Raw genomic sequence first — 55,163 nt, 5'->3', positions numbered from 1 at the left:
TGATGGGCGGGGTGATCGCCCTCCCAGATCAGGGCGGGCTTGTTGGCACGGGTCTCCAGATGCCGGTCAATGCAGTTCACCGAGACATTGAGGATGCCGTCTTCGAACCAGCGAATGCGGAAATCATCCTTGTTGAACGAGACATCGGAGATTTTTTCCGGCCGCCTGATCCAGTCGAGCCGGCCCAGCTCCTCACGCCAGAACGCATCGGGCTCTTCAATGGAGCGCGCATACCGGGCCTTGTAGCGTTCTGCGCTCATGTCCGAGCCTGAGAAGCTGGAGGCTACCGGGATGATCTCGTCTGTCATGGCTGTCGTGCTCCGCGCGTGGCTCTCATCTGACGGGCGAAGCTTGGCCGATAGGCCCCGGCCCCTGCAAGCGCGCGGACCATGTGTAGGCTTTTATGCGCCTCTCCCCTTGCAAGACGGTGCGTGATCGGCTGATCTCCCTCGCGAATATTGACCCCTCCAGGCGGGAGACATACCGGCATGCAGCTCAACCAGGCCAGCTGGCCCGAAGTAGAAGCCTATCTGAAGAAGTCCAAGGGCATCATCATCCCGATCGGCTCTGTCGAGCAGCATGGTCCTAATGGCCTGCTGGGTACGGACGCGATCTGTCCTGAAGTGATCGCAAAAGAAGCGGGCGACGAGGCGGGCTTTCTGGTCGGACCGACCTTCTCGGTGGGCTCCGCGCAGCATCATTTGGGCTTTACCGGCACGATCACGCTGCGCCCGACGACGATGATTGCCGCGCTCAATGACTGGATCGACAGCCTGCACCGGCATGGCTTCAAGCGCATCTTCTTCCTCAATGGCCATGGCGGGAATATCACCACCATCGATGCGGCGTTCGTGGAAAGCTATGCGGCCTGGTCGCTGGATGGCGAGGCGTGTCCCTACAAGCTCAAACAGACCTCGTGGTGGATGTTTGACGAGGTGGCGCAGGTCTGCAAGGAGCTGTTCCCGCAAGGCGACGGCAGCCATGCCACGGCTTCAGAAGTGGCCGTCACCTATTACGCCTACCCGGACGCGGTGAAAAAGGTGGAGATGAGCCCCAAGGTCGCGCCCGAGGGCTGGTTCACCGATGCGGCCGATTACCGCAAGAATTTCCCCGATGGCCGGATCGGCTCTGACCCTTCACAGGCCACGCCGGAAAAGGGCAAGCGCATCGTGGAAGTGGCCAAGAAAGCCCTGATCCGCGAGGTCGAGGCGTATTTCGCCAGCTGATCTGCGCCAGCGGGTGTTGGTGACAATGTAACGGTGTGCGCCTATATCGGCGCCATGACGTCACCTTCACCCGCGCCCGAAACGGATATCCAGCCTGCCAGCCTGGCAGGGCCGGGACGCATGGACCCTGCCAAGTCCCAGCGCATCAACACGATGGCGACGGCGCTTTCGGTCAGCGTGGCGCTGATACTGGTGGGCGCCAAGCTCGCGGGCTGGATAGCGTCCGGGTCGATCGCCCTGCTGGCGAGCTTTTTTGACTCGCTTCTGGACCTTGCCGCCTCTGTGACGGCCTTTCTGGCCGTGCGCTATGCGGCCCGTCCTGCCGACAATGAGCACCGTTTCGGCCATGGCAAGGCGGAAGCCTTTTCCAGCCTCCTGCAGGCAGTATTGGTAGCGGCCTCTGCCCTCTTCCTGTTTGTGGAAGGCACGCGCCGGCTGATTGATCCGCAGCCCGTGGCAGCCGGTGGCTGGGCGCTGGCGGTAATGGCGCTGTCGCTGGTCCTGACGCTTGGCCTTGTCCGCATGCAGACGCTGGTGATCCGGCGCACCGGTTCCATCGCGGTGACGGGCGACCGCGCGCACTATACCGCCGACATATTGTCCAATCTCGCCGTGATGGGCGGGATTGCGCTGGCGGTGTTTGCCGGTTTTGACTGGGCCGATCCGGTGCTGGCCCTGTTTGTCGGCTTCCTGCTGGCCAAATCGGCTTATGAGCTTGGCCGGGATTCGGTGAACCAGCTGCTCGACCGGGAGCTTCCCGACGAAACTCGCGCGCATATCGAGGCGCTCCTCACTGACGATCCGCGCGTGCTGGGCATTCACGAGCTGCGCACGCGCGCGGCGGGTCCGCTCATCCATATTCAGGTCCATATGGATCTTGACCCCTACCAGTCCCTGAAAGACGCCCACGATGTGGTGGTGGACGCGGAGAACCGGGTGCTCGCGCACTATCCGGCCGCCGATCTGCTGATCCATTCCGATCCCAAAGGGTATGGCGAGGCGCACGGGCGCGGCTTTTTCGATGCCGACCCTGAGCCCCACGATGGCGGCGCGCGCTGAATAGGCGCTTAAACCGCCGCGCGAAGCGCATTAGCGTTTTCCCGATGTTCATTCTGCACCACTGGCCCCTTGATCCCTGGTCTCGGCAGGCGCGTCTTGCGCTGGCCGAGAAGGCGTGCGCCGTGGAGCTGCGCTTCCAGCGTGTCTGGGAGCCGGAGGATACTTTCTTTGATCTCAACCCGGCGGGGCTGACGCCCGTTCTGGAGGACCGTAGTGGCGAGGCCCCGCTGGTCATCGTGCAGGCCGATGCGATCCTCGCCCATCTGGAAGAAACCCGGCCCGAACCGCCGCTTCTGCCATCAGACCCGGCAGGCCGGGCCGAGGTGCGCCGCCTCGTGACCTGGTTTGACCGCAAGTTCGATGCCGAGGTGAATGCCTATCTGCTGCATGAGAAGCTGGAAAAGCGCATGCAGAATCTGGGTTCTCCCGACGCTTCGGTCATCCGGGCGGGGCGCGATTTCCTGCGCGCCCATCTTGATTATATGAGCATGCTGCTGGAGCGCCGCGACGGGCTGGCGGGTCCGCGATACTCCATGGCCGATCTGGTGGCGGCGGCGCATCTCTCCTGTGTCGATTATCTCGGCGATGTACCCTGGGACAGCTTCCCGGCGGCCAAGGCCTGGTATGAGCGCATCAAGTGCCGTCCGGCTTTCCGCTCCCTGCTGGATGACCGCCTGCCCGGCCTGCCGCCCGCGCGCTGGTATGCCGATCTGGACTTCTGATACTCTCTGCCGGCGCTTGTTGCGTTTCTCCCCCCGTTTACGGGGGGAGTGGTCCGAAGGACCGAGGGGGGGGATAATTCAAAAAGCTCCCCCCTCCGTCTCACTGACGCTCGACACCTCCCCCGTAAACGGGGGAGGAAACAAGCAATTGCAGGCTGGACGCCTGTGCCTTCATCGCCACACCCGTTAACCACAATGCCACAGTTTTCCGTGTGTGCGCTTGGCCCGGCGGGCGGGCGGGTGTAACACGCTTCCCTCACCGGCGGCATCTGCCGTCCAAAGGAGGTCTCGTCTGACCCATGCGATCTGAAATCTGGAGCGCCCTCACGCGCACGCGGTAGCGCGGCACCTGGAGGGCACCGGGACGACCAGCCGAAAGGCTGCTGTCCTGCGTAACGCTTCCCCCTGCCGCACAGCCACGCTTCCATTTTCAGACCCCCTGGTCCGCGCCCGTCACCGGGCCCGTGCGGACCAAAGCATTCGAGACGATCATGACCGAACAATTTGACGACGACGCGCGTGCACCGCGCGTGCTTTCCAATTCTGCCGTTCTGGCCTTCCTGTGGCGCCAGTGGATGCGCCGCCCGTGGTTCTTTGCCGCGCTGGTGGGCTTCACGCTCATTGCCACGGTGATCGATGTGTTCATTCCCGTCGCCGCGGGAAGGCTTATCGACTCCATGACGGCAGAGGGCGATGGCGGTCACTGGGCGGCGTTCGCGCTGTTTCTGGGCCTCGCCATCGCCTTCAACGCCATGCGCCAGATCGCGGTGCGCTTCGAGATACGCTTTTCCAGCGCCAACATGGCCGACATGACAACAGAATCGTTTGCGCGCGTGCAGCGCTTCGCGCTCGACTGGCATGCCAGCACGTTTGCCGGCTCGGTCGTGCGCAAGATCACGCGCGGCATGTGGGCCTATGACACGATCACGGCGACGCTCTGGTTCGGACTGATCCCCTCTGTCCTCGTGATGGCGGGGCTGGGTGTCTACATGCTCTTCACCTGGCCGCTGGTCGGGCTTTATGCGCTCAGCGTTACGGCCATTTTCATCGTGGCCTCGGTGGCGATGTCGGCGCTTTATGTGCGCCCGCAGAATATCCGCTCCAACCGGATCGATTCCGAGCTGGGCGGGGCGGTGGCCGATGCGGTATCGGGCATCGCCACGGTGAAGAGCTTTGGCGCAGAAGCGCGCGAGGATCAGCGCTTTCACACGCTGGCCTGGCGCTGGCGGCGCGAGGTGAAGAAGACCTGGCTGCGCTTTGTGAACACCTGGCTGGTGCAGATCATTGCCGTGCTCGCCCTGCAGGCGGGCCTGACGGGTCTGCTTATCAATCTGTGGCAGCGCGGTGAGGCAAGCCCCGGCGCGGTGGTGTTTGCCATTACCGCTTTCATGCTGATGGCGGGCTATATGCGCCGCTTTGGCGAGGAGGTGCAGAACGTCCAGCGTGGCCTGGATGAGATCCAGGACATTGCCGCCTACGCCCTGCAGGAAACGCAGATCGCTGACGCGCCGGGTGCACCGGATTTCGTGCCGGGTCCGGGCGCTATCCGCTTTGACCAGGTGCGCTTCACCTATGCCGGGCAGAACCGGCCGCTCTACGAGAATTTCTCGCTGGAGGTCCCCGCTGGCGAGAAAGTGGCGCTGGTCGGTCCTACGGGTTCGGGCAAGTCGACCTTCGTGAAGCTGGTCCAGCGGCTCTATGACGTCGATGAGGGCGCAATTCTCATTGACGGACAGGATGTGCGCGCCGTTAAGCAGGCGAGCCTGCGCCGCTCAATAGCGCTCGTGCCGCAGGATCCGGCCCTGTTTCACCGCTCGATTGCGGAGAATATCGCCTATGCGCGCCCAGATGCCTCGATGGAGGATATTGTCAGGGCCGCGAAGCGCGCGCGTGCGCATGATTTCATCGCGCGCCTGCCCGCCGGCTATGACACGCTGGTGGGTGAGCGCGGGGTGAAGCTGTCGGGCGGGGAGCGTCAGCGTGTGGCGATTGCCCGCGCGGTGCTCGCCGATGCGCCGATCCTCATCTTCGATGAAGCCACGTCCAGCCTCGACAACGAGACCGAGCGCGAGGTGCAGGAGGCGATGGCCGATGTGATGGCGGGCCGCACCGCCATCGTCATCGCCCACCGGCTGTCGACCATAAGGGACGCAGACCGGATTCTGGTCTTCAATGAGGGCCGGATCGTCGAGCAGGGGACGCATGGCGAGCTGCGCGCACAAGGCGAGGGCGTGTATGCGCGTCTCGCGGCGCTGGCGGCAGCGGAATAGGGGCGGGTCATGCTGATCAGACCTGAGACAGAGCAGGACCAGACGGCTGTTCACCGGCTCACCCATGCCGCCTTCCAGCGCGATGACGAGGCAAGGCTGGTCGATCTTTTGCGCGACAAGCACGGCGATGAGGCGATCTCGCTGGTCGCCGAGATACCAGGCAACGGGCTTGCCGGGCATATCATGCTCTCGCCCGCGCCCATCGTGGACGAGGCGGGCGGCGTGGTGATCAATGGGCTGGCGCTGGCACCTGTCAGTGTTGACCCGGCCGGCCAGCGCAGCGGTGTCGGGTCAGCGCTCTGCCGCTCGGCCCTCTCGTGTGCGCAGGCGCGCGGAGCGCCTTATGTCGTGCTGATCGGCCACCCGGCCTATTATCCGCGCTTCGGTTTCGTACCGGCTGGCCCTCTCGGCATAAGATGCCCCTATGAGGGCGTTCCGGAAGAAGCCTTCATGATCGCACGGCTGGACCGGGCGGCGATGGAAGGGGTGTGCGGGCTGGTACGCTTCGATAGCGTTTTTGAGGGGTTGTAACGAGAATGACAGAGCGGCCTCGGCAGAAGTCAGACAGTAACCCCGCAGCGAAGTCATGGCGGCAGCAGAACAGGCGCGCAATTGCCGCCCACAACAGGCGGGTGCAGCAGCAAGGCGTGCTGCTCGTACCTGAGTGGGCCACCGAAATAGCGAAGCGGTAGGCCCTAAAAGCCAGATCATTTCCCTTATCACGGGGAAGCTGCTATAGCGCCGCGCTGAATTGGTGCCGGGCCTGCCCCGTGCGCCAGATGTTTTTACGGCGCGCTGGCGAAAAGCTTATCCGTGCGTGCCCGGCGAGGCCCTTACATGACGCTGCCTGACACTATCCACCCCGCGCTGCGCGCTGCGCTGGCGCGCAAGGGCTATGAGACGCTGACCGACGTTCAGGGCGCGGTGCTGGCCGAGGACGCTTTCGGACAGGATCTGCTGGTTTCCGCCCAGACCGGCTCTGGCAAGACGGTGGCCTTTGGTCTGGCGATGGCGCCTGATCTTCTGGGCGAGGATGAAAAGCTGGCCTTTTCGCAAAGCCCGCTGGCACTGGTAATCGCGCCGACACGCGAGCTGGCCCTGCAGGTCCAGCGCGAGCTTGGCTGGCTGTACGCCGATGCCGGTGCGCGCATCGCCTCTGCCGTTGGCGGCATGGACCCGCGCGCCGAACGCCGGGCCATGGAGCGCGGCGCGCATATCATTGTCGGCACGCCAGGCCGCCTGAAGGACCATATCGAGCGGGGCGCGCTGGATCTGTCTGCCATTCGCGCCATCGTGCTCGATGAAGCCGACGAAATGCTCGATTTCGGCTTCCGCGAAGACCTTGAATTCATTCTGGGGTCTGCCCCTGAAGAACGCCGCACGCTGCTGTTTTCGGCCACGGTGTCGAAAGAGATCGCGCGTATCGCCCAGACTTATCAGAGCGATGCAGTGCGTATCTCCACGATCAGCCATGGCAGCCAGCACGCCGATATCAGCTATGTCGTGCATGCCGTGCCGCCGCGCGACCGGGAAAACGCTGTCATCAACGTGCTGCGCTATCATGGTGCGCCGCGTTCCCTGGTGTTCTGCGGCACGCGTGAAGGCGTGAACCGCATGGCGGCGCGTCTTGCCAATCGCGGCTTTGCCTCTGTGGCCCTCTCTGGCGAGCTTAGCCAGGCAGAGCGCACCAAGGCGCTGCAATCGCTGCGCGATGGCCGGGCGGCGGTGTGTGTGGCGACCGATGTGGCCGCGCGCGGTATCGATTTGCCGGGCCTTGATCTGGTTATCCATGCCGATCTGCCCAACAATTCGGAGACCCTGTTGCACCGTTCAGGGCGTACGGGCCGCGCGGGCGCGAAGGGTATCAGTGTTCTCGTCACCGGGTTCAACCAGCGCGGCCGGGCAACGCGCTTGCTACGCGATGCGCGCCTTGATGCCGAGTGGTCCGATGCGCCTGACGCGGAGGCTGTCCGGGCGAAAGACCGCGAGCGCCTTGGCGAGCATCCTGCCTTTACCGGCGAGATCGATGAGGAGCGGCTGAGCGAAGCGCGCGAGATCATCGAGCGTTTCGGCGCAGAGCGCATTGCGCTGGGCTTTCTGGCCGAGCTGGAGCGCCGCCTGCCTGCACCGGAAGAGCTGGGCGTGGATACCGGCCCGGTCCGGCGCGAGGAGCGAGGCCCGCGCGACCGCAAGGAGCCGTTTGAACGGCGCGAGCGCCGCGAACGCACGCCGCGTCCGGGGTTTGAAGGCAGTGTCTGGTTCGAAGTGGATATGGGCCGTCGTCAACGCGCCGAACCGCGCTGGCTGGTGCCGATGATCTGCCGTCTGGGCGATGTCACGGGCCGCGATATCGGCGCGATTGATATTGGCGAGGTGGCCACCCGCTTTGAAATCACCGGCGCGCAGGTGGAGCATTTCGAGAAAGCGCTTCTGGAGCCGCGCGAGCGTGACCAGAACGTGGTGGTCCGGCGCGCGGGCGACACGCCCTTGCAGCCTGCCAACCCGGATGCGCCGCCCGCCCGCCAGCGCCCGCCCCGCGATGACCGTCCGGGCCGCCGGGAGCGCTTTGCCCGCAAGACAGAGCGCGAGGAAGATGCCCTCTATGAGGACAAACCGCCTGCGCCGAGTGTGAATATCAAGCCGCTGTCTGGCGGGAAGAAGCCGGATGGAGCGCACAAGGGGCCGCACAAAGGCGGCAAATCCTTCAAGGGCGACAAGCCTTATCGCAAGGACAAGGCGGCGGGCGGTGAGAAGCCGTTTCGTGCAGGCAAGCCCGGCAAGGATGGCAAACCGCAGGCCGGCAAAAAACCCTATAGGAGCGATGGCCCGTCCGGTGGTGATCAGACCCTGAAGCGTATCAAGCGCAAACCGCGCAAGGACAGCTAAAGCGCGCTGGCGATGGCGGCCTGAATTTTCAGCGCCTGCACGGTTTCGCGTACATCATGCACGCGGATCATCCCGGCTCCTGACCGGGCCGCGTGCAGCGCCGCCGCAATCGACCCGCCAAGGCGCTGGTCTGCAGGCGCATCGCCGTCCAGCGCAGCGATGAAGCGCTTGCGTGACGCGCCAAAGAGGAGCGGAAAGCCGTGGCCTGCAAGGCGTGGCACGGCCGCCATCAGCGCCAGATTGTGGCTGACAGTCTTGCCAAAGCCTATGCCGGGATCAAGCCAGATATTTTCACGTGGAAGGCCCGCCTTGATGGCCGTTTGCGCGCGCGCCAGCAGGAAAGCTTCCACCTCGGCGACCACATCGCCGTAAACGGGGCCGGCTTGCATGGTCTGCGGCGCGCCCTGCATGTGCATGAGGCAGATCTGGCAGCCCAGCTCTGCCGCCGTTTCCAGCGCGCCTGGCGCCTGCAGCGCGTTCACGTCATTCCAGAGGCTGGTGCCCGCCTGCACGGCGGCGCGCGCCACGCCCGGCTTCATCGTGTCGATGGAGAGGGGAATGCCAGTGTCCGCCAGCCCTTCGATGACCGGAATAACGCGTTCAAGTTCGTCCGCCTCGCTGACCGGCTGCGCGCCGGGCCGTGTGCTTTCCCCGCCAATATCGAGCCAGTCCGCGCCCGCCGCGATCAGGGCATGGCCATGGGCGATGGCGCGGGCGGCATCGGCGTGCTCACCGCCATCGGAGAAGCTGTCGGGCGTCACATTGACAATGCCCATGACGAGCGGGCGGGGGCGCTGTGTCATGGGGAGGGGTCAGTCCTCGTCGGGCAGAAGGCGGAAGCTATAGGGGTAGGGTGCATCAGGGAAGCGGTATGCAGGTTGGTGTTCCAGCGTATTGGCCCATTCGCGATAGGTGAAGAAGTGGTGATCGCCGCGCAGGCTGGCACCCATACGGACTTCCTCCCCGGATTCGGCAGTCACGATGCAATCATCGCTCTCTATTGTGAAGTAATAGCCCGCATGGGCTGGCGACTGGGTTGCCACCACACATGCCTCGGGGTAGCCGATCAGATCCTCTGCGGTAAGGGATGCAAATGCGCCTTCTTCATCCGCCCTGCCCGCAAAAGTTTCAGGGTCGCGAAACTCAAGAATGTCAAACCCTAGGGACCACCCTTCCTCGCCCTCGCGAAACACCCAGAGCCGCTGGCGGCTGACGGGGCCGTCAGCGGCGCCAGAGCGCCATTCCACATAGATCACGTGCTCGCCAAGTTCGGGAGCCTCCACGCGCGCATGCGTGGCGTAGTACAGGTCTAGCTCGTATGCGGGGGCATCCGGCTGCGCGTCGCGCTGCCACGCCTCGTATTGCTGCGTATTGGAAAAGCGTCCGGTGAGAAAGCTGGCCCGATAGGCGGCGCTGCCATAGATCGGCTCAGCCTGCGCTTCGGGCGCGGTTTCCGGCTCTGTAAAGGCAAGGGCGGCCAGCAACAGCGCGATCATGGCAGGTCTCCAGCTTGTCCGGGCCATTCCAGCCTGACACTACGCCCGTTGCAAGGACACTGCGCCTTATTTGTCCTGACAAAGGCTGACGAAATCGCGCCAGTCTATGGTATGAGCGGGCGGAAACGGAACGCCGTCAGGAGAGCCTGTTTGACCCAAACCGGACAGGACAGGGGCGAGGACAGCGCCGCACCGCGCTATGTGTGGCTTGCTGAAACGCTGAAAAAACGTATCGCGGCGGGTGATCCGCCGGTCGGCAAGCTGCTGCCGACCGAGCATGCGCTGTGCGAGAGCTACAAGGTCTCGCGCCATACCGCGCGTGAGGCGCTGCGCCTTCTGGCCGAGGCCGGGCTGATCGTACGCCGCCGCGGGGCGGGAACGCTGGTCATCGCCACCGAAAGCAAGGCTGCCTTTTCCCAGCGCCTCGGCAATGTGGACGATCTGATGCAGTATGCGCGCGATGCGCGCCTGACGCCTGATGCCACGGCGATGATCTCGCTGGAATCCCAGCTGGCGCGCACATTCGGTATCGCGCCGGGCGGGGAATATATGCGCGTTTCCGGCTTGCGCGCCGTGCCCGGCGAGCCGCCACTGGCACTGACCGATATCTATATCCGCGCCGATCTGGCCCCGCCGGTGGAAAAGCTGGTGGAGATGAACGGGCTTATCATTGAATGGATTGCCACTACGCGCGGCGTGGCGACCGCCCGGGTCGATCAGGCCATTCTGGCTGGCGTGACGACCGAAGCTGAAGCGGCAAGGCTTGATTGTGAGGCGGGTGCCGCAGCCCTGCGCACGCGGCGGCGCTATTATGACAAGAGCGGACGCGTGATCGCGTTCTCCGACACGGTCCATCCGGGCAATCGCTTTGTCTACGAGATGAGCCTGCTGCGGGAAACAGAGGGCTAGACCAGCCCTTCAATATCCAGCTCGCCTTCCATCTCCACCGGGCCGGACAGGTGCACATGGCCGTCTGCGTCCCAGCGCACGGGCAGCTCGCCGCCATCGGCGATAATCACCGCCTCGCGCTCTGTCAGGCCGCGCCGGTGGGCGGCTACCAGTGCGGCGCAGGCACCGGTACCGCAGGCAAGCGTCAGGCCCGCACCGCGCTCCCAGACCCTCAGCCGGATCGTCTGGCGGTCGATCACTTGCGCAAAGCCGGCATTCACCCGCTCGGGGAAAAGCGGGTCATGCTCGATGCGCGGCCCGATTTCGGCCAAAGGCAAGGCGGCCACGTCCTCGACGAAGAACACCGCATGGGGATTGCCCATGGACACTGCGCCCGGTCCTTCAAGGCGTCCACCGCCGGGAAGATCAATGCCGAAATCAAGCTTCATCGTGTCCATCTCGCGCGCCAGCGGAATATCGCGCCAGCCAAGGCCGGGCTGGCCGAGATCAACCTCCACCAAGCCAGTGTCCAGACGGCGCGCGCCAAGCGCGCCGCCCTGTGCCGCAAGCGTCCGGCGTGAGCGGTTATCATCCTGAAACATCAGCCAGGCGGCGGCGCGTGTGCCGTTCCCGCATGCGCCGACCTCGCCGCCATCGGCGTTCCAGACGCGCAAATGCGCATCGGCGACGCCATGGCTTTCCAGCCCCATGATCTGGTCGAACGGGTGGCGCTCATGCAGCGCCGCGACGCGTGCAGGCGACAGGGCCAGAGGCCCGCCGTGCTCGCGCGCGTCAATGACGATGAAGGCGTTTCCCGCCCCGTTCATGGCATAGGCTTTCATGGGTTTAGCCGATACGCCTCCTTGGGCTGCTCCGCAAGCGGGGCGGCAACAGGGATCAGAGATTTCAGGTTTGTAATGTAGCGGGCTTTGACGTGCCTGCGTGGTCAGCGTTCAATGCGCGCCAGTTTTTCCAAGGGGGATTTCATATCCATGACGATGCATAAAGCGGCCCTGATGGTTGCAGGCCCGGCGCTATTGCTGGCCGCCTGTGATCCTGCCGGAAACGGAGATGTCACTGTGAACGAAACGGCAGCCTCATCCCACAGCCAGAGCGAGGAGCGGGCGGGCGTGGACGCCGAAGCGCGCGCGCTGAACGCGGCCATCCAGTCCGGCTCGGAAGAATTGCTGTGGCTGGAAGAGGTGGAGGGCGAGGAAGCCCTTGCCTTTGCCCGGGCGCAGAACGAGCGCTCGCTGGGCCATCTGCAGGCCGATCCGCGCTATCAGCAGCACTATGACCGGGCGCTGGAAGTGCTCGAAAGCACAGACCGCATCCCGTTTGTGACGGTGCGCGGCGGCGAGCTGTGGAATTTCTGGCAGGACGCACAGAACACGCACGGTCTGTGGCGGCGCACCACGCTGGAAAGCTATGAGACGGCGAACCCTGAATGGGATGTCGTGCTCGATCTCGATGCGCTGGCCGACGAAGAAGGGCGCAACTGGGTGTGGCGTGGCTCGTCCTGCCTGGCACCGGATTATCGCCATTGCATGCTGACGCTTTCCGATGGCGGGTCGGATGCGGCCCATATCCGCGAATGGGATATGGAGAGCCGCAGCTTTGTCGAGGATGGCTTTGTTGTTCCGCCGACCAAGGGCACGACCGCCTGGATCGATGAAGACACGCTGCTGATCGCCACCGCGCTCGATCCGGCTGAAACCACGACCTCCGGCTATCCGTTCGTGGTCAAGCGCTGGACGCGGGGCACGCCGATAGAAGAGGCGCAAGTGGTCTTCACCGGTGCCGCCAGTGATGTCGGCGTGTGGCCGGCCCGCTTCCAGCAGGCCGACGGCACGTTCTATCTTCTGGCCACGCAGGCCGAGACCTTCTTTGAGAGCGTGTACTGGCTGCTGCCGGACAATGCGCAAGGCGAGCCGATCCGCCTCACCCTGCCGCGCCGGGTCAGCCCGCAAGCCCTGTTTGGCGACCAGCTGGTCTTCTCCATCGAGGAAGACTGGACGCCCGTGGAAGGCGGCGAAACCTACCCCCAGGGCGCGGTGCTTTCGCTCTCCATGTCGCAGCTGGCCGCAACCGGCGAACTGCCCGCCATCGAGACGGTGTTCGTACCCGGCGAGCGCCAGTCGGTCGGCGGGTTTGCCGCTACGGCGAACCATTTGCTGGCCGTGATCGACGAGAATGTCGTCGGGGGATTGTGGGTCTTTGCCCGTGATGAAAATGGCTGGCAGCGCCGCCAGGTGGAGACGCCGGAGAACACCTCGGTCTCCATCACCACGGCCGATGACCAGTCCGATCTCGCCTTCGTCTCGGCGCAGGGTTATCTGACGCCGAACACGCTCTACCGGGTCAGCGCGGATGCCACTTCGCTTTCGCCCGCCAAGTCCATGCCGGCCTGGTTTGATACCACCGGGCTGGAAGTGGAGCAGCGCGAAGCGGTGAGCCGCGACGGCACACGCATTCCCTATTTCATCATCCACAACCCTGAGCGCTCAGGCGCGCAGCCCGGGCCAACCCTGCTCTACGCCTATGGCGGCTTCCAGGTCAGCCTGAACCCGTCCTATTCGGGTACGATGGGCCGGCTCTGGCTGGAAAATGGCGGCACCTATGTGCTGGCCAATATCCGTGGCGGGGGCGAGTTCGGCCCGGCCTGGCACCAGGCGGGCCTGACCACCAATCGCCAGCGCATCTATGACGATCTGATTGCGGTCTCGGAGGCACTGATTGCCGACGGTATCACCACACCGGGCCAGCTGGGCGTGGTAGGCGGCTCCAATGGCGGGCTGCTGACGGGTGTCATGTACACCCAGCGTCCGGATCTCTTTGGCGCGGTCATCAGCCAGGTGCCGCTGCTGGACATGATGCGCTTCCACACCATGCTGGCGGGGGCCAGCTGGCAGGCCGAATACGGCTTCCCGGACGAAAACCCGGACGAGCGGGCCTTCCTGCGCTCCATCTCCCCGCTGCACAATGTGGACCCGGACCGGGAGTACCCGCCGCTCTTTCTTCTGACCTCGACCAAGGATGACCGGGTGCATCCCGCCCATGCGAGGAAGCTTGCCTATCTGACCGACGCGCTCGGCCTCGACATGCTCTATTACGAGAACATGGAGGGCGGCCACTCGGCGGCGGCAAACCTGCGCGAAACAGCCAACCGGCTGGCGCTGGAATACACTTTCCTGATGCAGAATCTGATGGATGGTGAGGAATAGGCGCTTTCAAGCCTGCGCCTGAAATTGAAAGCCCCGCCGGAGTGCTCCGGCGGGGTTTTTTGTGCGATTGTGGAGTAATCTACTGTCGGCAAGAGACATGAGCCGCAAGGAGAGGGATGTGTATGAGCGCGAAGGATAAAAAGCCGCCGGTCTTTGCGAGCGAAGCCGAAGAACGCGTCTGGTGGGAGGCAAACGACTCCGCTGACCATGTGGACTGGAGCAAGGCCGAACGCGTGCGTATGCCCGCGCTCAAGCCAAGCTCGGCCTCCATCTCCCTGCGCCTGCCGGTCGCGCTTCTTGAGCGTATCAAGATCGCCGCCAACAAGCGCGACATGCCCTACCAGTCCCTGATCAAGGCATGGCTCGCGGAAAAGGCCGATACTGCGCCGGAGAAAGCGGAGCAGGGTTAGCTGAGCGCCTTCTCCAGCTTCGCGATCAGGTCCGGAAACGCGTTTCTGGCGGCATCGATGAGGAAAGCGATATCGACCCTGTCATAGGCATTGGCGAGACGGGTGCGCAGCCCAATGGCCTTCTTCCACGGGATGTCCGGGTAGTCCACCACTATACCCGGCTCGCTTTCAATGGCTGCGCGAAGGGCTTCACCGACAATCTCACAGGCGCGTTCAAGTGCGCGGCGGGCGACAGGGTCATTCGCAATCACGTCAGCGTCCCGCTCAGCGACAAGCTCATGCGCAAAGCGCGCTTCGGTGAGCGCGTCTGACAGGCGTTTGCGTATCTGGGCCCTCACAACACGACCCTCACACCTGTCATCGCCACCTCTTGCTTGAGTTCCGGCGAGAGGGAGCGTATGTGGATCACGTCCACATCGCGCAGGAAGATGTCTTCCAGACGCTCGGCCACCGCAATGAGCGCGTCATAGCCAAAGCTCTCCTCCGCCGTCTCGATGACGACATCCACATCGCTGGCGGCGTGGGCCTTGCCGCTAGCTATCGAGCCGAAGAGGGTGATCGCGGTAACGCCAAGTGCACGCAAGCTGTCCCGCCCCGCCATCAGGCGGGCGCGGGCATCGTTCAGCGTGGGTATGGCGAGCACTGTGTCCATATGCGCAGTGATAGCACGGTTCTGACGCGGTCACCCTACCCCATGGTGGGGATGATGAAGGACTGGTCAGTAACCTCGCCGGTGGGCCAGCGCTGGGTGACGGTCTTGATCTTGGTGAAGAAGCGCACCCCTTCCATGCCGTGCTGGTTGGAATCGCCGAAGGCCGAGCGCTTCCAGCCCCCGAAGGTGTGGTAGGCAACCGGCACCGGGATCGGCACATTGATGCCGACCATGCCGACATTCACCTTGGCGGCAAACTCGCGCGCAGCCAGGCCATTACGGGTGAAGATGGCAACGCCATTACCGTACTGGTGTTCGCTGGGCAGGCGTGCGGCTTCTTCCAGGTCTTTTGCGCGCACGATCTGCAGGACCGGGCCGAAGATTTCCTCCTGATAGGAGCGCATGTCCGGGCGCACGCGGTCGAAGAGCGAGGGGCCGACAAAGAAGCCCTTCTCATGGCCCTGCAACTCGAAGCCGCGCCCATCGATCAGAAGCTCTGCGCCCTCTTTCACGCCCATCTCGATATAGCTTTCGATGCGAGCCTTGTGGGCGGCAGTCACGACCGGACCATAAATGGCGTCCGGGTCCAGCGAGTGGCCGGGGGTGAGTTTCTCGATTTCCGGGATCAGCGCCTCGATCAGCTTGTTGGCGGTGTCCTCGCCCACCGGAACAGCCACAGGCAGCGCCATGCAGCGCTCGCCAGCCGAGCCGAAGGCGGAGCCAACGAGGTCCTTGACGACCTGATCCATGTCCGCGTCGGGCATGACGATGCCATGGTTTTTCGCGCCGCCCATGGCCTGCACGCGCTTGCCGTTTTCCGCGCCCTTCACATAGACGTACTGGGCGATGTCGGACGAGCCGACGAAGCTGACGGCCTTGACGTCGGGGTGCTCCAGAAGCGCATCGACGACTTCCTTGTCGCCATGGACGACGTTCAGCACGCCATCGGGCAGACCGGCTTCTTGCATCAGCTCGGCAAGGCGCAGCGGCACGGACGGGTCGCGCTCGGAGGGTTTGAGGATGAAGGCATTGCCGCACGCGATGGCGACGCCAAACATCCACATCGGGATCATGGCCGGGAAGTTGAACGGGGTGATCCCTGCGACCACGCCCAGAGGCTGGCGCATGGAATAGACATCAATGCCGGGGCCGGCCCCTTCGGTGTACTCACCCTTGAGGAGGTGAGGCACGCCGCAGGCAAATTCGACCACTTCCAGCCCGCGCTGGATGTCGCCCTTGGCGTCAGCGACCACCTTACCGTGCTCGGACGCCAGCAGGCGAGCGAGATCGTCCATATTCTCTTCAACCAGAGCCTTGAAGCGGAACATGACGCGGGCGCGGCGCTGCGGATTGGTTGCCGCCCAGCCGATCTGCGCGTCCCGTGCGATCTCCACAGCGGCCGCCAGCTCGGCTTTCGTTGCCAGCGGCACGCGCGCCTGCACCTCGCCAGCGCTCGGATCGAACACATCGCCGAAGCGGTCAGAGGCGCCAGCTTCGTGCCGGCCTTTGATGAAATGCGGGATTTCGCGCGTCATGGAGGGTCTCCCAGGGATTCGAACGGAGTGCGCCGAGTGCTGACGCAGTTCCGGCCGAGGCATAACGCCGTCCCCAGGACATGTCGAGACAGGGCTGCTCTAGTGCTCTGCGGGCCTTGCCCTGACAAAGTCGATGCGCGTGCCAACAGCAAGACGGCCGGAAAGTTCATCCTCAGCCATCAGCCCCCCGCGCCAGACCGCTGCCCGCTGCTGGTCGAGGAGCTGGATCTGGTATGGCCTGTCCTCGTGAACTGCCCACAACACCGCTCCGCTCAGGGCGGCCGGGCAGTCATCCGCGACAGTCAGGCCGCCGCCGGAATGAAACTCGACGGAGCAGATATCGCTCCCCTGAAGCCGCCATCCACCGGCCAGGCGCTCCTGCGTCGGGCTCAGGGGCCGGCCGGTGAGTGTTGCCAGTTCTGCTCCGGCCCGGTTGTCCGGCGTGCGAATATCCTCTTCCAGCAGCCGGGACGGGCCAAAATCACGTCCATCGCCCTCATCTGAACGGCTCTCGCACGCAGCAAGTGCAATCAGAGCGAGTGCGGCAAATTTGTCGCATTTCTGCCAAAATGATCGCTTCGTTCGCATCACGGTCCTGCGATAATTGATTAACTTTTCGTTAGCAGTCTAAGCTTCGTCACCGAAAAATTGAAGTCTCGTGCGGACGGCAGATGAATTACCGTCCCGAAGATTATAACGGTTTGAAGGGGAAACATCATGCACCGGAAAATGAATCTGAAGGCATCACTCGGAACGGCGGCCTCCGCCCTCGTGCTCGCGGTGGCGATTGGCAGTACGGCCAACGCCCTGCCCATCCGCGATGATATCGGCGTCGATGGGGCGGTCGATACAGACAATGTGTGGGCCGGCGTCGGCATGATGTGGAACCGTACGCCGCTGGGCACTTTCGTGTGCACCGGTCAGCTCATCAACCCGCGGACGGTCGTCTGGGCTGCGCACTGCGTCGATGGATACAATGAGATGCTGTATGGCGGGGAGCAGGGCGGCATCCCCATCGGTTTCGGCTTTCAGGTTGATTCACTGCCCGGCTATTTTGACTGGACCGATCGCGGTCTGGCAACGGGCGACTGGTTGTCCAATCCAGATCTGGCCTTCTACAACGTGCTTCAGGTCCAGGCGCCCTTCGGCCTGGACGGCGAGTTCGATTTCCCGGGCGGGGACGTGGCGCTGGCCACGCTGGACACACCGGCGATCGGGTTGCCGACCTACGGCATGCTGTTCTCACCGATCACCGAGGACATGCCCGTCTCCATGGTCGGTTATGGCGGCACGGGTATAGGCTCGGGCGTCAATGTGGGTATTGACGGCAAGCGCCGCGCCGGCACGAACATGCTCAACGGCCTGTTCAGCCAGATGGACTTCATCGGCGCGTCATTGGCTGTACCGGGATTGGCGGGCTTTTTTGGCCCGTCCGGCGACCAGCTGCTCTACCATATCGATTTTGACAGGCCCGATCGTGATGCAAGTGATTGCTACCGTGCCGGTCCGTCAGGCAATCCGGGCATTTTCGGACCGGACGATCTTCTCTGCGATACGCCGCCCTGGTCGGACGGTCTGACCTGGGACTTCAATCAGCTGATCTCGGTGAATAATCAGATCGACTGGTTCCCGGGCGATGCGACCGAGCAGGAAGCCGGTACGCTGGGCGGGGATTCGGGAAGCGGGCTTTTCGTCGAAATGGACGGCCAGCAGCTTGTCACCAGCGTTCTGTCGGGCGGCTGGGTTGCGGGCCTGTTTTCGCCTGCCAACACCCTTTACGCCGACGTGTCTTACTACAATCCGCTCTTCCTCTATCAGAACTGGATTGCCGAGCAGAACCCGTATGTCTACGCGACCGCGGCAGCAGGAGACGGTGACTGGTCGGATGCCAGCCGCTGGACGCGGGCGATGGACCCGTCCTATTTCGTCGTCGATGCGCAAGGCAATCTCGTCAACGGCATGTGGGCTGATGCCCCGGAGACACCGGAAGACGGGCTGGCCCTGGAAGGCCCGCTATTCGGGACCATTTTCGACACCACGGCCGAGGGCTACCGCGATGGTGACCTGTTCGACAATTCGCCGGACTATGGCGCGTCAAGCGCGGCTGAAAGCGCCGCATCCAGTGCCGCGTCTTCGGGCAGCAGCACGCGCAGTGTAGACAGTGTCGTCGAACTCGGCGCTGGCGGGATGAGCTACGGTCCGGCGCAAATGACCGCCGGCGTGCAGGTCATTGATAGCAGCGCCCAGGAGCCGCGCGTGGGCGGCTTCCTCCCGGCCGACAATATTGGCCGGATTGACGATGAGGAGCTTCACGGCGGCCAGACGCCATCGACGGTGATCAGCGTTGCTGAATCAGACGGGCAGGCTCAGGCGGCGGAAACCGACCCGCCGGTCTCCGGCTTTGCCATTGGCAGCTCCGATTTCGTTCCGAACAATTCCTATGGTCTTTTCGGTACGTTTGCCGGGGCGATCACCGGTGATGTTGCACGCTTCTACGATGTGACGCTGAGCGCCAGCGGCACGACGACGGTCGATATGAATGTCGAGATCGACCGGCTTCGCCTCACCGGCGCCAATGCAGGCTTCGTTCTGCCCGAGGAGAATGTCTTCTCCACCCTCATCGCTTTCGACCAGAGCGCCGGGCAATCCCGGATTGATGGTCTTCTGCTTGCCCGTGAGGTCATGATGACCGGCGGCCTGATGCACGGTGATGGTATTATCAGCACGCTCACCTTCTGGAACGTGGCCGGTATGGTCAGCCCGGGCGCGCTGGGCGAGGTCGGCGAGCTTGTCATTCTGGGCGACTATGTGCAGACAGCCGCCGGTGCACTGATTTTCGACTGGTCGGCAGAGGGCAGCGATATGCTGCTGGTTGATGGCAGTGTCGCACTGGGCGGTGTTGCCGGCATCAATCCTGTTGGCGGCTACATTCCGACCCGCGGCGACCGGCGCACTGTGCTGGAATATTCGGGTGATCGCGCTGGTGAGTTCGACGGAATGATCGATCTGCCCGGCGTGCTGTTCCTTTCACCCGTCTATTCGGACGGCATGGTCGAGTTGCAGATTCTGGCTGAAGATTTCAGCGATTTCGCCAACTTCACCAATCCGTCACAGGCAACCCTCGGTGCGCGCTTCGACCAGCTGCGCGATAATCCCCAGGCTGGTCCGGTGGCATCCCTCTTCCAGGTGATGGACCTGTTGCCGAACGGGCCGCTGGAGGATGCGTTCGAGAATCTGGTGCCACATGAGGGCTTCCAGCTGCGCCGGACGCTGACAAGCCATGGCGATCTGCTGGCCGGTGCCCTGCGCGGCCGTATGCTTCAGGGCGCGGGAGCGGGCGGTGGCACGCCTGGCGGCAACCAGGCCATGTTCAGCCTGATGGGGTCTGAAACGGGCGCAGGCATGGGCGGCATGTCGCTGGCCGAGGCCGCCCGCGCTGCCGATGCAGGCGGCCAGCCGGATGTGCATGATCTTGGCAACGGGTTTGAGGTGTTCTTCACGGCGGGCCTTGTAGACGCCTCGGCTCCGACCACGGCCAGCTCGGCCAATGCCGATATCGAAGGCGGGTTCGCAATGGCCGGTATCGATTATGGCCGGAGCCATGGCTGGCGCTTCGGCGCGGCCATCGGTTTTGCCACGTCGGAAAGCGATCAGGCCCTGGCCGGCGGTGGTGCCGCCAATAGCCGGGTGGAGAGTGTCCAGCTCACCGGCTATGCCGCCTATCGGGGCGAGAGACTGCAAGGTCTGCTCGCAGCGAGCTATGGCGATCACAGCTCGCGTGCCCGGCGCGATGTGGCTATTGGCGGACTCGTTTTGCCGGTTACCGGCACTCTGAGCGCCAGCAGCTATGATCTGACGGGTCAGATTGGCTACACCGTGACCAATGGCGCTCTGCGTGCGACGCCGATGGCGAGCATTACCTGGCACCGTGTCGAGGTTGATTCGGGCAGCGTGACCGGTTCGCCTGCCGCTTTTGATCTGTCGAGCTATTCGGACAGCTTCACAACGGCTCGCGTAGGGCTGGATGCCGGGCTTATCGTGAACAATGCCCGTTTCACGCTCGAACCGCGTGCCTATATTGGCTACGCCAACCGGCTCAGCGATGAGAGCGAAACCATTGCGGGTGATTTTGCCGGAACGCCCGGCACGCAGGGCCTTATCCTGGGTACCGGTGTGGATGCCGAAAGCGACTGGTTTGAAATCTCGGTCGGCGCAATTGCGCGTCTGGACAACGGGATCGATCTGTCACTGGCCTATGAGACCCGTGCAGGTAGCAACCGGATCCGTGACGTGGACGCACTCATCTTTGGTCTGCGCACCCGGTTCTAGGGCAGAAACACCCGTGAACTGAAAAGGCCGCCTCGTTTAACGAGGCGGCCTTTTTCTTGCGGATGGGCGCAGATTCTAGCGGTTGCGCTCAAGGCGGATGCGCACGCCATCGCTCATGGCGCCCTGCCAGGAGCTGTTCGCGTTCGCCCGCTCGCCGGCGAAAAGCGTGTCGCCGGCGGCGTCCACAAAGATGAGATGTCCGCCCTCGTCCTCCTCGAACTGCCAGAACATGGTTTCGGCGATTTCCAGCTCGCACTCGGGCGAGACGGCAGCAAGGCCCGCCGCGCCCGCCATCAGGGCCATCGCGCCTTGCGGGCGGCGGGCAGGCGGCATCAGCACCAGTGCGCACTGCGTGCCATCCTCCGCCGTGGCTGTGTAGTTTCCGGCGATGGCCGCACCTTCAGGCGTTTGCGCGGCAAGCAGGAGGGCAATCAGCATACTCATTGCGGCCAGGTCCTTTGCTGGATCAGCGTAGGGTGCCAGCCTAGCGCGCCTTTGTGTTCACGTCGCCCCCCGGGCCGCACTACATGGAGCGCTGGCCGACGCGCTTTGACACTTCGGCGGCGCTCTCCTTGCGCTCGCTATAGCGGTCCACAAGATAATCGGCGCAGTCGCGGGTCAGCAGGGTGAATTTCACCAGCTCCTCCATCACATCGATGATGCGGTCATAGAGGGAGGAGGGCTTCATCCGGTCATGCTCGTCAAACTCCAGCCAGGCTTTGGGGACCGAGGACTGGTTGGGGATGGTGATGAGGCGCATCCAGCGCCCCAGCACGCGCAGCTGATTGACCGTGTTAAAGCTCTGCGAGCCGCCCGACACCTGCATCACGGCCAGCGTCTTGCCTTGTGTGGGCCGCACCCCGCCGAGCGATAGCGGTATCCAGTCAATCTGCGCCTTCATAATGCCCGTCATCGCGCCATGGCGTTCGGGCGAGCACCACACCATGCCCTCTGACCACATCACCAGATCGCGCAGTTCGGCGACCTTGGGATGGCTCACATCCGCATCGTCAGGGAGCGGCAGGCCGGACGGGTTGTAGATGCGCGTTTCCGCGCCGAGGCGTTCCAGAATGCGGGCCGCCTCCTGCGTTGCCATACGGCTGAAGGAGCGGTCGCGGACCGATCCGTAGAGCAGAAGGATGCGCGGCCTGTGGCTGACGCGGTTGGCCGGAAACAGCCGCTCCGGCTCCACATCGCGATAGCAGTCCTCGTCCAGATGGGGCGTGGAGAGATCAAGGCTCATCAGGGTTACTCCGTCGGGAATTTCGCGCGCGTGCGGTTGGCGAGCGCGACCAGCGAGAGCATGACCGGCACCTCCACCAGCACGCCCACAACGGTCGCCAGCGCTGCGCCGGAATTGAGGCCGAACAGCCCGATGGCGACGGCGACCGCCAGCTCGAAGAAATTGGACGTACCGATCAGGGCGCAGGGCGCGGCCACGTTATGGGGGACTTTCCACATCCAGGCTGCGCCATAGGCCAGCGCGAAAATGGCGTAGGACTGGATGATGATGGGCACCGCGATCATGGCTATCACCAGCGGTTGGGACAGGATCGTCCCGCCCTGAAAGCCGAAGAGCAGCACCACGGTGGCGATCAGCGCGCTTATCGAAACCGGCTTGATCCGGGCATTGAAGCCGTCCAGCCGCGCCATGCCGCCAGAGCGGATCAGCCAGCGGCGGACCGCTATGCCTGCGATGAGCGGGATCACCACGTAGAGCACGACGGAGAGGACAAGCGTCTCCCACGGCACGGAGATGGAGGTGACACCCAAGAGCAGCGCCACGATGGGTGCAAAGGCGACGACCATGATGGCGTCGTTCACCGACACCTGAACGAGGGTATAGGCCGGATCGCCTTTGGTGAGCTGCGACCAGACAAACACCATGGCGGTGCAGGGCGCGGCGCCCAGAATGATCAGGCCCGCAATATACTGCTCGGCGTTTTCCGGCTCGATGAAGCGGGCGAATACCCCTTCAAAGAACACGACCGCCAGCAGCGCCATGGTGAACGGCTTGATAAGCCAGTTTACCACCAGCGTGATGATGAGGCCCTTGGGCTTCTCGCCCACACGCATCAGCGCGCCAAAATCCACATTCACCATCATCGGGAAGACCATCGCCCAGATGAGGATGGCGACGGCCAGATTGACCGAGGCGTATTCCAGCCCGGCCAGAAAGCCGAAAACGCCCGGTACCAGTGTTCCGAGCGCGATACCGACGAGAATCGCCAGACCCACCCAGACCGAGAGCCATTTCTCAAACGGGCCGATCCCGGCAGGCGCAGCGTCTTTGGGTGCAGTCATGGCGGTGTCACTCAGGGTTGGAAATCAGGCAGGGACGCGCCTTCATGCGCGGCCTTCAGGGCGGCTTTGAGCGCGGCCGGGTCAGACAGATCACCGTCAAACGCCAGCACCGCTTCGACACGGGCTTTGAGCGCCTGATAGGTCTGCTCGAACGCTTCGCGGCAGGCGGCGTCCGGCGTCACATAGGCGGGGTCTGGCAAGCCCCAATGGACCTGTACCGGCGCGCCGGGCCAGATGGGGCAGGTCTCGCTGGCGGCAGAATCGCACACCGTGATAACGCCGTGGATTTCAGGCGCTTGGTTTCCGGCGAACACATCCCAGCTTTTCGAGCTCAATCCCTCAGTTGGGAGGCGGTGGCGGGCAAGCGTTTCGAGCGCCACCGGGTGTGGTTCGCCCTTGGGCTGCGACCCGGCAGAGACGGCGGTGATTTTCCCCTCACCCAGCGCGTTAAACAGGGCCTCACCCAGGATGGAGCGGGCGGAGTTTCCGGTACACAGGACAAGAATGCGGATCATGGCGCGCGCTCCGGTGGGGTTGTTGCGGCCTCTTTAGCCTTGACATTTCAATATTTCAAGAAGTATTGAAATGAAATGTCAGATCGTCCCGAACTTGCCGAAGCGCAAGCCTGCGCCCAGCTCTCCGCCCTCGCCCATGAGGGCAGGCTGCGCATATTCCGCGCCCTTGTCGCTGCAGGCCCCAAAGGGCTTGCCGCAGGCATACTGGCGGAGCAGGTGGCTATCAGCCCCAGCAATCTTTCCGCCCAGCTGGCGGTGCTGACCGGGGCGGGTCTCGCGCAGGTGGAGAAAGCTGGCCGTAAGCGCATTTATGCCGCCAATCTGGTAGCGACAGCAGAGCTCGTGAGCTTTCTTATCGCCGATTGCTGCGGCGGGGATCCAGCGCTGTGCCGGGATGTGACGGCCAAGCTGGCGGTATCCGCGCTGAGGGCTTGCAACTAGGGCGCACTCACGCGAACTCTAGTCGTAATGAGCCAGTACCCCGCCGACCTCTATCCCATTCCCCCCGCGCCGCCCCAGTCGGCTAAGGAATTAGTCGATCAGCTGATCGATGAGCGTGCGCCGCGTCTGAGAAAACATCCCTGGCTGTGGAATGTGGTCAGGCCCACGGCGGGCGCGCTGATGGGCTATCGCGATGCCATTGCGATGGTGGAAACGGTAAGGCCGATGCGGGCGCGTCAGGCGTTCGACTGGGCGGCAGACTATCTGGACCTGACGGTGAACACGCACGGGCTTGATGCCATTCCCGATACCGGCCCGGTGGTGATTATCGGCAATCATCCCGGCGGCATCGCGGACGGTATCGCGCTGTGGCAGGCGATCCGGGAGAAGCGCCCTGATCTTTGCTTTCTGGCCAACCGGGATGCGCTGCGCGTCTGTCCGGGCCTTGAAGACATGCTGATCCCGGTGGAATGGCGCAAGAATGCGCGCAGCCGGGCCAATGCCCGCGATACGCTGCGTGGCTCCATGGAGGCGCTCAATCATGGCCGCTGCCTCGCCATTTTTCCCTCCGGGCGCATGGCGCGCTGGCGCTGGAGACGCTGGGGGCTGGTGGAGGAGCCGTGGGCACCGACGGCGATCTCGCTGGCGCGGCGCTTCAATACGCCGGTGGTGACGCTGGGTGTGCGCCAGTCCATGCCTATCGCCTTCTATGCGCTCGATCAGATCCATGAGGAGCTGCGCGATATCACGCTCTTTCACGGGCTGATGCGCCAGCGCGGCAAGACCTATCGCATGCGCTTTTCAGACCCTGTTCCCGCCCGCGAGATACCAGGCAGTGAAGCTGAAGCCAGCGCCTCAATCCTCAAACTGGCCGAGGCACTGGCCTGGGGCCGGTAGAAAAAAGCCCCGGCGGATCGCTCTGCCGGGGCCATTCTCTTACGCAGAAGGCGGAACGCCTAGTAGCGGTAGTGCTCGGCCTTGAACGGGCCTTTCTGCTCCACGCCGATATAATCGGCCTGTTCGGTCGAAAGCGTGGTCAGTTTCGCGCCCAGCTTGTCCAGATGCAGCGCCGCCACCTTTTCATCGAGATGCTTGGGCAGGATGTAGACATCGTTCTTGTACTGATCGCCCCGGGTCCACAGCTCGATCTGGGCCAGCACCTGATTGGTGAAGCTGGCGCTCATTACGAAGCTCGGATGGCCGTTGGCATTGCCCAGATTCACCAGCCGTCCTTCGGACAGCAGGATGATCTTGTGGCCTTCGGGGAACTCGATCAGATCGACCTGCGGCTTCACATTGGTCCACTGGAAATTGCGCAGCGCCTCGACCTGAATCTCGTTATCGAAATGGCCGATATTGCAGACGATGGCCATGTTTTTCATGGCGCGCATATGATCGACGGTGATGACGTCCTTGTTGCCGGTGGCGGTGACGACGATGTCCACCTCGCCAATCACGTCCTCAAGGCGGACAACGCCATAGCCGTCCATCGCGGCCTGCAGGGCGCAGATCGGGTCGATCTCGGTCACGGAAACCCGGCAACCGGCCTGTGACAGGGATTCTGCCGAGCCCTTGCCGACATCGCCATAGCCGCACACAACGGCCGTCTTGCCGGCCATCATCACATCGGTGCCGCGCCGGATGGCGTCGACCAGGCTTTCACGGCAGCCATAACGGTTGTCGAATTTCGACTTGGTGACAGAGTCATTGACGTTGATGGCCGGGAAGGCCAGCTCGCCGCGCTTGGCCATCTGGTAGAGGCGCATCACGCCGGTGGTGGTCTCTTCGGACACGCCCTTGATGCTGGCTTTCGCCTTGGCAAACCAGCCGGGGCTCGCCTTGATGCGGCGGCGGATGGCGTCAAACAGCCAGCGCTCTTCTTCCGATTTCGGTTCGCCGAGGATGGAGGGGTCTTTTTCGGCTTTTTCGCCGAGCTGGAGATACATGGTGGCATCGCCGCCATCATCCAGGATCATGTTGGCCGTTTCGCCATCCGGCCAGTGGAAGATGGCGTCGGCATAATCCCAGTATTCCTGCAGCGTCTCGCCCTTGACGGCGAAGACCGGCACGCCGGTTTCGGCAATGGCGGCGGCGGCATGGTCCTGGGTGGAGAAGATATTGCACGAGGCCCAGCGCACTTCGGCGCCAAGGGCGGTCAGCGTCTCGATCAGCACGGCGGTCTGCACGGTCATGTGCAGCGAGCCGGCGATGCGGGCGCCTTTCAGGGGCTTGGACTTGCCGAACTCCTCGCGCAGCGCCATCAGGCCCGGCATTTCGATCTCGGCCATGTCCAGCTCGATCCGGCCCCAGCGGGCCAGCGAGAGGTCCTTGACGAGATAGTCTTTGCCGTCGGGCGTGTTGAACAGCAGGGTCATGGATGATCCTTCTTTTTGCGCAGGGTTCGAAAACTGGAGTGCTTGGTGTGCGCGCTGTATAAACCCCGCGCAGATACAGCGCAAACGGTGTGCTGAGCGCTGTCACGCCGTTGACACAGGGAATTTGCAAACAAGAGGTTAAACCGGCCCGTTTTTTGTATACACTCTCTTAACGAGGGGCGTCTGTGCCATTGGCTGACAGCCGTGACGAGCACGAATATGGCGCGTGATGAGGGGAATACCAGGCATGGCGATATTGCCGACAGCTCACGCTACCCAGCGCTTTGGCAGCCGGGCGATCGATTTCTACGTGGCACCGGGACAGGTGATTGGCTCCGATCCGCGCGCCCGCGCGGACGAGCGGCGTATCCAGGATCTTGATGGCGAGCGCCATCCTGTGCGGATCGGCAAGCGCGACTTTGCGCTTGATGCGGGCGATTACGCCGCCGTGATCCGCATGCAGCCCGGACCAAAACGCCGTTCGAGCCCGGTCGCGGTCGTCAATTACCGTACCAATAGCTGGACGCGCACCAGCCAGGACAATACCCGCGTATTGTCCCGCGCCGGGGTGTCGCGCAATGCCAACTGGATTCTCACCATGGCGGCGATGGCGGTTCTCGCCATGCTCATTGCCTGGCCGCAACTGCTTACCGTGCTGGGACTTTTCGCGCCGGGACTGGCTGCGGGCCTGCCCGTGTTTGATATCTTCGCCGCGCTGGTCAGCGTTCAGCCCGGGCTTGCCGATGCCCGCCTGACCGAGACGGTTCCGGCCGTATCGGAAAGCCTTGCCGCACTGGCACCGCAGCTCTCCGGCTATGAGGGGACTGCGATCTTTGCTGGTCTTGTGGCGGCAGGTGCTCTTCTGGCTTTTGCAGCGCGCTCCTGGCGGTTTGCCTGGGTGCCTGTCTTCCTGGTGCTAACGCTGGCGGCAGCGATTGCCATTAATGGTCCGGAAATGGCGGCCATTCCGGCCCTGCTGGCTCTGGCGGGCAGTGCGGCCCTGTTCATTGTCGCGGGCATGGTCAATCGCTGGCGGGATGCAGCGCGGCTTGAAGCGCGCATTGCCCGGCTGGCCGACCATGTGCTGCGTCATCCGCCGCAGGAAATGGTGACCCGGCGCGAGACACCCGCCGAACTTAGCGATGCTGCCGGGACGCAAGCCGAGGCTGAAACGGCCGGCGATGAAGAGGCGCAGGGCGTACCGGCTGCAGCGGTAGCGGCACCTGTTGCTGCTGTTGCGGCGGCGGCTATTTCGGCCCGTACGGCGGACGATCAGGTTGCGGACGGTCAGAGTGAAGAAGACGCCATCGTTGACGGTTCTGAAGAGGAAGCGGGCGAGCTGCCCGAAGCCGAGGCCGGCGCGCCGTCCGAAGGTGCGAGTGAGATGGCTGCACCCGAAACGGACGCAGCTGGCGACGATGCGGCGCATGACCCACGCGCTGAAGCGCGCTCCATGGATATCGCACCGCCGCCGCCCATGCCGTCAGAGGCCCTGTCGGGGGGTGCCTCGGCTGAGCGCGTCAACCGGGATGCCGAAGGCGTGGACGCTGGCTCTGACGCCAGCGTCGAAGCGGTTGCGGATTCCGGTGTGGAGGCCGAAGCAGGCCCGGTGGTCACCGAGACCGAAACCCTGCAACCCGAAGCGCCTGTCGAGGCGGCCGGGATTGTGCAGCCGGAAACGGATGGTGATGATGCCCGTCTGGCCTCCGAGGCGGAGGATGCGGCGATAACGGCGGATGATGCCTTTGTCAGCGAGGATGCGGGCGGCGAAACCGGCGAGCGTCCGCGCGAGGGCTAACTACTCGCCTTCGTCGAACCCGTTTTCGATGAGCGTGCGCAAGGCTTCGGTCAGCGCCTGAGCGTCGCTGCCTTCTGCGCTCAGCGTCAGCTGAGTGCCCGGCCCGGCACCCAGCATGAGCAGGTCCATGATGGAGCGGCCATCAGCCTGCTCGCCGTCGCGCTCCACGCTCAAAGCTGCGGTGTATTCGCGGGCTAGCCCCACAAACTTCGCGGCAGCGCGTGCGTGCAGGCCGCGCTTGTTCACGATGGTGACGTCCGCCGTGTATGCGCTCACGACAGCCCGTCAATCAGATGGGAGCCGACGGTGATATAGCGCCTGCCCGCGCTTGAGGCATTGGCGGCGAGGTCGGAGAGGTTCATGCGCCCGCGCGCCTCGGCCAGCGTTATCATCATGGGCAGGTTTGCGCCTGCGATCACCTCCACCTTGCATTTCTCAAGCAGGGACATGGAGAGGTTGGACGGTGTGCCGCCAAAAATATCGGTCACGATGATGACGCCATCGCCGCTATCGGCGGTCTCCACCGCTTCGCGGATATCGCTCCTGCGCTGCTCCATATCGTCATCGGCGCCTATGGAGACGGCCACACATGCCGCCAGACGGCCCACGACATGTTCGGTTGCTGCCACCAGTTCCTGGGCAAGCTGACCGTGGGTGACGATGACGAGGCCGATCATGGAAACTCGAAAAAAGGAGCAGGGGGCGAAACGGTACGTGACCGCTATGTAACCTTGCATTTCAGATATGTGAAAGGGGCCTCTTGTAACGCGGCCACAGGCGTGCCTTTCAGGACACGCTCGGCAGCCAGATCACCATGCGCGCGCCACTTGCCGGAGCGGTCCGGTTTTCGGCGTGGATCGTCCCACCATGGGCGGTAATGATCTGGCGGGCAATGGCAAGACCAAGCCCGGAATGGGTGCCAAAGGCTGTGCCAGCCGGGCGCTGCGTGTAGAAGCGGTTGAAGATGGTCTCCAGCGCTTCGGGCGGGATGCCCGGTCCCTCATCTTCCACCGTCACGATAAAGCGCTCGCGGGCCTGGCCCTGGCCACGGCGGATGGTGATGCTTACCGTGCCGCCGGGCGGCGAGAAAGTCAGCGCATTGTCGATCAGATTGGTGAAGACGCGTCCCAGCGCCTCCTCGCGCGCGCCGACAAAGGCTTCCGCAAGACTGGTCTCAACAACGAGCTGGGACGGTGAGGCACGCTCTCCATCCACGTAGACGCGCACGATATCGCGGATCAGGCGTACCAGATCCACCGGCCTTACCTGATCGCGCGCCAGCTCGGCATCGAGCCTTGAGGCATTGGAAATGTCGGTTATCAGCCGGTCGAGGCGCTGCACATCCTTCTGGATCACGCTGACCAGGCGCTCGCGGGCGCTGTCATCGCGCGCACGTACCAGCACCTCGGCGGCCGAGCGGATGGAGGTGAGCGGGTTCTTGATCTCGTGGGCGACGTCGGCAGCAAAGTTCTCAATCGCGTCCAGCCGGTCGTAGAGCGCGTCGGTCATCGCCCGGAATGCCTGCTCCAGATCGCCGATCTCGTCGCCCCGGCGCGAGAAATCCGGCAGGGGCACGCGCCTGCCGCCTGCCAGCTGCACGCTGCGCGCCGCGTCCGACAGACGCTTTACCGGGCCGGCGATGCGCAAGGCCAGCAAAGCCCCGAAGGCGACAATGATGAGCGCGGCAAAGCCCAGATAAGGCAGGATGGCCACCCGGTCAGCGGCGATCAGCGCGTCATAGTCATAAGACTCATAGGTCACCGAGCCGACAATGGTCTGGACCGGCGCTATGGCCAGCGTCACCGAGACGACGCGTTCGCCATAGCGGCCACGGCGTACGCCGGCCACCGCTTCGCCGGTTGTCTGGGCAAGGGCGATTTCCTCGCCCAGCGAGCGTTCGCGCGCTTCGCGCTCTTCTGCAGGCAGAAAGAAGCCGCCGACGAAGTCGCGCGCCATGCGCCAGAGACCGGTGAAAAACCCCTCCACATCGCGATGACCGGGCGGCGGCAAAAGCTCGACACTGACCCGCCCGGCGCTCAGATAGCTGTCGGCGGCGAGGCGTCCTTCGGGGCTGTGGATCATGGCGCGCGTACCTTCGGGCACGTAGAGCCGGGCCAGCACCTCGGCGGCAATGCGCGCATTGAGCACAGGCTCAGGCGAGCCTTCGACAGCCGTCTCGGTGATGACATTGCGGATGATGTCGGCCTGCTGGGTCAGCGAGTCGACCTTGGCGTCGATCAGCCCGGTGCGGTTCTCGATGAGTGCCAGAGTGCCGAGCGCCAGAAGGCCCAGCGCAAACAGATTGGCAACAAGAATGCTCGCTGCAAGGCGCGAAAACAGCGCCTGACGCAGCGTCGAGGGAAGCTGGGCCAGCCGGGCGCGCAGCCGCCCCGGCTCACGCCTCCTTGTAGCGGTATCCGACGCCATACAGGGTCTCGATCCCGTCAAAACTGTCGTCCACGACACGGAATTTCTTGCGGATGCGCTTTATGTGGCTGTCGATCGTGCGGTCATCGACATAGACCTGATCGTCATAGGCCGCGTCCATGAGATTATCGCGGCTCTTCACATAGCCCGGACGGTTGGCCAGCGCCTGCAGGATCAGGAATTCGGTGACGGTCAGGCGCACCGGCTTGCCGTTCCACAGACAGGCGTGACGGTTGGGATCAAGGGTCAGCGAGCCGCGCACCAGCGCCTTCTGGTCGGTCTCACCGGCCGGCAGATCGGCATCATCGGGCTGGGCGCGGCGCAGGACCGCCTTGATGCGCTTGGCCAGAAGCTGATGGGAGAAGGGTTTGGCGATATAGTCATCGGCGCCCAGATCCAGCCCCAGCGCCTCATCAAACTCGCCATCCTTGGAGGTCAGGAAGATGACCGGCAGGTTGGAGCTCTGGCGCACCCGGCGCAGCAGTTCCAGCCCGTCCATGCGCGGCATCTTGATGTCGAAAATGGCCAGATCGGGTGGGTTGTCAGCCAGCACGCTCAGGGCGTCCACGCCATCGGTATAGGTCTGCACCTGATAGCCTTCGCCCTCCAGAAAGAGAGAGACCGAAGTGAGAATGTTCTCGTCATCATCGACAAGGGCGATCTGGGCCATACGCGTTGCGATCCTTTGACCGGGGTAAGGTGCTTCAAACCTACAGCGCTGCCCGGCGGGAGCAAGAGGGTTGAAACCATGTTGATGGTTACGAGCGGTTAAGCATAACGCGCCAGTGTGGCAAGCTGCGGGGAAATAATCAGGGGCAGGCTGGTTCCATGGCCTCCGGAAAAGTCCATTTCGAGGTTTTCTTCAAGAAGCATCCCAAGGCTGAATGGGTGCTGGCGGAAGCCTTGAACGAGCGCACCGACGCGATTGCGCTGGCCGACAGGCTGGTCGCCAAGTCGCCGCGTGGCTCGTCGCGGGTGGCCCGTGAAACCTGGAGCGAGGAAAACGGCACATTCACTTCGGTGACGATTCACGAAGTGGGCGCGGAACGCTTCAGCGTCCCCAATGCCAAGACCGGCGAAGCGACCTTGCCGTGCGTGACGCCGGACGACCTGGCAGGCCCTGCCGCACGCGACACCATGCGCCGCGCTCTTGCCCAATGGCTGGAGCGCCAGGAAATCTGCCCGCTGGAACTGCTCTACCGGCCTGACATGGCCGAGGCGCTCGATGCGTGTGAAAGCGATCTGCAGCATGCCATCCAGAAGGTGGCGATCGCGCGCTCGCAAAACTCCGACGCGTCGGTCCACGCCTATGTCCGCCTGCTGACCGAGTTGGTGGAAAAGGCCATCGAAAAGGCGCGCAAGGACGCCAAGCGCAAGGCGCAGGACCCCAAGACGGCCAGTTTTAGGGAGCTGACCGAGAAAATCCACGCCGAAGGCAGCGCGGAAACGCGGCTGCGCCGGGCCATTGCCGAACGTCTTGCCAGTGCGTCCGGCATGGCGCGCAAGGCCGAGATGCTGCTCGATTTCCATGATGATCTGCCTGAGGACCCTGACGCGCGCGCCTTCGCGGCCAAAGAGGCGGATGCCTTTCTGGCCGAGATGCTGTCCTTTGACCGGGCGCTGAACCAGATTCTCGGCCAGAGCCGGGATCTGGGCGCACATGTCGAGCGCCTGACCAGCGTGTTTGCCGGCACCCAGACCCATCCCAGCATGACCGGCGCGCCCGATAATGCACGCCGGCTGGCGTCAAAATTCGAGGCAAGGCAATTGCCCGGCAGCAAGGGCGAGATTGCTCGGCGCGTGCTTGATGCCTTGCGTCAGCCGAGGCGCTTCAAGCCTGATAATGTTCTTGAGGAGATCGCGCTGGCGCGGTCTCTGGCCCAGCGCCTGATCGCGGCATCGGGCGAACATCTCAATCCCGAGGCGCTGGTGGAGGCGTTCACGGTGCGCTCGGCGCGCCTGCTCTCGCCGGAATCCATTGAAGAGGCCCTGAAAGAGGCTGTCACCCCGGCCGAGGAGATCACCCGGCTCTTGTCGATGGAAGACAATCTGGTGGGTGAGCAGAACAAGGTGAAGCTTGCTGCTTACGTGCGCGCCAAGCTGTCATCACAAAAATCGGTAAGCTGGTTTACCAAGGGGCCCGGCCAGCCGTTTGAACGCCTGGCAACGCTCTCATCGCTGCAAAAGCGGGCCTTGAAAGGCACGTTTCCCGAAGAGGCGAAGCTGGAAATGAGCGATGTGTTCGACCAGCTGGGCATTGCCATCATTCACGACAACCAGCTTTTTGAGCGCATCACCGCGTCAAACCTGCCAGCCCTTGACCGGGCCGCCGGCCTGCTGCGTCTGGCGGCGCAGGACATTCTGCCCCTGGGGCGCTGCCAGCAGGACGCGCAGGCGCGCGCCATGCGCCTTTTGTCGTCAGAGATGGGACGCGCCGAAGCGCGTGCCGAGAACGGTCCGGCCAAGCTGCAGGAACTGCAAAGCCTGCTGGCGCGCATCCAGCCTGCACCCCGGCCTGCTCCGGCACCTGAACCTGTTGATGATGAAGAGGAAATGGCCGCCATGGCCGACGCCCCGTCCTGACGGGATGCCTGCTATTCGTTAGAGGTCTGAACGATGCTGGCGGCGATATCCAGCAAGGTATCGACCGAGCTGGACAGCGCGCCGAGCGTCGTTCCCCCGTTCAGCACGTCATAACGGGAAAACACGACGGTATCGCCATCTACAACGACCAGCTTGATGGCGGCATAGGTCTGATTGACCTGATTGGCGATCTCGGCAGTGGCCGGGGTGTTGGTAAAGACAAGCTCGGTAAGAAGCCCCTGACACTGCCCGTTCTCGCAGGCCGTGCCGGTTACCATGTAGTTCATATTCCCGCTTGTGGCGGTCAGGATTGGCTGACCCCCCTCGGTAACCGTCTCGTTGGTGACCTCGTGGCCAAGCCCTGTGACCAGCGCGTGCATACCTTGCGCGTCAATACGCTCGATGACCGGATGGGTGTTTTGTGCGAGGGCCGGTGCGGCACACGCAGCGACAAGCGTTGCGGCCAGAAGGGTGCGGGTAATCAGGGTCATGGACATGTCCTACAATAAAGCTGCGTAAGGAGTGTGTCGGCTCTGGCCCTTCCTGGCAAATCAGGATTGCGGGGCGCTTTGCGCCGTTTCGCCCAGCGTGCGCAGCAGGGACCATGAATAGATCCCGCTATCATGGCCATCATCGAAGACCAGCCGCACCGCATAGCGCCCGACCGGCTCTGCGGCGGTGATTGTCACGCGATCAGCATGAGGGACGGCGCGCTTCTGGCCGGGACCATGGCCCTGCACCTCGGCAGAGGGGCTTTCGCGGCGCAGGAGCGCATAAGGGATGTCAAACACCGCGCCATCATCAAAGCTCGCGCGCAGGCGCTTTTGCGAAGCCTGGAAGGCAAGACGCACCGGCCAGGGCGCGGGCCCACGCTCAGCCATCCAGCTGGCGCGCTTCTTCGGGTAGCATGACCGGCACGCCCTCGCGTACCGGATAGGCAAGCCCTGCTGCGCGGGAAATCAGCTCGCCCGCCTCGCGGTCATATTCCAGCGTCTGGCGCGTGACCGGGCAGACAAGGATTTCCAGCAGCTTCGGGTCCACATGGGCGGACCGGCGCGGATTGGGTGTGTCGGTGGTTTTCTCAGTGCTCATGGGGGGCGTGTTTAAGGCAAAGCCGGTGTGTCCGGCAAGTCTAGTGAAGCCGGTCTGACGGGCCATAGGGCGGAGCCAGCCCGGCCTGCTCAAGCACGTGCTCCATCAGCGTGGCCAGAAGCTCGCGGCGTACGCCAGGGCTGGAAGCCTGCAGGAGGGCCTGCTTGGCCGGTGCGTCAAAGGGGGCGGCCATGGCCACCTTGCCGGTAATGGCCGAGAGGGGAGCACCCTCCATCGAGGCCCAGTCAGCTTCAATCCCGGCATGGTGAAAGAAGCGCTGCAGAAGGGCGAGGAAACCCGCCCGGTCCACGCCCGCCTCGTCGGCCTGCGGCCCGTCAATATCGTGCTCAAATCCTGCATAGTCCGCCCGCCCGACCCGGTAGGGCGTCTTCATTTGCGGCTGGGCGGTGAGGGTGAAGCGCGATACGCCCACCAGCACGATGAGATAGCGGCCATCTTCGGTTTCGGAGTGTTTGGCGATGCGCCCGGCCGTGCCGACGCGTTCCAGATCAGGCAGGTCACGCGGGCCGGTTTCGCGCGGCTGGATCATGCCGATAAATCCGTTCCCGCTCATCGCATCATCGACCATGTTGAGATAGCGCGGCTCGAACACGTTCAGGGGCAGAGCCTCACCGGGCAGGAGTATGCAGCCGCGGATGGGAAAGAGCGGCAGCGTGTCCGGCAGGGCGGGATGTACGGGCATGTGTTTTCGAGGGCCTCCTGATCTGTCTGTCGTGCCCTCTTGGGAACATAGACCGATGCGCGCCGTCAGCCAGACCCTAGCTGAACAGGATGGAGGACAGGCGCTTGCGCCCGGCCTTTGTCAGCTCGGATGTCTGCCCGGCCGCATCAAAGACGCGCAGCAATAACTGGCGGGCAGCGCCTTCATTCCACTCGCGGTCCTCGCCAATACTGTCGAGAAGCTGGGTGGCTGCGCCATCAAGATCACCGGCGCCGATCAGGGCGCGGGCAAGGTCATAGCGCAGGGCGGCGCCCTTTCCGCCGGCCTTTTCAAGGGCGGCGCGCGCATCGGCCGGATCGCCTGCATCCTCGCCTTCGCTGGCCAGCTCCATGGCGGCGCGTACGCCAGCGATGGCCGGGTCGCCTGCCTTGGCTGGCGGCACCTGTGCCAGAACGCCTTCAGCGCCCTCACGGTCGCCTTGAGAGAGGAATACCCGCGCCATGCCCGCCAGTGCGCGGGTGTTTTCAGGGTCAGCCTGCAGCACGGCGGCAAAGTCCTGCGCTGCGCCGCCTGCATCCCCTTGTGCAAGCGCCTCTTCAGCGCGCGCCAGCACGTCATCAAGCGCGGCCTCGTCGATCTCGCCGCTAATGCGCTTGATGAAGTCGGTGACCTGGCTTTCGGGCAGCGCGCCCATGAAACCGTCTACGGGCTGGCCGTTCACAAAGGCCAGCACGGCGGGGATGGACTGGATGCGCAATTGTCCAGCCACTTGCGGGTTCTCGTCGATATTGATCTTGACCAGCTTCACCTTGCCGCCCGCAGCATTGACGGCCTTTTCGATGACGGGGCCGAGCTGGCGGCACGGACCGCACCAGGGTGCCCAGAAATCGACCAGGACAGGCACTTGCTTGGAGACCTCCACCACATCGGCCATGAAGCTCTGGTCGGTGGAGTCCTTCACATGGCTGGTGGCGGCGGGTTCTGCTGGGCCGGTAGCAGGCTGATTGCCGAAAATCTGCATGACGTCTGATCCCTGGAGTTCCTGTCCGGGGCGCAAAAGGGGCATCCCGGAGTGTCGGTGTGTCGCGCCTTAGGTGGACCGACAGAGGCAAGACTGCAAGTGGGCCGTCAGGCCCCGGCCGTGAAATCCATGATTTCCGGTTCCCGGCCCAGCGCAGCCAGAAAGGCCAGCAGTCCGGCGCGCGATATGGCTGTGGTGGCGTCATTTTTCATCGGATGAAAATTCAGCGTCTCGTGCATCATCAGCGCGGCATCGAGAATGAAGCGCACGCGGCGGTCGGGATCGTTGACGAGGGCGAAGGCTGTTACCGAGCCGGGGGTTACGCCCAGCGCGTCTTCCAGCCGCTCTGCCGACCCGAAGGAGAGCCGCCCGCAGCCCAGCCGCTCATGCAGGCGTTTAAGCTCGATCCGGGTGGAATGCTCTGCCGAGATGAGGACGAGATTGCCCTTTTTATCTTTGAGAAACAGGTTCTTGGTGTGCCCGCCGGGCATGTGCGCCTTGATCTGCTCGCTCTCGGCCACGGTAAAGACAGGCGCATGATCGTGCGTGGTGTGGGCGATACCCAGCGCATCGAGAAACGTCAGCAGGCCCTTGCGGGTTACGGGCGGGGCGGGCAGCGGCAGGGGCGGAAGTGAAGCAGTCATGGCCTACTTCCTGCCCCGTCCGGCGGCGCGAATGCAAGAGATGAAATGAACGCGGCAGTGAAGGCTTGCCAAACCGCCAGCGATGCGCGATATACCGCGCCCTCTGGTCCTAGTGGCCAGCCCCGGTAACGCATATGAGCGGGCGTAGCTCAGGGGTAGAGCATCACCTTGCCAAGGTGAGGGTCGTGAGTTCGAATCTCATCGCCCGCTCCATTTGCCGGACCTGATCCCGAAATTTTGTGAATTCCGTCTGCCGGCGTGAGGCAGAGCTTTCGTGCAAGCCATTATACCTGCTTTATGCAAACCAGGTATAAGCGCGAGCGGTGGCCTGGTCTTTCGTGCGCATTTCCCCGCTGTCCTTACGTGCCTAGTGGCTTTCGCGCGGCGCGGCCGGAGAGGGCGGATCAGAGGCCGGGAAGCTTTCCTCCAGCGCCTCGTCGAGCGCCTTTTCACGGGCGGACTTGCGGGGGTGCCGTTTTGATGGTGAAACGGGTTTGGGCGGAACCGGGTGTTTGCGGGCCATTCTAGCCTCCCTTGCTGTTGTGCAAGAGCTAACCCGTCGGTCCGCCAGTCTGTTCCCTTTCCCGCCGGGCATACGTCGCCAGCCAGACCTTGCAACTCAGCAGAGAGTGAGCCGCGCTCTGGCCTCTGGCAGGCGGCCCAGCGAGGCGTCCATGGCTGAGCGCCATTTGGCACCGCGCGCGCAGGCGTCTTCATAGGCAAGCTTCAACTCCTCGGGCCGGTCCTCGTCCAGTATGCGTATAAGCAGATCTGCCTGAGCAAGGTCCTTTCTTGCCTTGGCTGCGCTTTCTTTCCGGCGCTGGCTGGCAACGATGAGCTTGTGGATGGCGTAGCGCTCCACACGCGGCACCTGAATGAGGACCCCGCTGCGATACAGGCCGACGGCCTGAACCGGTTCAGCGATCAGATAGTTCAGATATGACAGCGCCCGTGCATCAACGCCCAGCGGTGCGAGAGACACGATGTCCTGGTGTGACTGCATCCTTGGAACAAGAAACTCTACCATCAACCCGTCACCGGGCATCTTCCAGCGTGTGTGCTGGCGGCTATCACCTGCTTCGGAGACCGGATGCAGGCCCAGATCGGCGAAGGTTCTTGCCAGAGAAGGGTCGGGCTTGTCGTCGATGGCGAGTTTGAGGTTCTCGAACGCCGCAACATCAACATCTGCGGTAAGTCCCAGTTCGGGCGGGAAACGCACCCCCAGCTCCGCGCTGTAGAGCCGGAAGGCGTGGGTGCCGATTAATGTGCCGCCAAGCCGGAATGCTCCGGCCACGGCCATTGCCCGCAGCACCTTGCCCGTTTGCCGGTCGAGGGCTGGCAGTCCGGCGGCGCGCAACTGCGCCACCATGGACGCGCACCGCTTCTCAAAAGCGGCATGATCCGTGGCTGCATCACGGCCCGCTTCAATCCTTTGGTCCAGCTCGGCGCTTTGCGGGCCGAGATAGCGCTCCACAATCCGGTTGCCGAGGCGTTGGCGGACATACCAGTATTTGCGTCCGCCTTTCTCCTTCAGGACCGGTGTTCCACCCAGATTGCTGACGGCCTGCTGCCGGTGTGCCTCCAGGAGGTCCTGATAGGTTGTCTGAACGGAAAGGGGAAAGGTGTCCATATTGCCCAACAAAAAATTGTTTCGTTGGGTAATAGCAGTTTACCCCACGAAAGTAAATATTGTGGGGTAATTATCCGCCCATTCCGCCACTGATCCGCCTTCGTGCGGCCGGCGTATAGACAGGCGGGTCTCCGTTTGTGCGTCCCCAGCCTGCCATCGTGAGACCCGAAAGGGCGCTGCCGGACTGTCCTGTCCCCGTCTGGCAGCGCCCGCTTTTCCTTTTACCAATCGAGATCTTCGCCGCTGACATGGAAGAAGCGGCCATTCATGGCCGGATTGGCACGTGCAATGAGATCAAGCTGGCCTTCCACGCATTCATTGACGGTCAGCGTGCCGCCAGCACCGCCCATATCGGTCTTCACCCAGCCGGGATGGAAGATGAGGGTGATGATGCCCTTGGGTTTGAGATCAACGCTCAGCGACCTGCCGATGGCGTTAAGCGCTGCCTTGGATGCCCGGTAGGCGTAGTAGCCGCCGCTGGTATTGTCCGCGATGGAGCCCATGCGGCTTGATTGCAGGGCAATCACTTTGAGCTGGGACTTGGCCACCTGGTCTGCGAACGCCTCGGCGAGTTTCAGCGGGGCGATGGCATTGACCTGCAGGGTCCGGGTGATGGCGTCAAAATCGCTATTGCCAAAGCTCTGCTCATCGGGGCCGAACACGCCGGCATTGGCAAAGAGAATGTCGATCGGGCCGTTCACTTCGGCTTTCAGCGCGCCGGCCGCAGCGGCCTTGCCGGCATCATAGGCAAGGATTTTCAGGCGCCCGTCGCCTGGATCAAGCGCCTTGAGATCGCTGGCCTTGTCCGGGTTGCGGCAGGCCGCGCTGACATGCCAGCCGCGCGAGAGCAGGACGCGTGTGTGTTCCAGGCCAATGCCACGATTGGCGCCGGTGATGAGCATGTGGGGCATGTTTCGACAGTCTCCGCAGAAAAAGGACTTGTTTTCAGGTTCGCAACGAACCACACCGCGCGCCAATTGGTCCAGCCTTGGTGTTCATCATGCGGCAGTGGCGTTCATCGCTTGAATGGTGCAACGGTGCAGCTAGGCTGGCAGCATAATTTGCGGCGCGCCGCTCTGGTGCGCGCCTGACAGTTTGAAACGGAGCGCCCCCGAGCATGACCGCCGTCGTCAGTTCCGCCCATGCCTTTGATCGTGATGAGTTCCTCAAAGCCGCCCGCAAGCAGTGGAAGGCGCGCTTTGGCGCGCTGGATGACGCGGCAGAGAGCTTTGCCGGGCAGGTCTGGGAAGACTCTCTCTCTGACGATCTGCAGGGCATTGCGCTTGATGATGCGCTGACCGTATTCGGGGATTTCTGGGAATTTGCCGCGACGCGCACCAGCGACAAGATCAAGGTGCGGGTTCGCGAGGGTACAGGCAAGGACGGCAAGCCCTTAGGACGCGATATTGTCGAGGTTATCGGGCGGGACCGGCCGTTCCTGGTTGATTCGGTGATGGGCGAGATCGCCTCACAGGGCCTTGATGTGCTCGCCATGGTTCACCCGATCGTGCAGGTGCGCCGCGATGATGACGGCGAACGCTCTGACGGGTCCGGGCGCGTTGTGGCCGAATCCATGATCCAGGTGCATGTCGATGTGCTCGACAAGGCGGCCCGCGAGGCGCTGGAAGCCGAAGTGAGCGCCACTTTGAGCGATGTGCGCGAGGCGGTCGAGGATTGGCGTGACATGCGCGCGCGCATGGATGAATGCCTTGAGCATCTCAAAGCGGCCAATACGCTCGCGCCGCGCGAGGAGGTGGAGGAATCGCTCGCCTTCCTGAGCTGGCTGCGGGATGACCATTTCGCCTTCATCGGCTGCCGCGCCTACGGGTTTGATGTCGATGAGGCGGGCAATCTGCGTTCGCGTGAGCCGGAAATCCTCAAAGACAGCGGCAAGGGCATATTGCGCGATCCTGACCGCACGGTGCTGCGCCGTACCTCCGAGCCGCTGGTCATCGTGCCTGCGATCGAGGCTTTCCTGCGCGCGCCCAGCCCCGTGATCGTGGCCAAGGCCAATATGAAAAGCCGCGTCCACCGGCGCGTCTACATGGATTATATCGGGGTCAAGCGCTACCGCGACGATGGCGCGGTGGTTGGCGAGACGCGCTTTGTCGGCCTGTTCACGGCTGAAGCCTATGACCAGATGGCGCGCGACGTCCCGCTGATCCGGCGAAAAGTCCGCCGTGTGCTGGACAAGGCGGGCAAGGCACCGGGTTCGCACTCGGCGAAGAAGCTCCAGCACATTGTGGAGAATTATCCGCGCGACGAGCTGTTCCAGACCTCTGAAGAGGATTTGCTGAAAATCAGCCAGGGCATTTTGCACCTGTTTGACCGCCCGCGTACCCGGCTCTTCCTGCGCCGTGACCAGTTTGACCGCTTCGTGTCGGTCCTGCTCTACGTGCCACGTGACCGCTATAACACGCGGGTGCGGGTGGAGGCGGGCGAGCTGATCCGCAAAGCCTTCAATGGCCGCCTGTCGGCCTTCTATCCGATGTTTGGTGACGGGGCGCTGGCGCGCGTCCATTTCATCATCGGGCTTGATCCGTTCAACCATCCAGAGCCCGATCCGGCCGAGCTGGAGCGTGAAATCGCGCTGCTGGCGCGCACCTGGGAAGACGAGCTGGAAGCCGAGGCGCGCCGCGATGGCGACGCTGACTCCTTACGCGCGGTACGCACCTATCTGGAGGGTTATACGGCTGGCTATCGCGAGCGTTACGAGCCTGCTGCGGCGCTGGCCGATATTGCGCGGCTTGAGCGGCTGTCGGCTGACAAGCCGCGCGAGGCGCGTGTCTATCGCGACGCCGATGATGACGATGCGCATCTGCGCGTGAAGCTCTATAGCCGCAGCCAGATGCTGGCCCTGTCTCGGGTGCTGCCGGTGCTGGAAAATCTCGGCCTGCATGTGGAGGCGGAGGCGGGCTATCCCGTTCACCGCCAGCGCGAGGGCGAGGAACGCGAAACACTGTGGATACACGAGTTCGAGGTGGGTGCGCGTTCGGGTGCGTTTGCAGAGCTGGAAACGCTGGCTCCGCTGTTTGAAGATGCGGTTCTGGCGGTGCTGGACGGGCGTACCGAGGATGACGGGTTCAACACGCTGGTGCCGGCCATCGGTGTGAGCTGGCGCGAGGCGGCTTTCCTGCGCACCTGTGCACGCTACCGCCAGCAATCGGGCATGGACCCGTCGCAATCCATCCAGGAAGAGGCGCTTGCCGGGCATCCTGAAATCGCGCGCTGCCTGCTGGAATTTGCCCGCCTGCGCTTTGACCCCTCGCTTGATCTTGACCACAAGGCGCGTGAGGAAAAATCGGCAGCGCTGGAAAAGGAATTGCGCGCCAAGCTGGACGCGGTTTCCAGCCTCGACCACGACAAGGCGCTGCGCCGGCTGGTCAAGCTCATCAAGTACACGCTGCGCACCAATTTCTACCAGACGGGCAAGGACGGCCAGCCCAAGCCCTGGATTTCGCTGAAAATCGCGAGCCGCAAGCTGCGTGACCTGCCCGCGCCCAAGCCCTATCGCGAGATTTTCGTGTGGAGCCCGCGCGCGGAGGGCGTACATCTGCGCTTTGGCCCTGTGGCGCGCGGCGGGCTTCGCTGGTCGGACCGGCGCGAGGATTTCCGCACCGAGGTTCTGGGTCTGGTGAAGGCCCAGCAGGTGAAGAACGCGGTCATTGTGCCGGTCGGCTCCAAGGGCGGCTTCTATCCCAAACAATTGCCCAAACCGTCGGACCGGGACGCCTTCATGGAAGAAGGGCGCGAAAGCTATCGCACCTTCCTGCGCGGGCTTCTCGACATCACCGACAATCTTGATGCGGACGGCAATGTGGTGCCGCCGCAGGACGTCGTGCGCTGGGACGGGGAAGACCCGTATCTGGTGGTGGCTGCCGACAAGGGTACGGCCAGCTTCTCCGATATCGCCAACGCGGTGGCCACGGACGAATATGATTTCTGGCTGGGCGATGCCTTCGCGTCGGGCGGCTCTGCCGGCTATGACCACAAGAAAATGGCGATCACTGCGCGCGGCGGCTGGGAATCGGTCAAGCGCCATTTCCGCGAGCGCGGCAAGGATATCCAGAACGAGCCCTTCACCGTTATCGGCGTCGGTGACATGTCCGGCGATGTGTTCGGCAATGGCATGCTGCTGTCAAAGCAGATCCGCCTGCTGGCCGCGTTCGACCATCGCGACATCTTCATCGATCCTGATCCGCAGGACGTTGAAGCGAGCTGGAAGGAGCGCAAGCGCCTGTTCGATATGGAGCGCTCCAGCTGGCAGGATTATGACACCAAGCTGATCTCCAAGGGCGGGGGCGTGTTCTCGCGCTCGTCAAAATCCATCCCGCTCAATGACGAGATCCGCTGTCTGACCGGGCTTGAAGGCAAGAGTGCGACGCCAAACGAGCTGTTGCATGCGCTTTTGAAGGCGGAGGTGGAGCTGCTCTGGTTTGGCGGGATCGGCACCTATGTGAAGGCCGCTTCGGAACAGAACTATCAGGTCGGCGACAAGAATAACGACGCGATCCGGGTTGATGCCGAAGAGATGAAGGCCTGCGTGGTTGGCGAAGGGGCAAACCTTGCCATGACGCAAGCCTCCCGCATTGCCTTTGCCCGCAAGGGCGGCCGCGTGAATGGCGACTTCATTGACAACTCGGCTGGTGTGGACAGCTCCGACCATGAGGTGAATATCAAGATCCTGCTCAACCCGATGATGCGTTCGGGTGATATGAGCCGGGAGGAGCGCAACAAGCTGCTGGAATCCATGACGGACGATGTGGCCGAGCATGTGCTGCGCCATAATTACGACCAGACACTCACCCTGACGCTGGCCCGTGACCGGGCGGCGGACGATCTTGATGTGCATGAGCGCGTCATGGAGAGCCTGGAAGCTGAAGGGCGTCTGGACCGCGCTGTCGAGGGGCTGCCCGGCAGCGAGACCATCAGGGGCCTCAAGGAGCAGAATGACGGGCTTTCGCGGCCGGAAATCGCCATCATCACGAGCTATGTGAAGATCGCCCTGTTCGACAAGATCGTGGCCTGTGACGTGCCGGATGATCCGCATTTCACCGACACGCTTGTCACCTATTTCCCGAAAGCCCTGCACAAATATGCCGACGCCATGGACGGGCACCGGCTGAAGCGGGAGATAATTGCAACGCGCATCGCCAATGATCTGGTGAATATGGGCGGACCGGACTTCCTGCAGCGGGCGCTGGAGCTGAGCGGGGCTGATGCCCCGGCCATTGCAAAAGCGTTTGCCGCGGCGCGGGAGATTTTCCGCATTGATGATCTGACCGCGAAGATCAATGCGCTCGACAACAAAGTGTCTGCCAGCGCCCAGACCAGCCTGCACCAGGAGGTGCGCCGCCTGCTCTTCAAGCAGACGGTCTGGCTCGCCCGGCGCGCCCGCTCCGAGGAGGCGGGCAAGGCCGCGACCGTCGGCGACATGATCGCGCGCTACCAGGAAGGCGCTGACCAGCTGCGCGAATGGGGTGAGAGCATCCTCTCGAGCCATGAGCGGGCCGGGGTTGCCGGACGCCGGTCGCGTCTGACCGAGGAGGGCGCACCGGCAAAGCTGGCGGACGAGACGGCGCTGCTGCAGCCACTCGTCCCGGCCACGGATATTATCGATCTGGCCGCGAGTGCGGGCTGGCCGCTGGCGGCGGCTGCGCGCGCCTATCATGCCATCGGGGAGCGTTTCGGGTTCGATCCCTTGCGTTCTGCCGCCGGCTATCTGACCTCCGACCAGCACTGGGACAGGCTGGCCACGCGCCGCCTGGTGGAGGATCTGTTCGCCAGCCAGCTGGCCATCTCTACTGCCATTGCCCGCTATGCGGATGCGGCGGGCGGCAAGCTGAAAGCGGGGGTGGAGGAGCCGTCAGAGGAATGGGCCGACGAGCTGGTCTCCTCCTGGCAGGTGACGCACGCCCATGAGGTTGACCGCACCGATCATCTGATCGAGCAATTGTCAGCCTCAGGCGGGTGGACGCTCTCCAAGATCGCGATTGCCTCGACCGAGCTGCGCGAGCTGGCGCAGAACGCATCGGCGGAATAGGGGGAAGCCCTCGTCCTTCGAGACGCCACTTCGTGGCTCCTCAGGATGAGGGCTTTTGTTGCGCTTTTCCCTCATCCCTCGGCCACGTGGTGCTCGAAGCACGAGGGAAAAGCTAAGCGGCGATGATCTCGCCGTCTCTCACTTCCACCGGCACAGGCTTGAGACCTGCCTTTCCGGCGGGCCCGCCCGTGCACGCTCCGCTCTCGATGGCAAAGCTTGCCCCGTGAAACGGGCAGACGATGAACTGGCCTTCGCTGACCAGTGTGCGTCCCGAAGGCAGGCAGAGCGGGCGGCCCTGATGCGGGCACACATTCACATAGGCAAAGGCTTCATCGCCCTTGCGCACCAGCAGGATCGGCAGGGCTTCATAGTCTGACGGGAAGGCACCCGGATTGCCAAGCGCATCGAGGCGGCCCAGCACTGTGCCGGAGGGCGGCATATCGCTCATGCTCATGCGCCCTCGCTGGTAAAGGGACGTGAGAGCAGGGCGTTGATGGCGTCATCGACGCTGGCCCTGCCGCCGACAATCGCCGCCACGGCCTCACAGATCGGCATGTCCACGCCGTGGCGCGCAGCCAGCTCCATCACGGCGGGGGCCGTCGCGACGCCTTCGGTCACCGAATTGCGCGCCGCCATGATGTCTGCCAGCGCCTCGCCCCGGCCCAGCGCCAGCCCGCACGACATGTTGCGCGATTGCGGCGAGGAGCAGGTGAGCACCAGATCGCCCAGCCCGCACAGGCCCGTCAGCGTTTCACGCTGCGCGCCCAGCGCCACGGCGAGGCGCGTCATTTCGGCATATCCGCGTGCGATGAGGGCCGCATGGGCTGATTTGCCAAGCCCGCGCCCCTCTACGATCCCGGCAGCGATGGCGAGCACATTCTTCACCGAGCCGCCAATCTCCGCGCCGATCAGATCATCGGCCAGATAGGGGCGGAAGTTGGCTGAACCGATCATCTTGATGAGCTTTTCGCCCGCGTCCGCATCGGTGCAGGCCAGCGTCACAGCCGTTGGCAGGCCGCGCGCCACGTCAGCGGCAAAGGACGGGCCGGAGAGGACAGCAGGAATGGCCTCTGGCAAGGTTTCGGCCAGCACATCGCTCATTAGTTTCAATGTGCCGCGCTCAATGCCCTTGGAGCACAGCGCGACCGGCGTGCCGGGTTTCAGATGTACGCCGAAGGCTTCAAGGCTGGCGCGCATATGCTGGGCCGGGGTGACGACCAGCCAGGCATCGCAGGCCGAGAGGTCTGCGGCGTTATTGGTGGCGTGGATGGACGCGTCGAGCGTCACGCCTTTGAGGAAGACCGGGTTCTCGCGGGTTTCGTTGATGGCTTTTGCCACTTCCCGCTCGAACGCCCACAGGATGGACGGTGTTCCGGCGCGTGCGGCCGCCTGCGCCAGCGCCGTACCCCATGCGCCTGCCCCGATAATACCCAGTCTTGCGCTCATGCCTTTGGTCCCTTCTTGCCAGACCCTAGCAGCGGATCATCGCTGGCTGCACCGGAATCCAGCGGCCAGCGCGCGCGCGCCGGTACGGTAAGATCATCAGTGATACCGAGGCGCAAACGCTCTGCGCCCGCCAGCGCGATCATCGCGGCATTATCGGTGCAGTATTTCAGAGGCGGGAAGAGCGTGCGGAAGCCGCGTTTCTCCGCTTCATTCACCAGCGCCTCGCGCACCGCCCGGTTGGCGGCTACACCGCCCGCCGCGACCAATACCCGGCCTTCAGGATTTTGCTCTGCATACAGATCGAGCGCCCGGCCTGTGCGTTCGGCCAGATGCGCCGCGATGGCGGCCTGAGCGCTGGCGGCGAGATCAGCCCTGTCCGCGTCGTCAGGGCTTTCCAGCGCGTCAAAGCTGCGCTTCACGGCTGTTTTCAGGCCCGCGAACGAGAAATTGCAGGACTTGTCGTGCGCCAGCATGCGCGGGAGGGGGAAGCGTGACGGATTGGTTGCTTTCGACGCGAGCTTTTCCAGCGCAGGCCCGCCAGGAAAGCCAAGGCCCAGCACCTTGGCCGATTTGTCGAAGGCTTCGCCCGCCGCGTCATCGATGGTGGAGCCGAGCCGGGTCATCTCACCCACCCCATCCACGCTCAAAAGCTGGGTATGCCCGCCGGATACCAGCAGGAGCAGCCAGGGAAAGGGGAGGGGTTCAACAAGGCGTGGCGAAAGCGCATGGCCTTCAAGATGATTGACCGCGATGAGTGGTTTACCTGAACCGAGCGCCAGCCCTTTCGCGGTCATCAGCGCGGCCATCACCCCACCAATAAGGCCGGGACCGGCGGTGGCCGCGATGGCGTCCAGCGCGTCAAAGCCCAGCCCTGCCTCCTCCATCACCTCGCGGGCGAGATGGTCCATGCGCTCGGCATGGCTGCGCGCGGCAATCTCCGGCACCACACCGCCAAAGGGGGCATGATCGCTATTCTGGTTGATGACGCGCTCGGCCAGAACTTGCGTGCTTCCATCAGCGTTCAAGCGCACAATCGCCGCCGCGCTGTCATCACAGCTCGATTCAAGGCCCAGCACGGTAACGGGCTGGCCTTCTTGCGCGCCGGGGTGGGTATGGGATAACGCCATACCCATCCGTTAGCGCCGCTCCGGCAGGCTGACAACTCACGGAGATCATCTTGACCCGCTCCCTGCCCGTCATGGCGCTCGCCACCCGCACCTCTCCGCTGGCCATGGCGCAGGCGCTGATGGTGCAGGCACAGCTGGCGGCTGCGCACGGTGTGGAGGACATCGAAGCAGGCTTTCCGATCCTCGGCCTTGTCACCACGGGCGACCAGATCACCGACCGGGCGCTGCTGGATGCTGGCGGCAAGGGGCTCTTCACCCGCGAGCTGGACCGCGCGCAGCTGGACGGCGAGGCGGCGTTTGCGGTCCACTCGATGAAGGATGTGCCCACCCATCTGCCGGACGGGCTGGAGCTGGCTTGCGTGCTCGAACGCGAAGACCCGTCAGACATATTGCTGACTGCCACTGGCCCCGGCACGCTGGAAAACCTGCCTGAGGGAGCATTGATAGGCACGGCCTCGTTGCGCCGTCAGGCACAGGCGCTCCATGCCCGCCCGGACCTTCAGATCACGCTTTTACGCGGCAATGTCGGCACGCGCCTGCAAAAGCTGAAAGATGGCCCGATTGCCGCGACATTTCTCGCCAAGGCGGGCCTGAAACGGCTGGGACGCCCGGAAGGGGACTGGCCGGGCGTCAGCTTTGAGCACTGCCTGCCCGCCCCGGCGCAAGGGGCTATCGGCATCACGATCCGCAGCGATGATGAGGTGGCCCGCGCGGCGCTCGCCCCGCTCAATCATGCGCCCACCGCCCTTGCCATCGCCGCCGAGCGCGGCGTTCTCGAAGCGCTGGACGGGTCCTGCCGCACGCCTTTGGCTGCCTATGGAGCTTTCAGTGATGGCAGTCTGCACCTCACCGCCGAAGTGCTGAAACCTGACGGATCGCAGCGCTGGCGCATGAATGATACGCGAACAGGGATCGACACAGTGGAAGCGGCGCGAGCCTTTGGCCTGTCTCTGGGAGAGGCCCTGCGCAAGGATGGAGGGGCGGCGGTGGAGGCCATCCTCACCGGCACGGGATCATGAAGCCCGGCCTGCCGGTCATCATCACGCGCACCCAGCCGGGCAATGCCCGCACCGTCCGGGCCGTCCGGGCTTTGGGCTATAAGGCGATTGCCTGCCCGGTTTCGCAAGTGGTGCGCTCGCGTGCGGTGATTGACGCTGATGGCGCGGATGCGCTGGCCCTGACCAGTGCCAATGCGCTGCAGGCTGTCCGGGATACCGGACCGCTGCTTCACCTGCCGGTGTTCGCCGTTGGTGAGGGTACGGCGCAGGCTGCGCGTGATGCCGGCTTTGCGTCCGTCACCAGCGCTGACGGGGATGCCGAAGCGCTGGCGCGGATAATCGCGCGAGACCTGCCCGCAGGCCGTCATATCCTGCATGTAAGCGGTGAAGACCGGGCAGGGGATCTCGCCGGCATGCTGGAGGTTCTCGGCCTTCGCGCCACGACCCGCACCGTTTACCGCACACGGCTGGCGCGCGGGCTGACCGCACGTGCCAGAGCTGCGCTTGCAGACGGGCCAGCCATCGTGCTCATCCACTCGGCGCGCGGTGCACAGCGCTTTCTGGCGCTTGTGGATGCGGCGGAACTCACTGCCGCCCTCGCGCGTCTGGAGTTCATCGCCATATCGGAGCGCGCCGCTGTTCCGTTGCACACGCGCGGTCTGAAAGTGCATGTCGCAGCACAACCTGCCGAAGACAGTCTTCTGGCCGCGCTTGATGAACTGGCGAAGCGGCGCGGCGCACCCTAGGCTGTATCGACATTCAGTTTTGGAGCGTGATATGGGTGAAAATCGTTCAATATCAGGAGCAGGCCCGATGGAAGGGCCGTCCCCTTTCGAGGGACTGCGACGCAAGAGTGAACGATTTTCGCCATACCTCTTCGAGGCGCGGCGGATTTAGTCCCTGACGGCGTCGAGCCGCCCTTGTGGAGGGATGCTCCACGGCAGCCGTCTCTCCTTGTCAGAAACCAAATCCGCTACGCGTCACGCCCGAAACCTGAATGTCGATACAGCCTAGAGTGAGCAAAGACGCAGAACCAAAGGCGCGAAGACCCGATCATGCACGCGGACTCCCCTGAAAACACCCCTCCGCCCGGCGAGGCAGAGCCGATTGATGCCGAATTTGAACCGGCAAAGCCTGAAAAGCGCTCCGGCGGCGGCAAGGCGGCGATGCGCCTTGCAGGCTTTGTACTGGCGCTGGTGCTGGCAGGCGGTGCTGGCGGGGTAGCGGGCTGGTTTGCTGCCGGTTTGAACGCCACCGATGACGCAGGCGCTAGCGCCGAGATCGCCCGGCTGGAGAGCCAGCTGGCGGGGCTGGACGCGCGCCTGAACGCGGCGGAAGACCGGCCTCTGACCGAAATGGTCCCCACCGAAGCCTTGCGCACATTCGATAGCGAGATACGCGCTCTGGAAGAACGTGTGGAGGCGGTGGAGGCACGCCCTGCGGGTGAGGCGGGCGCGAGCCTTGATGAGGCCGCGCTGGAAGCGCTGCTGGATGAGCGCGAAGGGGGGCTGCGCGCCGAGATCGATGTTCTGCGCAGTGCCATTGAAAACCGGCCTGTGGCTGGCGGCGGAGCGGCTGATCTTGGCCCGCTTGAAGAAGCGCTGAGGACGCTGGAAGCCCGGCTGTCCGCTCAGGATGGCCGCATGGATACAGAGCTTGCGGCGGTTGAAGACCGGCAGAGCGAAGCCTATCGCCAGCTGTCGCGCGCCACATCCGAAGCGATAGACGCGGCAGAATCGAGGCTTTCGGCCCGGCTTGATGCCCTTGAAGTCCGCCTGAGCGAGGCCGAAGCCAGTGCTGGCGGCGAGGCCGAGGCTGTCGAGCGCTCAGCCGCGCGCATTCTGGCTTTCACGGCCTTGCGCGAAGCGGCGCAGAGTTCGGAGAGTTTTGAAGCGGAACGCGCCAACATGGCCCGGCTCTGGCCAAACGCGCCGGGCCTTGCCGCCCTGCAGCCTCATGCCCGCCGGGGCGTGCCATCGTCTGATGAGCTGGCAGAGAGCTTCCCCGCAGCGGCGATCCGCTCTGCCTCTGGCGAGACGCGGCGCTTTCTGGGCCTGTTTGAAATCCGCCCTGCCGATACCAGCCCCGATAGCGCGCTGGCTCTGGTCGGGCAGGCTGAAAACCGCCTTGCGCGCGGCGATCTGTCCGGCGCGGTGGAGGCGGCAGGGCGGCTGGAAGGCCCGGCAGCTGAAGCGGCGTCTGACTGGCTGGTCCGCGCGCGCGCGCGCCTTGAAATCGAGGCCGCCCTCATCACACTGCGCAATGCGCTTAGCAGCGCGTCCGCGCCGGGCAGGAGCACGCCATGATCCGCCTTATCCTCACCGTTGCCTTGTGCGTCATCACGGCGATTCTGGCCGTCTGGCTGACCCTAAATCCCGGCACGGCCAGCTTTGAATTTCTTGGCTGGCAGGCCGAGACCAGCTTTGCGCTCTTCATGGGCGTGCTGATCGTCGCGGCCTTCCTGCTGACGGTGTTGTGGTGGCTGATCGCCAAGATGTGGGGCGCGCCCGATGCCTGGCGCAAGCTGCGCCAGCGCCGCCGCCGCGAGCAGGGCGTTGATGCGCTCGAACGCGCCCTGATCGCCGCGGCTGCAGGCGAAGGTGAGCTCGCCGTGCGTCAGGCGGCGCGCGCCGATGCCCTGCTGGAGCGGCCCGCCCTGTCGCGCCTGCTGGCGGCAAGAGCCGCAGAGGCCGCTGGCAATCTCTTGGCCGCGCGCGGGCATTACGAGGCCCTGCTGGAAGACCCGAAAACGCGTCTTGTCGCGCATCGCGGCCTGTCTGTACTCGCTGAAACACAAGGCGAGACCGGTAATGTCATCACCCATGCGGGTAAGGCATTTGCCGAAGCGCGCACGGCCCGCTGGGCGTTTGACAGCCTGTTTAACGCGCAAGTGGCCGCCGCGCGCTGGGACGAGGCGCTGGAGACCCTCTCCGAGGGCGAAAAACGCCGCCATATCGCGCCGGACAGCGCTGCGCGCCGCCGGGCGGTGATCCTCACCGTGAAGGCGCGCCAGACCCGCCAGAGCGACGCAGAAAAGGCCGCAGAGCTGGCCGAGAAGGCGGCGCTCGCTTCGCCCGGCTTTGCGCCCGCCGCCGTGCTGGCAGGCGATCTCCTGCCCGCGCGCCGCCGCCACCGCAAGGCGGCTGACATCCTTGAAACCGCCTGGCGGCTGCGCCCCCACCCGGCGATTGCGCGCGCCTATGGCGAGCTTCGCAAGTCCGACACGGCAACGAAGAAGGCGGCGCGTCTGCGTACGCTCGCCGAGTTCAATCCCGATAACCGGGAATCGCGCCTTCTGCTCACCGGTATCGCCCTGCAGCAGCGCAATGTGGAGGCCGCGCGCAGCGCCATCACGCCCCTGCTGGCCGAGACGCCCCTGTCTGCGCGCGTGTGTACGCTGGCCGCCCGCCTGACGCGCCTGGAAGGCGATGAGGACGCCGCGCAGCGCTATCTTGCCCGCGCCGCCCATGCGCCGGGCGAGCCGGACTGGTCCGACATTGATGGCGACGGCGAAGCCTTCAACTTTGCCGAGAGCGACTGGCAGCGCCTTGTCTATGCCTGGGGCGATGAGGAGCGGCTGATCCATCCGCGCCATGAGCGCTTCGAGATGATCGCCGAGGCCATCCCGGATCGCGTGCTGCTTGAAGCGCCAAAACCGGCTGCAAAAGGACCGCCCGCCACTGATACAGCTCCTGTCATCATCGCGCCTGCGCCGTTACCAGACCGGGAAACAAGACAGCGCGAGGAAACCCCGGCTGCGGGTCCGCGCTTTGCGCCCGATGATCCGGGCGTCGATGAAGACGATAAGGGCTAAGGATTAGCGAATGGCACGGCTGATCGTGGGGGTAAGCGGGGGATCAGCCTCCGGCAAGACGGAGATTGCGCGCGCCGCCGCCCGCGCCATTGCGCCCCTGAGCGCGCTCGTCATGGCGGAAGATGATTATTACGGCGATCACGGTGCCTCGCCCGATTTTGATGCGGCCCGATTCAATTTCGATCATCCTGCTTCTCGCGATCATGCGCTTCTGGCCGATCATCTGGACGCGCTCAGGCGCGGTGAGAGCGTGGATGCGCCAATCTATGATTTCACCATCCACCGCCGGCGCGCCGATACGCGCCGCATCGCGCCGTGTGACATCATCTTCGTGGAGGGCATTCACCTCTTCTGCGATGCGCGGCTCAAAGAGCTGTTTGATATCCGCGTCTATGTCGATGCGCCCGACGATATCCGCCTCGCCCGGCGCCTGCTGCGCGATGTGAACGAGCGCGGGCGCACGGCGCAATCGGTGGTCGGCCAGTATCTTGGCACCGTGCGGCCCATGCACCATGAATGGACGCACCCCAATGCCGATTGCGCCCATATAGTGATCCGCAATGACGCGGCCGCCGCGCGGCCGGCTGATCATCTCGAAGCCTTTTTCGATGCGCTGGCAAAGCCCGTCGTGGAGGCGATACGGGCGAAGGCGGGGTAGTGGACCCCACAGCTACACTACCCCTCGTCATTCCGGGGGAGCGCAGCGACACCCGGAACCCGGATTTCGTTTCACCGGCGCACGCCGGTGCCCAGCATTTCTGGCCCCCGACTTTCGTCGGGGAAACGCGTAGTTCCACTAGCGTCTATTGTTGTCATGGCCCGGCTTGCTTCTCCCCCTCGTCGTTCCCGTGCAGGCGGGAACCCAGAGCCGCTTGGCACAAACATAGCTCTACGATCTCTGGATCCCCGTCTGCGCGGGGATGACGAGGTTGGGGTGTTGGTATCTGGTATTGCAGGGGGTGCTCTGGCCTTTCCGCCGGGGTCCCCGCCCCCGAGCGGGGACCCAGAATCCAGGAGCGCCGCACTTTGCCAGTTGAGGCGGGAGAAAGACTGGATCCCGGGTTCCCCGTTTTCACGGGGACAGGCAAGCCCGGGAACCCGGTTGATGGGTAGACGCATGTCAGGCTGTGGTTTCGCGCCCCGAAATCGCGCCATCCAGACCACACACACAAGCGCGCTTGCGAAGACACGCGTTCGCGGATAGTTTGCGCGCCGCCGGGAAGGGGCCGTCCGCCTCGCCCCCGCACCCGCCCGTTATCCGACGTGGCAAAGCCGCTTTAGCTCAGCTGGTAGAGCAACGCATTCGTAATGCGTAGGTCGCGTGTTCGAGTCACGCAAGCGGCACCATTTTTTCAGGGTCGGCCAGCAATCCTCTCGCAGCCGCCGCCGAAATAGCCAACACCATTATAGTAGACAAACGGCATTCCTTCTTCCCAGACGGCTATGTTCAGGAAGGTAAGGGCATCCCGGAAGATGGCACGCATACTGTGGCCCTCGTCGATATCGCCGGGGTGGATTACCTCATACTGAATGGGTTCGTCCCAAGCTCTGAGCCGCAGGCTGCCCGTCTGCACGTCGAAGAATAGCTCGGCCATTGCCTGTACAAACGGATCGTCTTCTTGATTAACGACCAGGCCGTCGGCGGTGGGAACAGCCCGATTTTTGAACTCGCATTTATACAGCTGCGCCTGAGCGGGGGCAGCGAGATGAAGAATCGCTATTGCGGAGCAGACACGGAGTATCATCGAACTTCGCCTGTAGAGCTTCTTTGGACGTTAGCGCGTTAATTGGAGTTCTGACACCCCCTTCCCCTTCTCCCCGCTTCCCCTATCATCGCTCGCACAAAAGGCCCGTCAGTGGCCGGGCGTGAGAGGCAAAGCTCCTCACGCGCAATGAGGGAGGAGACGCGAATGATCGATGCGGGCAAGCTCGTATCCATGGCCGATGTCGTGCGCCAGCAGGCGCGCGTGAACGGCACGGTAGCGGCGCAAATATTCCAGGATCGCACCACGAGCTATGCCGCGCTGGACAGCCATGCCAGCCGGGTCGCCAACGGGCTCATTGCGCTGGGGTGTGAGCCGGGCGCGCGCATCGGCCATCTGGGCAAGAATAGCGATTATTTCGCCGAGCTGCTCTTTGGTGCGGCCAAGGCGCGATGCGTGCTGACGGGGGTGAACTGGCGCCTCGCCGGGCCGGAAATCCTTTTCATCCTGAAGGATGCGGGCGTCACCGCGCTCTTTGTCGATGCCGAATACTATCCGCTGGTGGAGAGCCTTCTGCCCGCTTTGCCTTCCCTGCGCACGGTGATCGCGCTCGATGGCGGGCATGCCAGATGGAAAGGCTATACGGGCTGGCGGGACGGGCAGTCCGACACCGATCCGATGCTGAAGACCGACCCGAAAGAGGACGTGCTACAGCTCTACACCTCCGGCACGACGGGCCATCCCAAGGGTGTGGTGCTCTCGCACGGCGCGTATCTCTCCCTCTTCGAGCAGGGCCTGCATGACGGGTTTGTGCGCTGGGAGCCGGGCGATCCAAACCTCATCGCCATGCCCTATTTCCATGTGGCCGGCACGAACTGGGCGCTCCTGGGCTTCTATCAGGCGGCAACGAATATCATCGTGAAGGAAGTCGATCCGGTCGCGATCCTTGACCTGATCGAACAGCACAAGGTCCAGACCAGCTTCTTCGTGCCCGCGGTGATCCTTTTCCTCGTGCAGGCAAGCGCCATGAAGCCGCGCGACTTCTCGTCCCTGAGGCTGATTGCCTATGGCGCGTCGCCGATTGCCGAGGAATTGCTGCTGAAAGCAGCGAAGATTTTCGATTGCGGCTTTATCCAGTTCTATGGCCTGACCGAGACCAATGGGGCGGCGGTGCACCTGCCGCCCGCCGACCATGATCCTGCGCGCGGCAAGCTGCGCGCTGCAGGCAAGCCCAATGCCGGTATCGAGATCCGCGTCGCGGGCGAGGACGGCCAGCCGGTCGCGCAAGGCGAGGTGGGTGAGGTGTGGATACGCGGCACCAGCCTGATGACAGGCTATTGGAACCGGCCCGATGCCACGGCAGAGGTGATCAATTCCGATGGCTGGTTCAAATCGGGCGATGCGGGGTATCTGGACGAGGATGGCTATCTCTTCATCCATGACCGAGTGAAGGACATGATCATTTCCGGCGGCGAGAATATCTACCCGGCAGAGGTGGAAAACGCGCTCTTCTCCCATCCGGGCGTGGCCGATGTGGCCGTGATCGGCGTGCCGGACGAGCGCTGGGGCGAGGCCGTGAAGGCGATTGTCGTGAAAGCGCCGGGCTCAGACGCAACGCCAGAGGCCCTGATCGCGCACGCACGGGAGCGCATCGCGGCCTATAAGGTGCCAAAGACCGTCAACTTCATCGATGCTTTGCCGCGCAATCCCACGGGCAAGATATTGAAGCGCGTTCTTCGCGAGCCCTACTGGAAGGGCCGCGACCGGGCGGTGAGCTAGGGCGCGACTTCTTCGCCTGCAAAATCGAAACAGCGTCCGGAGTG

The 55,163-nt window shown here is 63.8% G+C and carries 52 protein-coding genes and 2 tRNA genes (1 of these 54 running past the window's edge); 24 read left to right on the top strand and 30 right to left on the bottom strand.

What is annotated here, in order from left to right; genetic code table 11:
- Positions 1-308, bottom strand: the beginning of a protein-coding gene (gene acs / locus ACQ5ID_RS11775) for an acetate--CoA ligase (RefSeq protein WP_429912640.1). The gene continues 1,639 nt to the left of window position 1, outside the view; 308 of the gene's 1,947 nt are visible here — the first part of the coding sequence; it begins with the start codon at positions 306-308; its stop codon lies off the left edge, out of view.
- A 180-nt stretch (positions 309-488) separates the two neighbouring features.
- Between acs and ACQ5ID_RS11770 the strand changes: the two genes are divergently transcribed.
- The 7 genes from ACQ5ID_RS11770 (at position 489) to ACQ5ID_RS11740 (ending at position 8,163) form a co-directional block, all read left to right on the top strand.
- On the top strand, positions 489-1,226 hold the full coding sequence (locus ACQ5ID_RS11770; RefSeq protein ID WP_429912639.1) for a creatininase family protein: 738 nt from the start codon (positions 489-491) through the stop codon (positions 1,224-1,226).
- Positions 1,227-1,280: 54 nt separating this feature from the next.
- The gene (locus ACQ5ID_RS11765) at positions 1,281-2,285 is read left to right on the top strand and encodes a cation diffusion facilitator family transporter (protein WP_429912638.1); all 1,005 of its coding nucleotides are present in this window, start codon (positions 1,281-1,283) and stop codon (positions 2,283-2,285) included.
- A 44-nt stretch (positions 2,286-2,329) separates the two neighbouring features.
- A complete protein-coding gene (locus ACQ5ID_RS11760) occupies positions 2,330-3,007 on the top strand; it encodes a glutathione S-transferase family protein (protein WP_429912637.1) in 678 nt (225 codons plus the stop codon).
- Positions 3,008-3,498: 491 nt separating this feature from the next.
- Positions 3,499-5,277 (top strand): ABC transporter ATP-binding protein, encoded by a 1,779-nt coding sequence (locus tag ACQ5ID_RS11755; RefSeq protein ID WP_429912636.1) that lies wholly within the window; start codon positions 3,499-3,501, stop codon positions 5,275-5,277.
- Positions 5,278-5,286: 9 nt separating this feature from the next.
- Positions 5,287-5,808, top strand: coding sequence for a GNAT family N-acetyltransferase (locus ACQ5ID_RS11750; protein ID WP_429912635.1), 522 nt, complete (start codon positions 5,287-5,289; stop codon positions 5,806-5,808).
- A 5-nt stretch (positions 5,809-5,813) separates the two neighbouring features.
- Positions 5,814-5,969 (top strand): type II toxin-antitoxin system CcdA family antitoxin, encoded by a 156-nt coding sequence (locus tag ACQ5ID_RS11745; RefSeq protein WP_429912634.1) that lies wholly within the window; start codon positions 5,814-5,816, stop codon positions 5,967-5,969.
- Positions 5,970-6,114: 145 nt separating this feature from the next.
- The gene (locus ACQ5ID_RS11740) at positions 6,115-8,163 is read left to right on the top strand and encodes a DEAD/DEAH box helicase (RefSeq protein ID WP_429912633.1); all 2,049 of its coding nucleotides are present in this window, start codon (positions 6,115-6,117) and stop codon (positions 8,161-8,163) included.
- Here ACQ5ID_RS11740 and folP read toward each other — a convergent pair.
- Together folP and ACQ5ID_RS11730 are read right to left on the bottom strand one after the other, a co-directional pair.
- Complete coding sequence (gene folP, locus ACQ5ID_RS11735) at positions 8,160-8,966, bottom strand: dihydropteroate synthase (RefSeq protein ID WP_429912632.1); 807 nt, start codon at positions 8,964-8,966, stop codon at positions 8,160-8,162. The two genes, ACQ5ID_RS11740 and folP, sit on opposite strands and share 4 nt — an antisense overlap.
- 9 nt (positions 8,967-8,975) lie before the next feature.
- Positions 8,976-9,659, bottom strand: a complete 684-nt coding sequence (locus tag ACQ5ID_RS11730) for a CpcT/CpeT family chromophore lyase (RefSeq protein ID WP_429912631.1) — start codon at positions 9,657-9,659, stop codon at positions 8,976-8,978.
- A gap of 150 nt (positions 9,660-9,809) precedes the next feature.
- On the opposite strand from ACQ5ID_RS11730, the gene ACQ5ID_RS11725 reads away from it, so the two are divergent.
- Positions 9,810-10,568 carry a GntR family transcriptional regulator gene (locus tag ACQ5ID_RS11725; protein ID WP_371392903.1) on the top strand — a complete coding sequence of 253 codons (759 nt, stop codon included), beginning with the start codon at positions 9,810-9,812 and terminating at the stop codon, positions 10,566-10,568.
- On the opposite strand, the gene dapF is transcribed toward ACQ5ID_RS11725, so the two are convergent.
- Entirely contained in the window at positions 10,565-11,389 is an 825-nt protein-coding gene (dapF, locus tag ACQ5ID_RS11720; RefSeq protein WP_429912630.1) for a diaminopimelate epimerase, read from the bottom strand. The two genes, ACQ5ID_RS11725 and dapF, sit on opposite strands and share 4 nt — an antisense overlap.
- 150 nt (positions 11,390-11,539) lie before the next feature.
- On the opposite strand from dapF, the gene ACQ5ID_RS11715 reads away from it, so the two are divergent.
- Positions 11,540-13,771, top strand: a complete 2,232-nt coding sequence (locus tag ACQ5ID_RS11715; protein ID WP_429912629.1) for a prolyl oligopeptidase family serine peptidase — start codon at positions 11,540-11,542, stop codon at positions 13,769-13,771.
- A 122-nt stretch (positions 13,772-13,893) separates the two neighbouring features.
- Positions 13,894-14,181 (top strand): BrnA antitoxin family protein, encoded by a 288-nt coding sequence (locus ACQ5ID_RS11710; protein WP_429912628.1) that lies wholly within the window; start codon positions 13,894-13,896, stop codon positions 14,179-14,181.
- On the opposite strand, the gene ACQ5ID_RS11705 is transcribed toward ACQ5ID_RS11710, so the two are convergent.
- The 4 genes from ACQ5ID_RS11705 to ACQ5ID_RS11690 all read right to left on the bottom strand — a co-directional run bounded on the left by ACQ5ID_RS11705 (position 14,178) and on the right by ACQ5ID_RS11690 (position 16,956).
- On the bottom strand, positions 14,178-14,519 hold the full coding sequence (locus ACQ5ID_RS11705) for a HepT-like ribonuclease domain-containing protein (RefSeq protein WP_429912627.1): 342 nt from the start codon (positions 14,517-14,519) through the stop codon (positions 14,178-14,180). The two genes, ACQ5ID_RS11710 and ACQ5ID_RS11705, sit on opposite strands and share 4 nt — an antisense overlap.
- Positions 14,516-14,833: a type VII toxin-antitoxin system MntA family adenylyltransferase antitoxin gene (gene mntA, locus ACQ5ID_RS11700; protein ID WP_429912626.1), complete on the bottom strand. Its 318-nt coding sequence runs from the start codon at positions 14,831-14,833 to the stop codon at positions 14,516-14,518. Before mntA ends, ACQ5ID_RS11705 begins: the two co-directional genes overlap by 4 nt.
- A gap of 35 nt (positions 14,834-14,868) precedes the next feature.
- The gene (locus ACQ5ID_RS11695) at positions 14,869-16,368 is read right to left on the bottom strand and encodes a CoA-acylating methylmalonate-semialdehyde dehydrogenase (RefSeq protein WP_429912625.1); all 1,500 of its coding nucleotides are present in this window, start codon (positions 16,366-16,368) and stop codon (positions 14,869-14,871) included.
- 99 nt (positions 16,369-16,467) lie between these two features.
- Positions 16,468-16,956 carry a hypothetical protein gene (locus ACQ5ID_RS11690; RefSeq protein ID WP_429912624.1) on the bottom strand — a complete coding sequence of 163 codons (489 nt, stop codon included), beginning with the start codon at positions 16,954-16,956 and terminating at the stop codon, positions 16,468-16,470.
- A 129-nt stretch (positions 16,957-17,085) separates the two neighbouring features.
- Between ACQ5ID_RS11690 and ACQ5ID_RS11685 the strand changes: the two genes are divergently transcribed.
- Positions 17,086-20,697 (top strand): autotransporter domain-containing protein, encoded by a 3,612-nt coding sequence (locus ACQ5ID_RS11685; RefSeq protein WP_429912623.1) that lies wholly within the window; start codon positions 17,086-17,088, stop codon positions 20,695-20,697.
- 75 nt (positions 20,698-20,772) lie between these two features.
- On the opposite strand, the gene ACQ5ID_RS11680 is transcribed toward ACQ5ID_RS11685, so the two are convergent.
- The 4 genes from ACQ5ID_RS11680 to ACQ5ID_RS11665 all read right to left on the bottom strand — a co-directional run bounded on the left by ACQ5ID_RS11680 (position 20,773) and on the right by ACQ5ID_RS11665 (position 23,516).
- The gene (locus tag ACQ5ID_RS11680; protein WP_429912622.1) at positions 20,773-21,141 is read right to left on the bottom strand and encodes a hypothetical protein; all 369 of its coding nucleotides are present in this window, start codon (positions 21,139-21,141) and stop codon (positions 20,773-20,775) included.
- Positions 21,142-21,220: 79 nt separating this feature from the next.
- Positions 21,221-21,940: an arsenical resistance protein ArsH gene (gene arsH / locus ACQ5ID_RS11675; protein ID WP_429912621.1), complete on the bottom strand. Its 720-nt coding sequence runs from the start codon at positions 21,938-21,940 to the stop codon at positions 21,221-21,223.
- 5 nt (positions 21,941-21,945) lie between these two features.
- Positions 21,946-23,001, bottom strand: a complete 1,056-nt coding sequence (gene arsB / locus ACQ5ID_RS11670) for an ACR3 family arsenite efflux transporter (protein ID WP_429912620.1) — start codon at positions 22,999-23,001, stop codon at positions 21,946-21,948.
- Positions 23,002-23,012: 11 nt separating this feature from the next.
- Positions 23,013-23,516, bottom strand: a complete 504-nt coding sequence (locus ACQ5ID_RS11665; protein WP_429912619.1) for an arsenate reductase ArsC — start codon at positions 23,514-23,516, stop codon at positions 23,013-23,015.
- 75 nt (positions 23,517-23,591) lie between these two features.
- Between ACQ5ID_RS11665 and ACQ5ID_RS11660 the strand changes: the two genes are divergently transcribed.
- Complete coding sequence (locus tag ACQ5ID_RS11660; RefSeq protein WP_429912618.1) at positions 23,592-23,957, top strand: ArsR/SmtB family transcription factor; 366 nt, start codon at positions 23,592-23,594, stop codon at positions 23,955-23,957.
- A gap of 27 nt (positions 23,958-23,984) precedes the next feature.
- Positions 23,985-24,854, top strand: coding sequence for a 1-acyl-sn-glycerol-3-phosphate acyltransferase (locus tag ACQ5ID_RS11655; protein WP_429912617.1), 870 nt, complete (start codon positions 23,985-23,987; stop codon positions 24,852-24,854).
- Positions 24,855-24,913: 59 nt separating this feature from the next.
- Here the strand turns inward: ACQ5ID_RS11655 and ahcY are convergent, their stop codons facing one another.
- A complete protein-coding gene (gene ahcY, locus ACQ5ID_RS11650; protein WP_429912616.1) occupies positions 24,914-26,332 on the bottom strand; it encodes an adenosylhomocysteinase in 1,419 nt (472 codons plus the stop codon).
- A gap of 247 nt (positions 26,333-26,579) precedes the next feature.
- Between ahcY and ACQ5ID_RS11645 the strand changes: the two genes are divergently transcribed.
- Positions 26,580-28,130, top strand: a complete 1,551-nt coding sequence (locus ACQ5ID_RS11645) for a hypothetical protein (protein WP_429912615.1) — start codon at positions 26,580-26,582, stop codon at positions 28,128-28,130.
- Here the strand turns inward: ACQ5ID_RS11645 and ACQ5ID_RS11640 are convergent, their stop codons facing one another.
- The 4 genes from ACQ5ID_RS11640 to ACQ5ID_RS11625 all read right to left on the bottom strand — a co-directional run bounded on the left by ACQ5ID_RS11640 (position 28,131) and on the right by ACQ5ID_RS11625 (position 31,227).
- A complete protein-coding gene (locus tag ACQ5ID_RS11640; protein ID WP_429912614.1) occupies positions 28,131-28,406 on the bottom strand; it encodes an HPr family phosphocarrier protein in 276 nt (91 codons plus the stop codon).
- Entirely contained in the window at positions 28,403-28,807 is a 405-nt protein-coding gene (locus ACQ5ID_RS11635) for a PTS sugar transporter subunit IIA (RefSeq protein ID WP_429912613.1), read from the bottom strand. Before ACQ5ID_RS11635 ends, ACQ5ID_RS11640 begins: the two co-directional genes overlap by 4 nt.
- A 109-nt stretch (positions 28,808-28,916) precedes the next feature.
- Positions 28,917-30,557: a stimulus-sensing domain-containing protein gene (locus tag ACQ5ID_RS11630; protein WP_429912612.1), complete on the bottom strand. Its 1,641-nt coding sequence runs from the start codon at positions 30,555-30,557 to the stop codon at positions 28,917-28,919.
- Positions 30,526-31,227: a response regulator transcription factor gene (locus ACQ5ID_RS11625; RefSeq protein WP_429912611.1), complete on the bottom strand. Its 702-nt coding sequence runs from the start codon at positions 31,225-31,227 to the stop codon at positions 30,526-30,528. The genes ACQ5ID_RS11630 and ACQ5ID_RS11625 overlap by 32 nt, the downstream gene beginning before the upstream one ends.
- A gap of 158 nt (positions 31,228-31,385) precedes the next feature.
- On the opposite strand from ACQ5ID_RS11625, the gene ACQ5ID_RS11620 reads away from it, so the two are divergent.
- On the top strand, positions 31,386-33,140 hold the full coding sequence (locus ACQ5ID_RS11620; protein WP_429912610.1) for a hypothetical protein: 1,755 nt from the start codon (positions 31,386-31,388) through the stop codon (positions 33,138-33,140).
- A gap of 11 nt (positions 33,141-33,151) precedes the next feature.
- Here the strand turns inward: ACQ5ID_RS11620 and ACQ5ID_RS11615 are convergent, their stop codons facing one another.
- From ACQ5ID_RS11615 to ACQ5ID_RS11590, 6 genes are all read right to left on the bottom strand, one after another.
- Positions 33,152-33,631: a YbjN domain-containing protein gene (locus ACQ5ID_RS11615; protein WP_429912609.1), complete on the bottom strand. Its 480-nt coding sequence runs from the start codon at positions 33,629-33,631 to the stop codon at positions 33,152-33,154.
- 60 nt (positions 33,632-33,691) lie between these two features.
- Positions 33,692-34,021, bottom strand: coding sequence for a gamma-butyrobetaine hydroxylase-like domain-containing protein (locus tag ACQ5ID_RS11610; protein WP_429912608.1), 330 nt, complete (start codon positions 34,019-34,021; stop codon positions 33,692-33,694).
- Positions 34,014-34,232, bottom strand: a complete 219-nt coding sequence (locus tag ACQ5ID_RS11605; RefSeq protein ID WP_429912607.1) for a Trm112 family protein — start codon at positions 34,230-34,232, stop codon at positions 34,014-34,016. Before ACQ5ID_RS11605 ends, ACQ5ID_RS11610 begins: the two co-directional genes overlap by 8 nt.
- A gap of 40 nt (positions 34,233-34,272) precedes the next feature.
- On the bottom strand, positions 34,273-34,935 hold the full coding sequence (locus tag ACQ5ID_RS11600) for an LON peptidase substrate-binding domain-containing protein (RefSeq protein ID WP_429912606.1): 663 nt from the start codon (positions 34,933-34,935) through the stop codon (positions 34,273-34,275).
- A 76-nt stretch (positions 34,936-35,011) separates the two neighbouring features.
- A complete protein-coding gene (gene trxA, locus ACQ5ID_RS11595; protein ID WP_429912605.1) occupies positions 35,012-35,935 on the bottom strand; it encodes a thioredoxin in 924 nt (307 codons plus the stop codon).
- Positions 35,936-36,042: 107 nt separating this feature from the next.
- A complete protein-coding gene (locus ACQ5ID_RS11590) occupies positions 36,043-36,579 on the bottom strand; it encodes a prolyl-tRNA synthetase associated domain-containing protein (RefSeq protein ID WP_429912604.1) in 537 nt (178 codons plus the stop codon).
- A 138-nt stretch (positions 36,580-36,717) separates the two neighbouring features.
- Here ACQ5ID_RS11590 and ACQ5ID_RS11585 point away from each other — a divergent pair.
- Positions 36,718-36,792: transfer RNA gene (locus ACQ5ID_RS11585), tRNA-Gly, on the top strand.
- Between the two features lie 154 nt (positions 36,793-36,946).
- Here ACQ5ID_RS11585 and ACQ5ID_RS11580 read toward each other — a convergent pair.
- The 3 genes from ACQ5ID_RS11580 to ACQ5ID_RS11570 all read right to left on the bottom strand — a co-directional run bounded on the left by ACQ5ID_RS11580 (position 36,947) and on the right by ACQ5ID_RS11570 (position 39,120).
- Complete coding sequence (locus ACQ5ID_RS11580; RefSeq protein ID WP_429912603.1) at positions 36,947-37,102, bottom strand: hypothetical protein; 156 nt, start codon at positions 37,100-37,102, stop codon at positions 36,947-36,949.
- A gap of 96 nt (positions 37,103-37,198) precedes the next feature.
- A complete protein-coding gene (locus ACQ5ID_RS11575; protein ID WP_429912602.1) occupies positions 37,199-38,209 on the bottom strand; it encodes a nucleotidyltransferase family protein in 1,011 nt (336 codons plus the stop codon).
- A 221-nt stretch (positions 38,210-38,430) separates the two neighbouring features.
- Positions 38,431-39,120: an SDR family oxidoreductase gene (locus ACQ5ID_RS11570; RefSeq protein ID WP_429912601.1), complete on the bottom strand. Its 690-nt coding sequence runs from the start codon at positions 39,118-39,120 to the stop codon at positions 38,431-38,433.
- Positions 39,121-39,326: 206 nt separating this feature from the next.
- Here ACQ5ID_RS11570 and ACQ5ID_RS11565 point away from each other — a divergent pair, with 206 nt between their 5' ends.
- Positions 39,327-44,252, top strand: a complete 4,926-nt coding sequence (locus ACQ5ID_RS11565) for an NAD-glutamate dehydrogenase (RefSeq protein ID WP_429912600.1) — start codon at positions 39,327-39,329, stop codon at positions 44,250-44,252.
- A 112-nt stretch (positions 44,253-44,364) separates the two neighbouring features.
- On the opposite strand, the gene ACQ5ID_RS11560 is transcribed toward ACQ5ID_RS11565, so the two are convergent.
- The 3 genes from ACQ5ID_RS11560 to tsaD are packed head-to-tail and all read right to left on the bottom strand — an operon-like array spanning position 44,365 to position 46,825.
- Positions 44,365-44,700, bottom strand: coding sequence for a Rieske (2Fe-2S) protein (locus ACQ5ID_RS11560; protein ID WP_429912599.1), 336 nt, complete (start codon positions 44,698-44,700; stop codon positions 44,365-44,367).
- Between the two features lie 2 nt (positions 44,701-44,702).
- Positions 44,703-45,698, bottom strand: a complete 996-nt coding sequence (locus tag ACQ5ID_RS11555; protein WP_429912598.1) for an NAD(P)H-dependent glycerol-3-phosphate dehydrogenase — start codon at positions 45,696-45,698, stop codon at positions 44,703-44,705.
- Complete coding sequence (gene tsaD, locus ACQ5ID_RS11550) at positions 45,695-46,825, bottom strand: tRNA (adenosine(37)-N6)-threonylcarbamoyltransferase complex transferase subunit TsaD (RefSeq protein WP_429912597.1); 1,131 nt, start codon at positions 46,823-46,825, stop codon at positions 45,695-45,697. Before tsaD ends, ACQ5ID_RS11555 begins: the two co-directional genes overlap by 4 nt.
- A gap of 50 nt (positions 46,826-46,875) precedes the next feature.
- Between tsaD and hemC the strand changes: the two genes are divergently transcribed.
- The 6 genes from hemC (at position 46,876) to ACQ5ID_RS11520 (ending at position 52,984) form a co-directional block, all read left to right on the top strand.
- Positions 46,876-47,844, top strand: a complete 969-nt coding sequence (gene hemC, locus ACQ5ID_RS11545) for a hydroxymethylbilane synthase (RefSeq protein ID WP_429912596.1) — start codon at positions 46,876-46,878, stop codon at positions 47,842-47,844.
- A complete protein-coding gene (locus ACQ5ID_RS11540; protein ID WP_429912595.1) occupies positions 47,841-48,569 on the top strand; it encodes a uroporphyrinogen-III synthase in 729 nt (242 codons plus the stop codon). Before hemC ends, ACQ5ID_RS11540 begins: the two co-directional genes overlap by 4 nt.
- Before the next feature lie 309 nt (positions 48,570-48,878).
- Complete coding sequence (locus ACQ5ID_RS11535) at positions 48,879-50,129, top strand: mitofilin family membrane protein (protein ID WP_429912594.1); 1,251 nt, start codon at positions 48,879-48,881, stop codon at positions 50,127-50,129.
- A complete protein-coding gene (locus tag ACQ5ID_RS11530; RefSeq protein ID WP_429912593.1) occupies positions 50,126-51,637 on the top strand; it encodes a heme biosynthesis protein HemY in 1,512 nt (503 codons plus the stop codon). The genes ACQ5ID_RS11535 and ACQ5ID_RS11530 overlap by 4 nt, the downstream gene beginning before the upstream one ends.
- Before the next feature lie 10 nt (positions 51,638-51,647).
- Positions 51,648-52,295, top strand: coding sequence for a uridine kinase (gene udk, locus ACQ5ID_RS11525; RefSeq protein ID WP_429912592.1), 648 nt, complete (start codon positions 51,648-51,650; stop codon positions 52,293-52,295).
- Between the two features lie 613 nt (positions 52,296-52,908).
- Positions 52,909-52,984 (top strand) — tRNA-Thr (locus ACQ5ID_RS11520).
- Between the two features lie 5 nt (positions 52,985-52,989).
- On the opposite strand, the gene ACQ5ID_RS11515 is transcribed toward ACQ5ID_RS11520, so the two are convergent.
- Positions 52,990-53,382, bottom strand: coding sequence for a hypothetical protein (locus ACQ5ID_RS11515; RefSeq protein ID WP_429912591.1), 393 nt, complete (start codon positions 53,380-53,382; stop codon positions 52,990-52,992).
- Between the two features lie 165 nt (positions 53,383-53,547).
- On the opposite strand from ACQ5ID_RS11515, the gene ACQ5ID_RS11510 reads away from it, so the two are divergent.
- A complete protein-coding gene (locus ACQ5ID_RS11510) occupies positions 53,548-55,119 on the top strand; it encodes a long-chain-fatty-acid--CoA ligase (protein WP_429912590.1) in 1,572 nt (523 codons plus the stop codon).
- Positions 55,120-55,163: the final 44 nt, after the last annotated feature.

This window comes from Glycocaulis sp., assembly GCF_050485565.1.
GTDB lineage: Bacteria > Pseudomonadota > Alphaproteobacteria > Caulobacterales > Maricaulaceae > Glycocaulis.
This window is presented reverse-complemented; position numbering and strand designations above follow the sequence as displayed.

What these genes read in the sequence shown, in the direction of transcription:
- ACQ5ID_RS11770 (WP_429912639.1), top strand. Translation starts at nt 489, where the DNA reads ATGCAGCTCAACCAGGCCAGCTGGCCCGAAGTAGAAGCCTATCTGAAG.
- ACQ5ID_RS11765 (WP_429912638.1), top strand. Translation starts at nt 1,281, where the DNA reads ATGACGTCACCTTCACCCGCGCCCGAAACGGATATCCAGCCTGCCAGC.
- ACQ5ID_RS11760 (WP_429912637.1), top strand. Translation starts at nt 2,330, where the DNA reads ATGTTCATTCTGCACCACTGGCCCCTTGATCCCTGGTCTCGGCAGGCG.
- ACQ5ID_RS11755 (WP_429912636.1), top strand. Translation starts at nt 3,499, where the DNA reads ATGACCGAACAATTTGACGACGACGCGCGTGCACCGCGCGTGCTTTCC.
- ACQ5ID_RS11750 (WP_429912635.1), top strand. Translation starts at nt 5,287, where the DNA reads ATGCTGATCAGACCTGAGACAGAGCAGGACCAGACGGCTGTTCACCGG.
- ACQ5ID_RS11745 (WP_429912634.1), top strand. Translation starts at nt 5,814, where the DNA reads ATGACAGAGCGGCCTCGGCAGAAGTCAGACAGTAACCCCGCAGCGAAG.
- ACQ5ID_RS11740 (WP_429912633.1), top strand. Translation starts at nt 6,115, where the DNA reads ATGACGCTGCCTGACACTATCCACCCCGCGCTGCGCGCTGCGCTGGCG.
- folP (WP_429912632.1), bottom strand. Translation starts at nt 8,966, where the DNA reads ATGACACAGCGCCCCCGCCCGCTCGTCATGGGCATTGTCAATGTGACG.
- ACQ5ID_RS11730 (WP_429912631.1), bottom strand. Translation starts at nt 9,659, where the DNA reads ATGATCGCGCTGTTGCTGGCCGCCCTTGCCTTTACAGAGCCGGAAACC.
- dapF (WP_429912630.1), bottom strand. Translation starts at nt 11,389, where the DNA reads ATGAAAGCCTATGCCATGAACGGGGCGGGAAACGCCTTCATCGTCATT.
- ACQ5ID_RS11715 (WP_429912629.1), top strand. Translation starts at nt 11,540, where the DNA reads ATGACGATGCATAAAGCGGCCCTGATGGTTGCAGGCCCGGCGCTATTG.
- ACQ5ID_RS11710 (WP_429912628.1), top strand. Translation starts at nt 13,894, where the DNA reads ATGAGCGCGAAGGATAAAAAGCCGCCGGTCTTTGCGAGCGAAGCCGAA.
- mntA (WP_429912626.1), bottom strand. Translation starts at nt 14,833, where the DNA reads ATGGACACAGTGCTCGCCATACCCACGCTGAACGATGCCCGCGCCCGC.
- ACQ5ID_RS11695 (WP_429912625.1), bottom strand. Translation starts at nt 16,368, where the DNA reads ATGACGCGCGAAATCCCGCATTTCATCAAAGGCCGGCACGAAGCTGGC.
- ACQ5ID_RS11690 (WP_429912624.1), bottom strand. Translation starts at nt 16,956, where the DNA reads ATGCGAACGAAGCGATCATTTTGGCAGAAATGCGACAAATTTGCCGCA.
- ACQ5ID_RS11685 (WP_429912623.1), top strand. Translation starts at nt 17,086, where the DNA reads ATGCACCGGAAAATGAATCTGAAGGCATCACTCGGAACGGCGGCCTCC.
- ACQ5ID_RS11680 (WP_429912622.1), bottom strand. Translation starts at nt 21,141, where the DNA reads ATGAGTATGCTGATTGCCCTCCTGCTTGCCGCGCAAACGCCTGAAGGT.
- arsH (WP_429912621.1), bottom strand. Translation starts at nt 21,940, where the DNA reads ATGAGCCTTGATCTCTCCACGCCCCATCTGGACGAGGACTGCTATCGC.
- arsB (WP_429912620.1), bottom strand. Translation starts at nt 23,001, where the DNA reads ATGACTGCACCCAAAGACGCTGCGCCTGCCGGGATCGGCCCGTTTGAG.
- ACQ5ID_RS11665 (WP_429912619.1), bottom strand. Translation starts at nt 23,516, where the DNA reads ATGATCCGCATTCTTGTCCTGTGTACCGGAAACTCCGCCCGCTCCATC.
- ACQ5ID_RS11660 (WP_429912618.1), top strand. Translation starts at nt 23,592, where the DNA reads ATGTCAGATCGTCCCGAACTTGCCGAAGCGCAAGCCTGCGCCCAGCTC.
- ACQ5ID_RS11655 (WP_429912617.1), top strand. Translation starts at nt 23,985, where the DNA reads ATGAGCCAGTACCCCGCCGACCTCTATCCCATTCCCCCCGCGCCGCCC.
- ahcY (WP_429912616.1), bottom strand. Translation starts at nt 26,332, where the DNA reads ATGACCCTGCTGTTCAACACGCCCGACGGCAAAGACTATCTCGTCAAG.
- ACQ5ID_RS11645 (WP_429912615.1), top strand. Translation starts at nt 26,580, where the DNA reads ATGGCGATATTGCCGACAGCTCACGCTACCCAGCGCTTTGGCAGCCGG.
- ACQ5ID_RS11635 (WP_429912613.1), bottom strand. Translation starts at nt 28,807, where the DNA reads ATGATCGGCCTCGTCATCGTCACCCACGGTCAGCTTGCCCAGGAACTG.
- ACQ5ID_RS11630 (WP_429912612.1), bottom strand. Translation starts at nt 30,557, where the DNA reads ATGGCGTCGGATACCGCTACAAGGAGGCGTGAGCCGGGGCGGCTGCGC.
- ACQ5ID_RS11625 (WP_429912611.1), bottom strand. Translation starts at nt 31,227, where the DNA reads ATGGCCCAGATCGCCCTTGTCGATGATGACGAGAACATTCTCACTTCG.
- ACQ5ID_RS11620 (WP_429912610.1), top strand. Translation starts at nt 31,386, where the DNA reads ATGGCCTCCGGAAAAGTCCATTTCGAGGTTTTCTTCAAGAAGCATCCC.
- ACQ5ID_RS11615 (WP_429912609.1), bottom strand. Translation starts at nt 33,631, where the DNA reads ATGACCCTGATTACCCGCACCCTTCTGGCCGCAACGCTTGTCGCTGCG.
- ACQ5ID_RS11610 (WP_429912608.1), bottom strand. Translation starts at nt 34,021, where the DNA reads ATGGCTGAGCGTGGGCCCGCGCCCTGGCCGGTGCGTCTTGCCTTCCAG.
- ACQ5ID_RS11605 (WP_429912607.1), bottom strand. Translation starts at nt 34,232, where the DNA reads ATGAGCACTGAGAAAACCACCGACACACCCAATCCGCGCCGGTCCGCC.
- ACQ5ID_RS11600 (WP_429912606.1), bottom strand. Translation starts at nt 34,935, where the DNA reads ATGCCCGTACATCCCGCCCTGCCGGACACGCTGCCGCTCTTTCCCATC.
- trxA (WP_429912605.1), bottom strand. Translation starts at nt 35,935, where the DNA reads ATGCAGATTTTCGGCAATCAGCCTGCTACCGGCCCAGCAGAACCCGCC.
- ACQ5ID_RS11590 (WP_429912604.1), bottom strand. Translation starts at nt 36,579, where the DNA reads ATGACTGCTTCACTTCCGCCCCTGCCGCTGCCCGCCCCGCCCGTAACC.
- ACQ5ID_RS11580 (WP_429912603.1), bottom strand. Translation starts at nt 37,102, where the DNA reads ATGGCCCGCAAACACCCGGTTCCGCCCAAACCCGTTTCACCATCAAAA.
- ACQ5ID_RS11575 (WP_429912602.1), bottom strand. Translation starts at nt 38,209, where the DNA reads ATGGACACCTTTCCCCTTTCCGTTCAGACAACCTATCAGGACCTCCTG.
- ACQ5ID_RS11570 (WP_429912601.1), bottom strand. Translation starts at nt 39,120, where the DNA reads ATGCCCCACATGCTCATCACCGGCGCCAATCGTGGCATTGGCCTGGAA.
- ACQ5ID_RS11565 (WP_429912600.1), top strand. Translation starts at nt 39,327, where the DNA reads ATGACCGCCGTCGTCAGTTCCGCCCATGCCTTTGATCGTGATGAGTTC.
- ACQ5ID_RS11560 (WP_429912599.1), bottom strand. Translation starts at nt 44,700, where the DNA reads ATGAGCGATATGCCGCCCTCCGGCACAGTGCTGGGCCGCCTCGATGCG.
- ACQ5ID_RS11555 (WP_429912598.1), bottom strand. Translation starts at nt 45,698, where the DNA reads ATGAGCGCAAGACTGGGTATTATCGGGGCAGGCGCATGGGGTACGGCG.
- tsaD (WP_429912597.1), bottom strand. Translation starts at nt 46,825, where the DNA reads ATGGCGTTATCCCATACCCACCCCGGCGCGCAAGAAGGCCAGCCCGTT.
- ACQ5ID_RS11540 (WP_429912595.1), top strand. Translation starts at nt 47,841, where the DNA reads ATGAAGCCCGGCCTGCCGGTCATCATCACGCGCACCCAGCCGGGCAAT.
- ACQ5ID_RS11535 (WP_429912594.1), top strand. Translation starts at nt 48,879, where the DNA reads ATGCACGCGGACTCCCCTGAAAACACCCCTCCGCCCGGCGAGGCAGAG.
- ACQ5ID_RS11530 (WP_429912593.1), top strand. Translation starts at nt 50,126, where the DNA reads ATGATCCGCCTTATCCTCACCGTTGCCTTGTGCGTCATCACGGCGATT.
- udk (WP_429912592.1), top strand. Translation starts at nt 51,648, where the DNA reads ATGGCACGGCTGATCGTGGGGGTAAGCGGGGGATCAGCCTCCGGCAAG.
- ACQ5ID_RS11515 (WP_429912591.1), bottom strand. Translation starts at nt 53,382, where the DNA reads ATGATACTCCGTGTCTGCTCCGCAATAGCGATTCTTCATCTCGCTGCC.
- ACQ5ID_RS11510 (WP_429912590.1), top strand. Translation starts at nt 53,548, where the DNA reads ATGATCGATGCGGGCAAGCTCGTATCCATGGCCGATGTCGTGCGCCAG.